Origin of the sequence: Marinicella pacifica, assembly GCF_014636635.1 — a bacterium.
Taxonomy (GTDB): Bacteria; Pseudomonadota; Gammaproteobacteria; order Xanthomonadales; family Marinicellaceae; genus Marinicella; species Marinicella pacifica.
Genome location: NZ_BMEO01000006.1, coordinates 115344 through 173014 on the forward strand (window position 1 = coordinate 115344; position 57671 = coordinate 173014).

The window sequence follows — 57671 nt, forward strand, 5'->3', positions numbered from 1 at the left end:
ATAAATAATATGCTTAACCTTAATCAATGATCTACAACGGCTTTGAAGTGAACACGCAATGTGCAGTTTGTGGTCAGGCCATCAGATTTCCCGATACGCGCAAGCAGTTTCGGCCTTGCCCTGAATGTGGGGCTTGTTTGAGTATTGATTTTGATGAATTTCAAGTTTCATTTCGCTGGTGGTTAATTATTTCTGTTATCTTTAGTTTCCCGTTTCGTCATTCTATTATTGTTTTTATACTGATATCCTTAACTCTGTATTTTGTATTATTATTCATTGGGCTATTTAATAAATACACAACCAGTGAAGTCCCTGAGAAATATTGTGCTTTGAATAAATCGAATCCTTGAGTCATGAGACAGCTGTTTTTTATCGTGATTCCTTACGATTGTGCGGATATAAATTTAGTTGAATCAGCCTGTTTTAAAAGACGCTGGATACCGGCTTTCTACGGCAAGGGTGTAACGGGTCACCTTAAAACACGGATTAGGTACCATGTTAAAACAACAACGATGATAATGTAAAAAAAATTCTGGATGACCATAATGTCATATAATTAATCTATAATTATTGGCTGTCTAAAAATTTAATTATTCAAAAAAAACTAAAAACCATCATGAATGATTCAAGTAAACCTGCAAACCAAACCGATAAAAACCCCTCACCATCTCCCATCGTTAACGCCTTTATGATTGGCTTTTTGGTGGGGATTATTATTTATAGTGTGGCTGTTAATAGTTGGGGCTTTTTAACATTGATTCCTTTGTTTTTAATTTATAAGCTTATGCAGAAACCAAAAGCTCCAAAGGTCGATGGAGAAGTACGATCTTCTAAAGACTGGTGAGTTTTTAGCCAAAGCGAGGACAGGCATCGGTTGAATAACTTCTATTATCATAGAAGAGCTTTATGCCAATCCTCTGTTAGAATTCTAAGTTATGTCTATTGTAATGGATAACTCCTGACCAGCTTTCCTATACAGAAACCACATCAAATGTTTTGTCTTTAAGTTTCCAGAGGTCGTGGTTGCTTTGCAGGCTTAACCAGGCCTGGGCTGATTTTCCGGTGAATGCCTGTAAGCGGAGTGCGAATTCAGGGCTGACCGAGACGTGACCGTTCACAAACCCCGATAAGTGCTTTCTTGATATGCCCAGCATTTCAGCGGCCTTGCTGACGGATAAGTTTAAAGGCTCTAAATAGGTTGATTTTAAAATTTCACCCGGATGTGCAGGATTAAACATAATATTTCACCTCAATGATAATCTTCATAATTTAAAATAGTGGCATTTCCACCATAAAATTCAAACGTGATACGCCAGTTTTCGTTGACCCATACACTGTATATTTGATTATTAATTTCGATTCTGGCGTATGTCCTTAGTTAGAACATGACGACGAATCTTTTGGGGACTTCAGGGAAATAAGGCTCAGACTCTTTTTAGGCCTGAGCCTTGAGAGTTTAGTTGAGGGCCTTTTCCATAAAAACTGTGTCCATTGAGCTGCCATTACTTAACAATTGTCTGGCTTCTTCAATTGTTTTGTAAGCCATGCTTTTATAGAATGAAATTGAGTTCATTGAAGCTTTGAGGTGAAGTTTATCGAACGCTTTTTTGTTAGCGAGTCGCTCAATTTTATTTAACAATCGCGTTCCTATCCCGATACCTGAGTGTTTGGGGTCAATGTTCAATTTGTCTAATTTCAAATGACACTGGATGCCGCAATTTGCCAAGTTAAATCGACATTAAATAGATGTCATTTATCTCAGTTTCATATAAGATAAATTGAGTTTTGTTGTGCTGACACATTGTTGTCGGCGCCATTATGATAATAACCAATAAAAAGAGGTGTATATGCGGAAATTTAATTTAGCAGGTCTGCTTGTGGCCATTTTGCTTTTGGCGTCCTGTGGGTCGGGGGATAATCAGTCCGGTTATGAGAAAGTGGGGCAGGCGCCGGTTAATCAGGACAAAAGGAATTTAGATGTGATGCCGGTGACACCGGCAATTAACTATCCTGTGGTGATAAATTTGGCCGAATTTCCGCGGGTTGATTATGCTAATCGCCCTGAAATGACGATGACTGAGGGCGTGCACCGTTCCAGCACGTTTGTCTCGCCGGAGCAGGCGGCTCAGATGCGAGCAGATTCATTAATGCTTCCGCCAAACAATCACATTCAGGTACTACAAAGCCCTGAATTTTCAGGCAGCCGTGGTTCGGGATCGGTACCGATGTTGTTGAATACCTTTGATGGGCCTCAATTTTATAACTCAACACCACCGGATCATGAATTTACCGTGGGTGAAAATTATGTCATTGGGGTAACCAACGGCACTTTTATGATATTGGATAAGAATGGCGTGCCGCAGGGTGGTCCGATTGATTATGATGTGTTTTTCGCAAGTGTGCCGGAATGTGCCAACGGAACCTTTGATCCCAATGCGTATTATGATGAAGAGCACAAACGGTACATCGTTGGAACTGCGGGTAATGGTGTGTATTGCTTTGCCGTCAGTACAAGTGAGAATTTAAGTGGCGGCGGTACGTTCAATTTATACGGCTTTACCACCATTCAAGTGGTGACTGACTTTTTTGATTACCCGCATATGGGCGTGGGTCATGAAGCTTTGTTTATGGGGGCAAATATATTTCTCAACAGTGGGTTTCGGGCTGATGTTTGGGCCATTGATAAATTGGCCGCTTATGCAGGTGATCCTTTACCGACACCGGTGCGACAAACCTTAAATGCCGGGGCCGATACGCCACAACCTATGAACATCAATGGCTTTGCCCAGGGCACTGCGCCGGTGGGAGACACCCATTATATTTTGGCCGATGGTGTTTTTGATGGTGCCACACTGTCATTGTATTCCTGGGAAGATCCTTTTGGGGCCAATATTTTTACCAACACCGGGAATGTGAATTTGAATAGCGCAACGGGTGTATCAGCCGGTTACCCAATTGATCAACCTCAAGCGGGTTCAGGCGGTGATATACAAGGTAATGATTGGCGGGTTTTAGATGCAGAATACCGCAATGGTTCGATTTGGATGGCACATACCATTGCCTGTAATCCCGGCAGCGGTACGGTGAATTGTGTTCGCTGGGCAGAAATTGATATCAATAACGGCAATGGTCCGATTATTGAACAAGCCGGTGTGATTGCCATTGACGGTGAGTATTTGTCGTTTCCGGATGTGGCGGTGAACGGCTGTAACGATATGACCATTGGTTTCTCAAGAACCTCACCAAGTATTTATCCCGGCATTGCCTATACCGGCCGTTTAGGCAGTGATCCTTTAGGACAGGTTAATCCGATACAAATTCAGAAATCGGGTGAGGTGACCTATCGATCATTTGAGGGATCACCACCTCGACGTTGGGGCGATTACAGTGAAGCGGCCAGTGACCCGGACGGAACCAGAACCTGGTTTATGGGTGTGTATTCAGCGGATAATATTCCCGGTTCAACCAACTGGGTGACCAATATTGGTGAATTCTCCACAAGTTGTGGTCTGACCGATTTGATATTTGAGGATGGTTTTGAGGGTATTTTGGATCTGATTTTTAAAAATGGGTTTGACAACTAATTTTTAACTGTTGAATGAAAAAGCCGGCTGATTTTTGCCGGTTTTTTCATTCAGTCAACCAATCGTAGTTTTGGTATTGTGTTAAATAACAGGGTAAATAACAGGGGACAGGCAATTTATCAGATGAATTAAGCAATTTATTTGAATAAAATCCTGGCTATATTGGAGGTTAATTATTGGTGATTTGGGAAGGTTTTTTTGAAAATGCTGATTTACGATTAAATCGGTAGGTTTTTGACTGTTTTGCCTGATTTAGGCCGAGCAGCATCGCTTCACTTAAGTGAAGTTTCGAAAATAAGTTTCTAAATTTATGCTATTCGAGAGCAGGTTTTAAGCGAATGCCCACAGACCATTTGCGCTGAGTCTTTTGCGAATATTCTTTAAGTTGGCTAACTGTTCCAACAGCAGAATATCCAATAGACTTGAAACCTTTTAATTCATCAATCCATGTATCAGGATTAAGGTCTAATTCGATTAAAGCCGAACCTAATTTATGGGATATATAACCCGCTTTATCGTCGCGAATTACACGCCCAGTTTCATCAACCAAATCGATGTAACTGGAAAGGCAATAGGGCAGATCATTATCACCTTTGCCGAATGGTATTAGATCAGTTGATTTAGATTCAATCCGTTCTTTAATCGAAGTGAACTCTGAATCGCACAAAGACTTGGCCATTCCAGCCCGAATGGGGTTTAAATCAACGTAAGCCATGCAAGTCAGTAGAGCTCGCTCATCAAGCAATGCCTGACTTTTAAACCTGGATTCCCACTAAATTTGACGGGATCAAATTTGAACGCCGAAGGCGGCCCAAAGGGTGATTTACAAGGAAGTAAATCATAAAAGTGACCGGTATCATTAACAGCCTTATTCGTCTCATCCCTGAGACTCACCCCTGCGGGGCTACGTGAAAAATCATTCCAGATGATTTTTTCATAAACCAAGATATTGAGCATAATCTTTGTCGGTATTCAGTAGCATACTTTTGTACAAGACGTACTGATGAATCATCTAATTCATCACCCTTTAAATAACGTTGGCACATAACAGGTAATGAGTATAAAGATTGCCAGGTTATAAGTACTTGTTTATCGTTCCAGTTATCATTGTCACCAATCTTCAATACAAGATGAAAATGGTTGTTCATAATGGTATAAGAACATACATCAATGGCAAACACTGAAGAAACCATTTTAATACGATCAATAAGCCATTGCCTGCGGTGTTCGAATGATTGGCCAGTTAAGGCATCTTCACCACATAAGAATGCTCTGCGAACACAACGAGAAACGATGTGATAATAGGGTGTATCCTCTACGCATATTTGCTGACTTCTAGCTATTGTCATGATTTACTCCATGTAAAAACACTATTTTCACTTATTCAAACAAAAATATCTGTCGTGATTATCGATTGAGCTTGTAAGAAAGTGTCGATTTTAATGCCTGTCCTTAGTTGAATCTTCAAACAAAAATATCTGTCGTGATTATCGATTGAGCTTGTAAGAAAGTGTCGATTTTAATGCCTGTCCTTAGTTGAATCCTTAGTTGAAACCGTGAATTACAACAACCGCTAGTTCTCAAAACAGCCAAAATGTGAAATAAGCTGGTCGCTATCTTAGATAACAGATGAAATCCATATTAAAGGTTTAAATATTCGCCTATATGCGGCGAAAAACGCCGCAAAACAATATATAAGTAAACTTATTTAGCTTTTTTAGTTTATAATTATGCTTTAATGCGGCGATTAGTGCCGCATCAACTGATACTTTTAAACCTAATTATGCATGAACAAAATAAATTAGAACAGATCTTACCTTTGGGTTTAGTCGCCACCCGGGCCTATATATTGGCACAAGGTATCGAGCGGCATAGGTTCGATAATGCGGTCAAGTCTGGGAAATTAAAGGCTGTCAGTAGAGGTGTCTATATACGAGAGGGATTACCTATAACCTGGCAAGGCGTGATGTCTTCTTTGGCCAGGCTAAATCCTGAAAATCCAGCTTATGTTGGTGGTGTTTCGGCCATCCAATTAAGTGGCTTTGGGCATTATGTTCAAGATTTGTCAATAATCCATGTTTATTCTAAATCACCTAAGCCAAGTTGGTTAGATGGACTTGATTTGTCCGTTGAATTTAAATGGCATGGTTGTAAAAGACTTTGGCGTGATTTGGATGTGGATGTTTTACAAGTTCAACAGTGGCGCGATGATGTCTCTGTTTATTTTCAGGCTTCAGTTGAACAGGCTTGTTTGGAGCTTTTGTCTGGCGTTCCTCACAGTGTGAGTTTTGACTATGCGGATATGTTGTTCCAAGGATTAACATCGATGTCTCCGAAAAGATTAGATGGCATGCTAAAGCGTTGTAACAGTATTAAGGCCAAACGATTGTTTTTCTGGTTTGCGCAACGTCACAATTTTCAATGGTCGCAAAAGCTTAAATCATCTGATTATGATTTGGGTAGTGGTAAACGGGTTATCGCTGAACAGGGGCGCCTGGACAATGAGTTAATGATAACGGTGCCCAGTTCATGGTGAAGGTTTATCAACAACAAGTTAAGTTGGTGGTTCAGCTTTTGGGCTTAGTGGATACGGAAACGTGTTTCGCTTTAAAAGGTGGTACAGCAATTAATTTATTTGTTGAGGATTTACCACGTTTGTCGGTCGATATTGATTTGGTTTATTTACCAGATAGTTAAACCATGGGACAGGCACTTAATTAGATAATTGGAATAAAACAATAAAGGAAAGTAGATGAAAAAAACAGTCGTTATTTTTTTGCTGTCATTTTTGTATAATGTTGAAACAGCAAACGCGCGAGTCAGGGGATTAACTTTAAGTTTTGACCCCAGTGAATTCCAAGCGCATCAACGGTTGCAATTTGATTCACGAGCTTTTAATAAAAGGTGGTTAGAAAAAGAAATTGCTTGTCATTATGAAGAAAATAAAAAAGGTTGTCGCAATTTAGCGGCATTACTGCGGATGTATGTTGAGGCAGTTTCAGATAATAGAAAACTTAAGGACTATGCATATAGAATTAAAGAGCGGTTGCAATACGATGAACGTAAGTTTGATGAAATTGCATGGTTTCTGTATTTATACACTGATGACCGCAGTTTAGTTCATAGATTGGATGAATATTATTTGGCTTCTATTCGAGAAAATCAAACACAACACTTATTGGGAGCAAAAGATATCAACAGGCTTTTACGCTCAGATGATGAGGCAGTTGTAGAACAGACACTTGCAACTTTGTTATTACATCCTGCTAATGTGCAAATGGCAGATGAAGTTTTTGAGCAGGTGGTGCAAGTGATTGGCAATGAATCATTCAACAGTACAACTCAAAATAGAGCTTTTAATTATCTAGGAGATATGGGCTTTTATGTTAACTATGGTCATGATGAACAAGGGAAGTTTGAATTTGGCAAAATAACAGTACATAGTGGACCGGCCTGTTTAACAGAGTATTTGGCAGCTAATCCCATTTCAAAAGTATGGAAATATTATGCCAACCAACTGTCTGCCAACGGTGCAGGTGTACACCGAGATAATGACATTGAAATGGTGAGTTTTTTAAAGGATTTAAGCAGTGGTCTAGATCCTGATTATAAAGAAAAAATTGCTTACATCAAGAAAACAAACACCTACAAAAATGCCAAACCGAGTATGAAGTTTATAGTGGGTGATTATTTTATGGCCCACCGTAAACATAAACTCGGTCTTCCCATTTTAAAAGAAGCCTACAAACAAGGTAACAACGCCATGAAAAGCAGCATTGTGGCTAAGTTTAACGATCATTTTCCGGTAGAGATCAGTTATTGGGATAAGTTGATGCAAAATAGTAGCACTGCTGAACAGGTGATGATTAAAATCAATAGAAATCAGTGGAATATCAATATGGCAAGAATCGATTGTAGCAAGGATGGCCTAGACAGTAAAAAAGTTTAGACCGGAAAATAACCTGGCAGGTATCAGGTTCTATTTTTATCTATTGCGATGAATTTAAACGCCTGACCTTAGTCAGAACTCTCGATAAAACAAGTTAGTGTGGCGCTATCATTTTTGTTCGGACTCTCTAATATAAAAACTACTTAAACAAATCGCTATGGCTGCCAGTTCGCTCGAACCGAACATCATTACCGTCAATTTTATAAATTAGTAACCAATCAGGTTCAATGTGGGCATCTCGAAAACTTTGCCAATTTCCAAGCAGTGGATGATCTTTATATTTTTCCGGAAGTGATTTACCGTCTATAAGTATTCGAATTAATTTTTTAATCTTTTCCATGTCTTTGCCACGCTTTTTAGCCTTTTTTATATCACGTTTAAATTGACTGGTATAAACCGGCTGGCGCATTAGATGTCTAATTGATCAAATAAATCATCGGCATCTTTGGCACGGTGCAACTCTTCACCTCGTTCGCTCTTTTCTAAGGTGGTTTGGGTGCATTTATTTGGAACACGCATCACGAATGGCAAACCCTGTTCACTGACGACTTTGGCCAATCCAATTCGTATAAAGTCTGATACGGTTAACCCCATCGTGGCCAGTATTTCACTGGCTTCGTCTTTTAATTCGCTGTCAATTCGTGCACGGACGTAATTATTGTTAGCCATAATATTAATCTTGTAAAATCTCTAATGTAGCTCATTTGGACAACATTGGCAAGCTTAAGTTTACATCTTGTTCTTCTGCATAAACAATTAAAAGATAGACAAAACTCAAGCGTATTGGCTCAGATAAAACCGGGCGCTGGCAATTGTTGTGAATTTAGATGCCTGTATTTTTAGACCTAATTCGATTCATACAAGTAAATAAGCCACGAGAATCACCAGACAAACGACTGTTAACCAGCCGTACATTATGATTTTCCAGAGTAGTGACACGCCTTTTAAGCCCATATAATCACGAATAATCATCACGCCTTTAACGAACGCAACGGTCATTAAAACCAGCATAATCGCCGTGCCGTTGGTGTCTATAAAACTTAAGCAATAGGTGATTAAAGTCAATAGGACCAGCATCAGCCAAACGGTATGTATGTTGTATAATTTATTCATTTCGTCACCTGATCACATAGATTAATGGAAACATGATGATCCAGACTAAATCGACCATATGCCAATAAGAACCTGCGGTTTCCATGGCATGGGTTTGGTCAGCCTTATAATGTCCTTTCCAGGTTTTTAAGGCCACCACGAATAAGATCATCAGCCCTAAAATGACATGAAAATAATGAAACAGGGTCAATAAAAAATATAACATATAAAACGTATTGGTACCGATGTCGATGCCTGCAGAAAATTTGTCTTGAAATTCAATGCTTTTAATTAGGATGAACAGTGAACCGCAAGCGATTGATGCATATAGATAATGGCTGCTTTTTTTGCTCAGGTTCTTTTTCAGCGCATGAATGGCCATGACCACAAAGTAACTGGCGGTGATCAGTAAAATCGTATTGAGGGCACCGGTCTCGCGGTTTAAAGTGAGCTGAGAATCGTTGAACAGTTCAACGTTATTAATGCGAACGATGGCGTAAGCAATGAAAAATATGCCAAACACCAAAAGCTCAGCAAATATGATAATCCACATGGCCAAGTCGCCGGGTATGGGTTTGGGGTGTTTGTTCATTTAAACAATCAACTCACATTTAACTTAAATCAGGCAAGGTTGATGTATTGTACCTGATTTAAAATAAGACATATCAGCAAACCATTGAGGTTTTAATGCAGCTTTCCAGTGCTATCTCAGGCGGCTTACTATATAATCCGCGCTCTTTTCTCTAAACCGCTCAGTCTTTTGATTGTGCAGGCATCATCAATAACTATGTCAAAATCCAATCAACCGAAAAACAATGCACCACAAAGCTTTAACGACCTGGGCTTATCTTCTGAAGTTCTTAAAGCAGTTCACGAAAGTGGTTATGAGCACCCTTCACCGATTCAAGCCGCCAGTATTCCGCCGATTTTAAAAGGGCAGGATGTGCTGGGACAGGCGCAGACAGGGACCGGTAAGACCGCGGCCTTTGCTTTGCCGATTTTGTCGAATTTGGATGCAAACGCAAAAGGTGTGCAGGTGCTGGTGTTAACACCGACACGGGAATTGGCGATTCAGGTGGCTGAGGCTTTTCAAACCTACGCGCGACATATTAAAGGTTTTCATGTGCTGCCGATTTACGGTGGCCAGAGTTATGACATTCAATTAAAGCAATTAAAACGCGGTGTCCAGGTTGTGGTAGGCACACCGGGCCGGGTGATGGATCATATGCGCCGTAAGACTTTGAAGCTGGATCAATTAAGCACCTTGGTGTTGGATGAAGCCGATGAGATGTTGCGGATGGGTTTTATCGATGATGTGGACTGGATTTTAAGCCACACGCCGAAAGACCGTCAGATTGCTTTATTTTCAGCGACCATGCCGAAACAGGTGAAGAAAGTCGCGGTGAATCACCTTAATAAGCCGGTTGATATTAAAATTGAAACCAAAACCACCACCGCCAAGAACATCAATCAGCGTTATTGGATGGTCAGTGGTTTAAAGAAGCTTGAAGCCTTAACGCGGGTGTTAGAGGTGGAGGATTTTGACGGGGTGTTGATTTTCGTGAGAACCAAAATGGCTACCGAAGAGCTGGCTGAAAAGCTGCAGGCGCGCGGGTTTTCCGCGGAAGCCTTAAATGGCGATATGGTGCAGAAGCAGCGGGAACGTCTGGTGGCTAAACTAAAAAACGGGGTCATCGATATCCTGATTGGCACCGATGTGGTGGCGCGTGGACTGGATGTCGAACGGATCAGCCATGTGATTAACTATGACATTCCTTATGACATTGAGTCGTATGTACATCGGATTGGTCGCACCGGGCGGGCCGGTCGCTCCGGTGAAGCGATTTTGTTTATCACCAAACGTGAACAGCGGATGTTGCGGATGATTGAAAAAGCCACCAAACAACCCATCCAGGCCATGGATATGCCTTCGGTGGATGACATCAATGTCAACCGCATGCAACGCTTTAAGAACCAAATCAGCGAGACGCTGGCGGCTAAAGATTTATCGATTTATCAACAGCTGGTGGATGAATTTGAGTCAGAAACCGACTATGACCCAAACCAAATTGCCGCGGCCTTGGCCTATATGATTCACGGTAACAAAGGCCTGTTATTGACCGAGAGTAAAAGTGAAGGTCATGAGCGCAATAAAGGTGTTAAAACCGGCTTTAACCATGACTCGGATAACATTAAATCATCCGGTCGGAACCGGAGGAACGCAGGGGATGATTTTATTGATCCCACACCGGTGCCTTTACTTGAGTATCCTGAGATTGAAATGGAGCGGTTTCAGCTGGCTGTGGGCCGCGAGCAGGGCGTTAAGCCGAGTAATATCGTTGGCATGATTTGTAATGAAGCTGAATTGGACCGCGAATACATTGGCCAGATTGATATCTATGATCAGGTCACCACCGTCGATCTACCGGCTGAGATGCCCAAAGAAATCATGGATATTCTGTGGAAAGCCCGTTTATGCGGCCGCAAAAGTCAGATTAAGAAGGTCGGTGAAGCAGGAAGCAAACCGAAAGACCGAAAATTTGACAATGATGAGTCAGACAACCGGAAAAAACGTAAAAAACCAAAGCGGAAAGGCGGGAAGAAGTCAGGTAAGAAGCCGAAGAAGTAAAAGAAACACACCCCTCGATCCCCTCTCGAGAGGGGAGGGAACGATAAAACACGCCCCTCAATCGCCTAAATGGATTTAGGTGTGCAGCGATAGCAGGAAGCGGTAGCTGCCCCCTCTCAAGAGGGGAGGTTTTGTGATATTTTTATCTCCCCTCTTGAGAGGGGGTCAGGGGGTGTGTAAGATGGTTTAAAAAGCCGTTTTCAACCATGCGTCAGATTATTCCTTATAACCCAAAATTAAAAGAATTAGCCAGGCAGCTGAGGAATCAATCGACAAAATCCGAAATCAAATTATGGCAGTTTTTGAAAGGAAAACAACTTAAGGGTTATCGCTTTAATAGGCAAAAACCCTTGCTTAACTACATTGCTGATTTTTATTGCTATGAGTTGAAGTTGGTTATTGAACTCAATGGTTATAGTCATGATTTTAAAGATGGTCAAAACAGGGATTTTAAGAAACAGCAGGATTTAGAGCGTGCTGGTTTAAGAGTCGTTCGTTTTACAGATAACGATGTGATGGATAATATTGAAGGTGTTGTGGCTGATTTAGAGCGGATTGTTAATGAGATTGAGGAAAGCCTTTAACACACCCCTCGGTCCCCTCTCAAGCGGGGAGGAAAAGATGGAACACACCCATTGGTCACTTCTAAAGAGGGAGGTTTTGAGCTTTTTATTTCCCCTCTTGAGAGGGGATTAAGGGGTGTGTACAATGAATTTATAAACTTTATTATATTCAAACCACAGGCTTTTATGACCGAACCATCTTTTCAATCAAAATTACCCCACCTCGGCACCAGTATATTCACCGAGATGTCAATTCTGGCACATGAATATAAAGCGATTAACTTATCGCAGGGTTTTCCTGAATTTGATACGCCTGATTTTCTCAAAGAGGGTATTCAACAGGCGATCAGTGAGGGTAAAAATCAATATGCGCCATCTCCGGGAATTCCAGATTTATTGACGCAGATTGGTGAATTGGTGCAACGCTGTTATATCAGGGATGAAGCACGACGCTTAGATCCGATGAAAAATATCGCGGTCACCACCGGCGCCACAGAAGCTTTGTGGGTGGCCTTTCAGACCCTTATTCGGCCCGGTGATGAAGTGATTGTCTTTGATCCGGCTTATGATGCTTATGAACCCGATATTCAATTGTCCGGTGGTGTCTGTCGGCATGTTGCCATGACCGCAGCGGATTATGCCATTGACTGGCAGCAGGTGAGGGCAGCCGTCAATGATAAAACCCGCGCGATTGTGATTAACAGTCCACACAATCCGACAGGAACGTTGCTCAGTCAGGAAGATATGGAAGCCTTACAGGATATTGTTCTGGAACACGGCCTTTATGTAATCAGCGATGAAGTGTATGAGCACATGACTTTTGATGGACGACGGCATGAAAGTGTTCTCAGGTATCCGGATTTATTTGAGCGGTCTTTTGTGATATCGAGTTTTGGTAAAAGCTTTCATTGCACCGGCTGGAAGCTGGGTTATTGCGTTGCACCTGAATACCTCATGACTGAGTTTAAGAAGATTCATCAATACGTGACGTTTTCATCATTTACCCCGGCGCAATATGCCATAGCAAAGATGCTGGAAAGCCATCCGCAGCACATTGATGCGCTGTCAGATTTTTATCAACAAAAGCGCGACGTACTGGTCAATGCCCTGAAAGGTTCTCGGTTTAAAATTTTGCCATCACAAGGCACGTACTTTTTGCTGCTGGATTATTCGGCGGTGTCAGATTTAAATGACCTTGAATTTAGTCACTGGCTGACCAAAGAAATCGGCGTGGCGACCATTCCCTTAAGCCCGTTTTACCAGACCGATAGCTTGGAAGAATATCACAAGGATAATAAAGTCGTTCGTTTGTGCTTTGCCAAGCATGATGAGACTTTAATCAAAGCGGCTGAGGTTTTGAGTGGGCTTTGAAGAATGTTTAAAACTTAATGTCACCCTCGTGCTTGACACGAGGGTCTCCTAACTTGACGTGACATTAGTTTCTGATGGTGATCTTAAATTTTATGAGATCCTCGGGTCGAGCCCGAGGATGACGAATGTTCTATTTAGGGATGACGTAGCGTGTTTAGAAGTGGTTTATTGATACAACTCAAAATTCTTAATATAGCTATCCACCGCTGGATTAATATGTTTTTCTGAAGCTTCAGCACCATAAGCATAAACCTGCCTCAATCGAGAGGATGAGATGTCGATGGCCGGTTGGTTTTTGGTGACGTAGACATACGGGTTGTGTTCTTTGAGGTGTTCGATGAAGCAGTCGTTTATAGGATGACCGGGGCGTTCGTGAACCATGAGGCCGAAGCGGTTAATGAGATCTTGCCAGCGGTGCCATTGCCTGAATTTCGGGGCGTGGCCATGGGCGTGGTCGCTGCTGATAATCAGAATTAGATTATCATGATTTTTGGATAAGGCATCCAGCGTATTGTAAGTGTAGCTTGGTTCGTCTCTACTGATTGTTTTTTCGATGTCACTGACGGTGATGTCAGTTTTCAATTCCCGGCTTAAGTCTTTGGCCACCAACTGACACATGTCAAAGCGTTGTTCAAATGAGGCTATGGGTGCTGATTTATCGGCAATCAGATTGGGGCGGTAGGTTGGGACCAAAATAAAGCTGCTGGTTTCTAAACCCAGTTCTTCGGCTTTTTCGAGGGTGTTTTTAATGACCTGTTCGTGGCCGCGATGGATGGGATCGGCGGTGAGGCCGTACACCCAGCTGATGTCTGTTTGTTTATTCATGGTTGTAACGAAAGGTCATGGGCATGCGTCGATCGGTGCCGAGTTTCATACCACTCACGGCCGGGCCAATGGCGGCCTGATAACGCTTATATTCGCTGCGATTAACTTTTTGGATTACATCCATGACCACTGATTGCTCAAGCTCTAAGACTTTGGCAATTGATTGTGGTGATTGTCGTTGTTCGATGTAGGCGTTTAAGATGGCATCGAGGATGTCATAATCGGGCAGACTGTCGCTGTCTTTCTGATCGGGTCGCAATTCTGCGGATGGCGGCTTCGTGATGATGTTTTCAGGGATCACCGGCTGCTTTTCGTTTCTGAATTGGCATAAGGCAAAAACTTGTGTTTTATAAACATCATTAATCGGCGCAAAGCCGCCGACCATATCGCCGTATAGAGTGCTGTAACCGACTGCGGATTCACTTTTATTACTGGTGGCGAGCACCAGTTTATTCTGGTTATTAGAAAATGCCATGAGCATCAAACCACGGATTCGGGCCTGTAGGTTTTCATCGGTTAAGCCGCGATGATAGTCATTAAAATGATCGCTTAACTGTTCTTCTAAAACGCCGTGGACAGCTTTAATCGGCACAATGTCATACTGAATGCCGAGATTCTTCGCCAGCTGCCGGGCATCATCGACAGAATGATCTGAGGAATACTTAGATGGTAACAGCAGGGCGTGAACTTTTTCCGGCCCCAATGCATCAGCCGCCAACGTGGCCACCAAGGCCGAATCAATACCGCCGGATAAACCCAAAACAACCTCTCGAAAACCATTTTTCCTGCAGTAATCTCGAATCGATAAAACCAGGGCGGCATATAAATCACTCAGCGGATTTTTATCTACATTTCTGTCGGCCATTTGATTCAATGTATGGGTTTCAATGGCTTCCTGAAAGCCCGGTAATTGTTCGCTGCTGTCACCGTTAATCAGTCCGCTGTGACCGTCGAACAGCAAATCATCCTGTCCACCGATGGCGTTAACATAGACCAGGGGTTTATTGAGATCACGTGCTGTTTCGGCGAACTGCTGATGCCGGCGTTCGGGCTTACCCAGGGCATAAGGAGAGGCACCTAAGTTTATTAATAATTCCGCGCCGTGCTGGGCTTGATTTTTGACCGCCTGCGCCTGGTGCCACAAATCCTCACAAATGCTGACGCCAAGTGAGATGTCTTTACCCTGATCGGTAATTTGAAAAACACCATCACCTGATCCCGGGACAAAGTGTCGGGTTTCATCGAAAATCAGATAATTAGGCAGCTCCTGTTTATCATAAAAACCCAGTAATTCACCGTTGTGAACAACCGCGGCACTGTTGTAACAGCGCGGCTGACCATCTTCACCCACCGGTGCTGTGCGTGGCAAACCGATAACAGCGACAAGATCCGTGCATTTTGGCACAATTTCATTCAGGGCATGTAAACAATCACCGACAAAATAGTCATGCAACAACCAATCGCCACAGCCATAACCGCTGAGGGTTAATTCCGGAAAGACAATCAAATCAGCGTGATCCTGATGAGCTTGTTCAACGGCGCTTAAAATACGTTTTTGGTTACCGCGAATGTCACCGGCGGTGGTGTTGATTTGCGCCAGGCAAATACGCAATTGCGCTATGTGCTTTTCTTGGGCTGTCATTTATTGCACCAATAAACTGTAATCAAGGGCTTTCACCGAGTGGGTGAGGGCGCCGACCGAGATAAAGTCCACACCGGTGGCAGCGATGTCCGCAACCGTGTCTAAGTTCACATTCCCTGAAGCTTCCAAAGGCGTTTTGCCGTCTGCTAAGGCAACGGCCTTTCGCATCTCATCATTGGACATATTATCCAGCATAATCCGATAAACATCACAGGCCAGGGCTTGTTTAAGTTCGTCTAAGTTGGTCACTTCAACCTCGATAAGAACAGCATCATCATGAAAGTCACGGAGCTTTTTCACCGCGTTTTCAATGCCGCCGGCGGCTTTGATGTGGTTTTCTTTCAGCATCGCCATGTCGTATAAACCCATGCGGTGGTTCATACCGCCGCCTAAACGCACCGCCCATTTATCCAGCACCCGTAAATTCGGCGCGGTTTTGCGGGTGTCCAGAATGCGACTTTGACCGGCACATAAATCCACAAACCGGCGGGTTAAGCTGGCGATGCCGCTCATGCGTTGCAATAAATTTAAAGCCACCCGTTCGGCAGCCAGGACTGATTGAACGGGGCCGGACAGCTCAGCCACCAGTTCTTTGTTTGACACCTGATTGCCATCCGCTTTTTTTAAAGTTACCTCAAGGCTTGAATCATGCAGCAAAAATGTCTCTTTAAACACCGCTAAGCCGGCGGCGATACCGTCCTCTTTGGCAATTAATTGGGCACTGCAGTGATCATGTTCAGAAATGATACCGGCGCCGGTGATGTCCTGATGCTGGATGTCTTCGGCCAATGCCGCCGCGATTATCGGTCGGTAAAGTATTGGATTCATGGTGTTTGTTTTAATAACTGTTAAAATAGCGGATTTGCAATCCGGACATTATCGTAAAGCACGCCATGAATCACAAGCGCGAAGATTTAAAATACATGGAAAAAGCCTTCGAACTGGCTGAGCAGGGCCTGTTCACCACCGGCGAAAATCCGCGCGTGGGTTGTGTGCTGGTTAAAGACGGCCGGATTATTGGTCAAGGATTTCACTTAAAACCCGGTGAGCCGCACGCTGAAGTCCATGCCTTACAACAGGCCGGAAAACAGGCTCAAGGCAGCACCGCCTATGTCACCTTAGAACCTTGCTGTCATCACGGCAAAACACCACCGTGCAGCCAGGCATTGATTGTCGCAGGCATCAAACGGGTGGTTGTGGCGAATACTGACCCTAATGCGCTGGTCGGCGGTCAGGGTATTAAACAACTTAAAGAGGCTGGTATTGAAGTGACCATCGGCGTTTTAGCTGAATTGGGTGATGATCTGAATGCCGGTTTTTTTAAACGTATGCGCGAAGGGCTTCCCTGGGTGCGTTGCAAACTGGCCCAGTCTTTAGATGGCCGAACCGCCATGGCCAGCGGCGAGAGTTACTGGATTACCGGCGAAGCCGCCAGACGTGATGTTCAGCACTGGCGTGCCAGAAGTGGTGCCATTATCACCGGTGTTGAAACCGTGCTTCAAGATGATTGTCGCTTAACGGTTCGTCCGGATGATTTGCCCGACAATGATAAGAACAAACCGCATTTTTTCGCAGAACAACAACCACTGCGGGTAATTATTGACAGCCGGTTACGAACGCCATTAAACGCTAAGATCTTACAGCAACAGCCGGTTCTGCTGGTGTGTGCCGGGGCTTCAGATGAACAGAAAAATGCCTTTCGAGAGATTGACTGTGAAGTTAAGACAATGCCGGGAAAGGATCAGCGCGTTGATTTAGCCGTGGTGTTGGCTTATTTAGGCGAACAGGGTATTAATGAGGTGTTGGTGGAAGCCGGGGCGACTTTAGCCGGGGCTTTTGTCAAAGCCAATCTGGTGGATGAACTGGTGATTTATACCGCACCGGTGCTGATGGGTGCATCAGGACGGCCATTATTGGATTTTCACATTGATAAAATGACCGACAGACTCCATATTCAGACCATCTCAATGCAAGCTTTTGACCAGGACTGGCGCCTCAGAGCGACCATAGACTATACGTAATTATGTTTACCGGAATAATTCAAAGTATCGGTGAAGTCATCGAGCACAACACCCAGGAACAGGGCGATCTGCGGTTTTACATTAAAACCAGCCTGACCGATTATGATCACATTCACATCGGTGATTCGATTGCCATGGATGGGGTTTGTTTAACGGTGGTGGAACGCCAGGATGATGTGGTGGCGGTGGATGTTTCCATGGAAACCGTCCGTAAAACCTCGGTAAATAACTGGCAACCGGGAACCGCCGTCAATATCGAACCGGCGCTGACCTTGCAAACACCTTTAGGCGGTCATCTGGTCAGTGGTCATGTGGATGGCCTGGCCACTTGTGTTAAGCGTGAATCTGATGCCCGCAGTGAAGTCTTTACTTTTCAGTTACCGACAGAATTTGAGCGCTTTGTGGTGCCCAAAGGCTCCATTACATTAAATGGTGTCAGCCTCACAATCAATGAAGTCAACGGTGATCAATTCACCGTGAATTTAATTCCCCATACCCTTGAAGCCACTAACTTGGATTCGATTCAGGTTAACCATCAGGTTAATTTTGAAATCGATACCATGGCCCGTTATGCAGACAAAATGCTGCAGTATTACAACAGGTGAGAAATGCCCTTAAATTTGAATAGTACTGTCGAGCTGATTGAAGACATCAAAGCCGGCAAAATGATCATCATGATGGATGATGAAGAACGTGAAAATGAAGGTGATCTCATTATCGCGGCCAATGCCATCACCCCGGAAGTGGTTAACTTCATGACCAAACATGCCCGCGGTCTGATTTGCTTAACCTTAACCCGGGAAAAATGTGAACAATTAAAGTTACCGCTGATGGTGCATGAAAACACCGCACAATTGGCGACCAATTTTACCGTCTCGATTGATGCCGCCCATGGTATCACCACCGGAATTTCTGCCTATGATCGCTATAAAACCATTATTGATGCGGTTGAAGTCAATGCCAAGCCTGAAGATCTGGTGATGCCGGGTCATATTTTCCCGCTGATGGCGGAGCCGGGCGGGGTATTGTCCAGAGCAGGGCACACCGAAGCTGGTTGTGACATGGCCTTACTGGCCGGTCGGACACCGGCGGCGGTGATTGTCGAAATCATGAATGAAGACGGCTCCATGGCACGGCGGGATGATTTGATGAAGTTCTCCAAGCAGCATGGCATTAAAATCGGTACCATTGCAGATTTAATTGAATACCGTTCCATGAATGAAACCACTGTGACTGTGGTGGATGAGTTTGAGTACGACACACAATGGGGTTCATTTAAAGTCAAAAAATATAAGGATGCGATTGCCAACTGTGATCATTTGGCGTTTTATCGGGGCACCATGAAACCGGATAATCCCGTGCCTGTACGGGTTCAGTTTGGTCATTTTTTCCGTGAATTACGTGGTCTGGATTCAAATGATGACTACTGGACAGCACAACGGGCAATGAAAACAATCGCAGATCGCGGTGAGGGCGTGTTGGTTATTTTAAACAGCAACGAATCCGTACCGATTGATATCGATGATCAATTTAATCAACAGAAAAAGCGAGAGTCTGTGTATCAAAATGTCGGTGTCGGCTCACAAATCCTGAAAGACTTAAACGTCGGTGAAATGCAATTAATGAGCCCGGAAGCCCGCTATCCGGCCTTATCAGGTTTTGGTTTGACCATTTCTGAATACCTTAAATACGAGAAATAATTATGAATATTGGTATTGTATTGGCGCCCTACTACAAGCATATTATCGATGGCTTATATGAAGGTGCCACCCGTTATTTATCCGCCAAAGGCATTGATTTTCAGTATTTTGAAGTCGCCGGTGCCTTAGAAATCCCTTTAGCCTGTCAAATGCTGGCTAAAACCGAACAATTTGACGGTCTTATCGCCTTAGGCGCGGTGATTCGCGGTGAAACAGCGCATTTTGATTATGTCTGTGCGGAAAGCGCACGGGGTTTAATGGAAGTGTCTCTGCAACACAATATCCCCATCGGTAACGGTATTTTGACGGTTGAGAATGAAAGTCAGGCGCTAGCCCGGTCATCAGAAGATGAATCGATGGGCAAACATAACAAAGGCAACGAAGCAGCCCATGCGGTCGTCAGCTTGCTTGAATTGAAGAAAACCCTGCAAAGATGAGTTTAAGGTTTATCTCACAGGCAGAATTACCCACTGAATTCGGCACTTTTCAGGTTCATGTCTTTGAACACAAAGGCCAGGAACACCTGGCGCTGGTGATGGGCAGCTTGTCTGAAAGTGATGTTATCCTCACCAGAATCCATTCTGAGTGCCTCACAGGCGATGGTTTGTTCAGTTTACGCTGTGATTGCGGACCACAACTGGCACACGCCATGCAAGCCATCCAAAAAGCCGGTCAGGGCGTCTTAATCTATCTACGTCAGGAAGGTCGGGGCATCGGACTCACTGAAAAAATCAAAGCCTACCAACTCCAAGATCAAGGCATGGACACCTTCGACGCCAACATCAAACTCGGCCACGCCGCTGACAGCCGCGACTACGGCATGCTCAAAGAGGTCTTCGCCCATCTCAACGTCAAACAGGTCGATCTCATGACCAATAACCCCGACAAAATAGAGGCCTTAGAATCTCAAGGCATCAGCGTACACAAACGCATTCCCTTACACGTCGGCCATAATCCCCACAACAAACGCTACATCGACACCAAAAGAAACCGATTTAAACACCTGGATTAATTGGGCCTGTCTAAAACAGGCCTATAATTTACATTAAGTTTTAAAATAACGTCTAACAACATATAGATAGGCTAATAACCTAACAATATACATTAACCATAAATCACTCCATAATTTAACATAATATATATTATGCGCATAACTATATTGACAATAATAAGGATAAATTACTTCAATGGATGCCCAACTAAAGTCCTTAACTTCTGACAACTAAACTAGTTAATTTCCTATCAAAGTGGTTAATTAATTATCCATGGTTTTTGAGCGAAATAATTTATAAAAAAGTTTAATAACAAATTAACCGTATATGTTATTCACTTAGACAATAATATTGACTGTCAGTATTTGGCTTACCCCCACTGAAAGCAAATTTTGCTCAGACACTTCCACTAACGAAGATCTCAGTAGATTCGTAGAACTGAGCTGCAAATAAAATCCCGTCTTTAGTACTTAAAATTCTGTATTGGAAGATTTCTCTGTTATCTCCATAAATTGGCTCATATTGTAAAATTGACTTAACTCTATTGCAAAAATCAATAATTTCAGACTTCACATAAGGGTTCCCTTTTCTAGTTCTAGAATTAAATCTAGGCGATGCAACAAATAGGTGTGAAAAAATTTTTTTATTGTAGTGATAAAAATATATCCCTTTAACGATGTGTTCAACACATTGATCAAAACGATTTCTATCAATCTTATGCACTATACCCGTTGGTGAATTAATTTGAAGTTGGGGCTTGAAAAAATTTGCGTATGCAATGGGTTTCCTTGATACTGCTCTTAGTGTTTTTCCAAAAAAAAGGTCGTTACCAAATTTATTGGCATCATCGTCATATACTAAAAGTGTCCTTAAAAATTCATCATCCCTTGCCTTATCGTTATTGTGTTTTTTGCATGAGCGAACAGTAATCAAGTTTTTACGATACCCATCTGGAAATAAACATTTGGGAGGTACGTGTTCATCTGTTGTGGCTATGTCATCGCACATATAGCATGTATCATCCAGTAAATTCATATTAATTTTTCTAACACACGTTTTTATCAGAAATCTATTTACTACTAGTTAATCATTTTATCTTTTAAATAGTAGAATTCTTAACTAGCTCTAATTCAACAAGCAAGTCTTCTATATTTAATTTTTCAAAGTCTTCTTTAATTAACTCATATACAAATGTTCGTATTGGCATCATGGTAGTAAGATTTGAATTAGTTTGATTAAATCCAGGACCTGAATATGGCATAAAAACATGACTTAGGCTACACGATCCTCCGGAGATATAATCCGATCTATTATTAACTGAGGACTCATGTATTGATTTATTAGGATTGATGCTAACGTAAACTTTATTTTCCTTGGTTCCTTTTCTATATATATAATTTAAACCCCATTTATTATTATTTTTTCTGTTAATTCCAATCTGTATATTCAAGGGCAGTTTATTTATAAAATTCTGAATTCCATTTGTAAGTGCAACGATATTTTAGTTGCATAAAAAAAGTAAGGTGCGTACCGTTGCACTTGCTTAATAATACAAAGGAGAATTCAGGTTATGAATCGCTCATATACGCACCTTACGAGTGAAGAACGATACCACATTTCAGTTTTACGAAAAACTAAAATCTCACTGTCTGAGATTGCCCGCATATTGGGTCGTAATAAATCCACCATCAGTCGCGAGTTAGAGCGTAATACAGGTAACCGTGGTTATCGACACAAACAAGCTGGAGAATTTGCTCAGTCTCGCAAACGTAAAGGCAACAAGCAGATTACCCCTTTCGGCTTTGCCTATATAAGTCACCTAATTGAACAAGATTGGTCACCTGAACAAATCAATGGTCGCCTTAAAGTCATGGGCTGGATTGATGTACCAAGCGTTGAACGTATTTACTTGTTTATCTATGCTGACAAAAAAGATGGTGGTAAGCTTTATACTCACCTTCGTTGTCAAAAGAAACGCCGCAAACGTTATGCGTCAGGCCAACAAAGACGAGGACAGATCGTTGATAGACGTGATATTGATGAACGTCCTGCTGTTGTTGATGAGCGCAGCAGGTTCGGTGACTTTGAGGGAGACACCGTAGTGGGCAACAAACACAAAGGCGTGCTACTTACCTTTGCTGATCGCAAAACCCGCTTATGCGTTATTAGGGCCCACAAAAACCGACGTGCAGGACTGATAGCCAGCAGTAGTATTAAAGCTCTTAAATCTTTTAATGTTCACACTGTTACTTACGACAACGGTAAAGAGTTTGCTAGACACAATGAGGTGGCACAAGCTTTGAATTTTGATGTTTACTTTGCTAAACCCTATGCTTCATGGCAACGGGGAACCAATGAAAATATGAACGGACTCATCAGACAATATTTGCCAAAATCTGTTCGTTTAGATGACGTGACTATAGAACAAACGCAGTTTATTGAGGAGCGTTTGAATAACAGACCGAGAAAAGTCCTTGGCTACCAAATACCCCTTGAAGTGTTATCTAGATGTTAGCCCGTTGCACTTGCAACTGGAATCCACCAATCATAAAAAAACAAATAATGCTCTTTTGAGTTTTATTGTGTGCAAAGCCCAGCATACAGGTTATAAAAAAGGCGACTCGATGGCCGCCTTTTCAGTCCACTTTTGATTGTGTTAGCCCAAAAACGGATAACGGTAGTCCGTGGGTGGGACGAAGGTTTCTTTAATGGTTCTGGGTGATAACCATCGGTAGAGGTTTAAGGCACTGCCGGCTTTGTCGTTGGTGCCTGACGCACGGCCGCCGCCGAAGGGTTGTTGGCCAACCACGGCGCCGGTGGGTTTGTCGTTGATATAGAAGTTACCGGCGGCATGACGCAGACGATCAGCCATGTGGTTAATCACATAGCGATCCCGGGCAAATATGCCGCCTGTGAGGGCGTACATGGAGCCTTCATCACATAAGGTTAGGGTTTCTTCAAAATCATCATCCTGATAGACATAGATGGTTAATACCGGACCAAAGATTTCTTCTTCCATGGTTTTAAAACCAGGGTCTTTGGTCACAATCACAGTCGGCTCAATAAAGTAACCGGTGCTTTTATCACAACCACCACCGACGATAATTTCGGCATCATCAGCTTGTTTGGCGTGGTCAATATAGGATTTAATTTTATCGAATGCAGGCTCATCGATCACCGCGTTAATAAAGTTACCAAAATCACGGGTGCTACCCATATTAAAGGATTCAACGTCTTTCACCAGTTGGGTCTTAATGTCTGACCATAAAGATTCCGGTAAATAAGCCCGCGAGGCGGCAGAGCATTTTTGGCCCTGAAATTCAAAAGCTCCGCGGGATAATGCAGTGGCCACGGCCACCGGATTGGCTGATGAATGGGCAAAGATAAAGTCTTTACCGCCGGTTTCACCGACAATCCGCGGATACGAGCGGTAGTTATTGATGTTGTTACCGATTTCTTTATAAATATGCCTAAAGGTTCCGGTTGAACCTGTGAAATGGACACCGGCTAAATCCGGACGGGTCAGTAAAGCCTCACCGGCCACGGGACCGTCCGCGGCCACCATATTAATCACCCCATCAGGTAAGCCGGCTTCTTTAAAGACCTGCATGATGACATGTGCCGACAGCATTTGGGTACCCGAGGGCTTCCAGACAACGGTGTTACCCAGCATTGCCGGAGCGGCCGGTAAGTTACCCGCAATGGCGGTAAAGTTAAAGGGTGTGATGGCCAGGATAAAGCCTTCTAAAGGGCGCCAGTCGAGCTGGTTCCAGACACCGGGCGAGGATTCGGGTTGCTCTGCCATAATACCTTCATAAAATTCGGCATTAAAGCGTAAGAAATCAATTAACTCACAGGCCGAATCAATTTCCGCCTGAAAAGCATTTTTGGACTGACCGTGCATGGTGGCGGCATTAATGATGTTGCGGTAGGGACCAGCCAATAAATCAGCGGCTTTTAAAAACACGGCTGCCCGGGATTGCCAGGGTAAGCGTTCCCAATCTCCTTGAGCCTTCACCGCGGCATCGGCTGCCAGGTTTAAAATGGCTTTATCGGCTTTGTAATACGTACCCAGCACATGCTGGTGATTATGGGGCATGGTCACCTCGGCTTTGTTGTCCGTTTTAACCGCTTTGCCATTAATGATATTGGGAATATCCGTGTGTTGATTCGCCATTTCGTCCATGGCTTTTTGCAAGGCAATGGTTTCATCACTCCCCGGACGGTATTCATTGATCGGCTCATTGCTGACCGCTGGTGTTTGTGGAATGTTGGCTGAAATCATAATATCTCCAAATAATGTTTCTGATAAAAAAACACCGCCTGATGTTGTTAAAACAACGGCGGTGCTCATGGTCATAAAATAAACTGTTTAGCTAAATAAGTGCTCGACCGCCGCACGTTCTTCACGCAATTCCTGATTGGTGGCATCAATGCGTTGTTGTGAAAAATCACTGATGGGTATATCTTGCACAATTCTGTATTGACCGTTGGCACAGGTCACCGGATAACCAAAAATCACCCCCGGTTCAATCCCATAGCTGCCGTCACTGGGAATCGCCATTGAAACCCAGTCTTTATCAGGCGTACCCAATGCCCAGGATTTCATGTGGTCAATGGCGGCTGAAGCCGCTGAGGCGGCACTGGAGGCACCTCTGGCTTTAATGATTGCTGCACCGCGTTGCTGTACGGTTGGGATAAAATCGTTTTCATACCAGTTATGATCAATGTCTTTAACCACTTCGCCATTCACTTTAAGTTGTGAAATATCCGGATACTGGGTGGAGGAATGGTTGCCCCAGATGGTCATATTGCTTAATTCATGGGTGCCCACCGATAATTTATCAGCCATTTGGGCAATCGCTCGGTTGTGATCCAGGCGAACCATGGCAGTAAATTGTGCCGGATTAATGTTCGGTGCGTTTTGTTGCGCAATCAAGGCGTTGGTGTTGGCAGGATTACCCACAACCAGTACTTTAATGTCCTTATTGGCGTGATTATTGATGGCTTTACCCTGCACAGAAAAAATCTCAGCGTTTTTCTTTAATAAATCACTGCGCTCCATGCCGGGTCCACGTGGCATGGCACCCACTAAAAGAGCATAATCAGCGTCTTTAAAAGCGACATTGGCATCGTCTGTGGCAACGATTCCTTGTAATAAGGGAAAGGCACAATCTTCTAATTCCATCACCACACCCTGCACCGCTTGCATCGCCGGGGGGATTTCCAACAGATGTAGAATAACCGGCTGGTCATCACCCAGCATATTGCCGGCCGCGATTCTGAATAAAAGTTGATAGCCAATTTGACCGGCGGCACCGGTAACAACGACTCGAACGGGTGATTTCATATCATCTCCTGTATGCGTAATGCTTTTAAGAGACCTTTTTGAATGGGCCGTGTCGCTTTGAAAAAGATCTCAGGTAATTGAACAGCCTTAGCTGACTGAAAAAATGGTCGGAGCGAGAAGATTCGAACTTCCGACCCCCACAACCCCATTGTGGTGCGCTACCAGGCTGCGCCACGCTCCGAAACCAGGTGCGTATTCTAACACTTTTGGAATCTTATTTGAAAGATTTAGAATCGATTAAATGATTTAACCGAGCGTCACATTCGTCATACACAAACTAATAAAATAATGATGGATTTATTTCAACCACAGAGGTCACAAAAGTTTTCACAAAGGGCACAAAGAAATAACAATTTCTCCTTAGTGTATTTTGTGTAATCTCCGTGCTCTTTGTGGTTTTCTGAGGACAGAAGACTGACGACAGAAAAACGCTGGTACCGGCCTGCGCCGGTAAGAACTGTTGAGTAAGAACATTATTTCAGGATACTGAGGATTTCTTCTAATTCCTGTACAGTTTGCTGAATCACTTGATAGGATTTACTGGCTTCTTTTTCTTCCACCTGACCGTTTAACTTTTGACGGGCGCCGTTGATGGTGTAGCCGTGATCATATAATAAGCTGCGGATTTGTCGAATCATCATCACATCATTGCGTTGATAATATCGCCGGTTACCACGTCTTTTCACCGGATTCAAATTATCAAATTCGTTTTCCCAGTAACGCAGGACATGTTGTTTGACATCGCACAAGTCACTCACTTCACCGATGGTGAAATAGCGCTTGGCGGGAATCGGGGGTAAGGTTTTATTGTGGCCTTGATCCAGCATAAGTCTCTATGGTGTTCCTCAGTTTTTGTCCCGGTTTAAAAGCCACCACGCGGCGAGCTGATATCGGGATTTCTTCTAATGTTTTGGGATTTCTGCCGGGCCGTGATTTTTTGTCACGCAATTCAAAATTACCAAAGCCTGATAATTTGACCCCGGAACCATTTAATAATTGTTCTTTTATGGTATCAAAAAACACGCTAACAAATTCATTGGCTTCACGTTTATTTAAGCCAACTTCCATATACAGAATTTCTGCTAAATCAGTTTTTGTAATGGTTTCATTCATGTTCTGATAACGGCATTTAAATTTTTCTCTAAAAAGGATACCCCGACTGCCACCAGTTTGTCCACTTCTTTATCTTCCAAAGTTCGATTATTTGCCTGAAATATCAGCGCGATGGCGAAACTTTTGTATCCTTTTTCAATATGCTCACCTTTATACACATCAAATAACAATAATTGTCGCAAAACATCACTTTCAGAACCGATACTGTTTTCAATACCTTGTTTAACTGTTTCCCAGCTTAAATCTTCAGCTAATTGAATGGATAAATCGCGTCGTGTGCTTGGAAATTTAGAGATCGCCTGCCATTGTGGCAAGGTTCTGTGAGCGATTGATTGCCAGTCCAACTGAGCCATATACACCGGTGTTTTGATTTTTAACCGTTGGGTAATGGTCGGATGAACCTGACCCATATGACCGATGCATTGCTTGTTCAACAAAATATCGGCTTGTCTGCCGGGGTGCAAAAATGGTTTTTTGCCAAGCTGGTAACTGACATCACCCGGCACCGCTTCCAGCAAATCATCCACCTGACCTTTTAAATCATAAAAGTCAACAGCACGTGTTTCCAAACCCCATTGTTCCGGTTGGGCCTGCCCACAACGAGCCAGTATCAGGACATCTTCCTGAATTAAGTCTTGCGCCACCGACCGATTAAAAACTTTACCCAGCTCAAACAGAGCGAGATTTAATTCACCATGGGCACGGTTGGCCTGAATATTAACTAAAATTCCGGGTAATAAATGGGTGCGCATCACGGCCATGTCCCGGGTCAGAGGATTGGCCAGAGCGTAACCTGACTCAGCCAAATGACAATCCTGCAGCTGTTTTTCAGACACAAAGGCGTAATTAATCACCTCTTGATAGCCTTTAGCCACCAGTTGTTTTTTTACAGTGATGGGAGAAGCTTGTTGTTCAGGTAAAGTATGGATAACATCATCGCTGTGCAGTAAATCAGCCGGCATTTGGTCATAACCTACCACCCGCACCACTTCTTCAATCAAATCTTCAGCAAGGCTTAAATCAAAGCGCCAACTGGGTGTTTTAACGGTCCAGCCCGACTGATCGGATAAAACCTGAAAGCCCAAGTGATTAAAAATATCCGTCACGCGATCAAAAGCCACATCAAAGCCCAACACCCGTTTTAGATGACCGGCTGATAACTTGATTTCAAGTTGTTGCGGCATATCCGGCTCACTACAAACGGTGTTAATAGGTCCGGCATGGCCACCGCAAATCGATATAATCAGCTCAGTGGCACGCTCCATGGCGCGTTCCTGTAATTGCCAATCAACACCTCGCTCAAAACGTAAACTGGAATCGGTATGGGTTCCCAATCGTCGGGATTTACCCATGATATGAGCCGGATCAAAATAGGCAGATTCCAGAATAATATCTCGGGTATCGGGCTGTACACCGCTGTCTAAGCCACCCATCACACCGGCCACTGCCAGTGGTTTATTTTGATCTGCTATCAGCAGAAATGACTCATCAACTTGCACTTCTGAACCGTCAAGTAAAGTGATGGTTTCCAGATTTTCTGCCATACGCACCATAATACCGCCATCAATTTTATCGCAATCAAAGGCGTGCATTGGCTGTCCCAGTTCAAGCATCACATAATTGGTGACATCCACCACCGGATGAATCGACCGCAGTCCGGCTTTTCTCAACACTTCTTTAAGCCACAAAGGTGAATCGGCCGTGTTATTAATGTCTTTAATAATGCGTCCACAATAGCGCGGGCAGGCTTTAGGCGCTTGAACAGTAACCGACACCGCTTCATTATGTTTAATATCAGCGGTTTGAATCACCGGCTCATTCATTGGCAAGTTATGTAATGTTGCGAGCTCCCGTGCAACCCCACGTACACAAAAGCAATCAGCGCGATTCGGGGTTAAATCAATGTCGATGATGGTGTCTTTAAGCTGTAAATAATCACGCATCGATTCACCCAAGGGTGCATCATTTGGTAATTCCATTAAACCACTGCCCTCTTCGCTCAGACCCAGTTCAACTTCAGAACACAACATACCGGCAGATTCTTCGCCACGCAATTTGGATTTTTTAATTTTAAAACCACCTGGCAAAACAGCACCCACTTGTGCCAGAGGAACTTTTATGCCGCGACGGGCATTGGGCGCACCACAAACAATCTGTAAGCTGTTTTGACCATCATTGACCGTGCATATTTGTAATTTATCGGCATTGGGATGTGGTTGACAGGCGGTTATTTCAGCCACCACAACACCACTGAACTCGCCGGCAGCCGGTAACACATCATCCACCTCCAGACCTAACATGGTCAACTGGGAAACGGTGGTTTGGGTGTCTTGATGGATATCCACCCATTGTTTAATCCATTGTTCACTGATTTTCATGGCTACAGACCTTTAACTGAATTGTTTTAAAAAACGCAAATCGTTTTCGAAGAATTGACGCAAATCATGTACGCCGTATCGCAACATGGCAAAGCGCTCAACACCAAGACCAAAAGCAAAACCGGTGTATTTTTCAGGATCGATACCTCCGGCCTTTAAGACATTGGGATGTACCATGCCACAGCCCAAAACTTCTAACCAGCCTTCGCTGCCGTCTTCTTTTTTCCAGGCCACATCCACTTCCGCTGACGGTTCGGTAAAAGGGAAATAGGATGGCCGTAACCTAATCTCCAAATCATCTTCAAAAAAAGCGTTAACAAACTGATTTAAAACACCTTTTAAACCGGTAAATGTCACATCTTCAGTGATGACCAAACCTTCAATCTGATGAAACATCGGGGTATGGGTTTGATCAGAATCACTGCGATACACTTTACCCGGGGCGATAATTTTAATTGGCGGTTGCATGGTTTTCATAGCGCGTATTTGAACCGGTGACGTATGGGTACGCAACAAATCACCATCGGGAAAATAAAAAGTGTCATGCATGGCGCGGGCCGGATGGTGTGGCGGAAAGTTTAAGGCCTCAAAATTATGGTAATCATCTTCGACCTCGGGTCCGGTCACCACCTGAAAACCCACCTGAGAAAATAACTCAACGATTCGCTGCATGGTACGTGTTACCGGATGTAAACCACCGCCGTGCTGCTCACGACCGGGTAATGTGACATCAATGGATTCAGCCATTAACCGTTGATTCAATTCTTCAGCCAACAGAAATTCTTTACGCGCCTGAATGGCTTTGAATAATTGTTGTTTAACCTGATTGATTAATTGTCCGGCCTGTTTACGTTCTTCAGGTGCCAATTGGCCCAAGTCTTTTAAGCCTGTGGTGATAACGCCTTTTTTACCCACATAATGCACCCGCAATTCATCTAAGGAACGGCTGTCGGTGGCTGCGTTCACGGCAACCAGGGCTTCTTTTAATACGTTTTCCCAATGATTCACTTCATTTCTCATGTTTAACAACAGCCACGCTGCTTTTGTTCTTGACTCAAAAAAAAGAGGAACCAGTGAACACTGATTCCTCTCATCGGTTAACTTCATTCCAATCCTGTCGGGTAATGAACACCCTTTCAGGAAATGCCTTAAGACAAGGCGGCTTTGGCTTGTTCAACCACAGCGGCAAAACCCGCTTTGTCATGCACTGCCATATCAGCCAGAATTTTACGATCTAAAGAGATATCAGCTTTTTTCAAGCCGTTGATAAATCGTGAATAGCTTAAACCGTTGTTCCTGGCACCTGCATTGATGCGTGTAATCCACAATGCCCGAAAAGCGCGTTTTCGGGTGCGGCGATCGCGGTAAGAATACTGATCGGCTTTAATCACCGCCTGTTTAGCAACGCGGTAAATTTTACGGCGTGCGTTATAATAGCCTTTGGCTAATTTTAAAATTTTCTTGTGTTTTTTTCGGGCTTGTACGCCTCTTTTGACTCTGGCCATAATTTAACTCCTTTTATTTAGCGTAGGGCAACAAACGTTCAATTGCCGCTTCATCAGACTCATGAACAAGACTCGTACCACGTAAATTACGTTTACGTTTCTGACTCATTTTAGTCAAAATATGAGAACGGAAAGCGTGTTTACGCTTAAAACCGCCCGCGGTTTTTTTAAAGCGCTTGGCCGCGCCTTTTTTGGTTTTAATTTTTGGCATAATGCCTCCTAAACTTATATTTTTTACTCCTGCAAGTTGCCGATTCAACGGCATTTGGGGACTCGCAGGTCAGCTCGTTATGGTGTCTTCGTAGCCACTTCTTTTTGCTTCGCAAAAAACCGTAACTACTTCGACTTATTTAAGGGTCGATGCTGCTGATTCACGGGCTACGGCATTACGTGAGCACTTCTTTAACGACGTTAAAACCGCTCTCACTGCATTGCCTGCCCTTCCGCTCACCAACTGTATCTCGCCTGTGTCTTCATGGCCGCTTCTTTCACTACGTGAAAAACTGCAACCATTTCGACTGATTAAAGATTATTTACTTGTCCGATTTCGGCGCCAGTAACATAATCATAAAGCGACCTTCCATTTTCGCCGGTCGTTGTTCAACAACCGCTTCATCCTGTACTTCTTCGGCCACCCGATCCAACATCTGCGATCCGAGTTCCCGATGCGCCAATTCACGACCTCTGAACATAATGGTCACTTTGACCTTGTTCCCCTGGTCGATGAATTTACGCAAATTTTTCATTTTGACCTGAAAATCGCCTTCATCCGTATTCGGTCTGAATTTGACCTCTTTGAGCTGGACTTTTTTCTGTTTTTTCTTGGCTTGTTGTTGTTTTTTGGCCTGTTCAAACTTGAACTTGCCATAATCCATGATTTTACAAACCGGCGGTCTGGCCTTGGGTGAGATTTCCACCAAATCCAAACCGGCCTCCTCAGCGCGTTTTAGCGCTTCATCGGTGGCCATAACACCAACCTGATCTCCATTCTGGTCAATCAGTCTCACCTCAGGAATCTTAATTTGCTGATTCCGACGCACTTTTTCAGTTTTAGCGATTAGTCAATCCTCCTAAAAAATTATTGTTTTTCTTTTACTTCACGGCTTAGCTGTGAAATGAAAGCATCTAATGTCATTGAGCCCAAGTCTTTACCACTGTGGCTTCGCACCGTAACGGTACCGTTTTCAAGCTCTTCATTACCCACGATAAGTAAATAATTGGTCTTACTTAGCGTGTGTTGGCGAATTTTATAGCCGATCTTTTCGTTTCTCAAGTCATAAATGGCCCGAAACCCCTGATTTTTCAAAGTTTTGCCAATTTTTTCCGCATATTTCGACTGCTGGCCTGTGATATTAAGCACCGCCACTTGCGTTGGCGCTAACCATAAGGGTAACTGACCGGCATGGTGTTCAATTAAAATACCGATAAAACGTTCAAAAGAACCCAGAATGGCACGGTGTAACATCACCGGTACTTTGCGCTCGCCGTCCTCTGCCACATAGCTGGCATCCAATCGGCCCGGCATAGAAAAATCCACCTGAATGGTGCCGCACTGCCACACCCGCCCCAAACAATCTTTTAAGGAAAATTCTATTTTGGGTCCGTAAAAAGCCCCTTCACCGGGCAATTCCTGCCATGCGATGTTTTTGGCATCCAACGCACTGGCCAATGCCTGTTCTGACTTATCCCAGTCGGCATCGCTACCGACCCTTTTTTCCGGCCGTGTTGATAAACGATAAATAATGTCTTCAAACCCAAAATCAGCATACACTTCATGCAAAAAATCAATAAATTCTGACACCTCGCGGGCAATGTCCTTTTCCTCACAAAATATATGCGCATCATCCTGAACAAAGCCCCGAACCCGCATCAAACCGTGCAGTGCCCCGGAAGGCTCATTGCGGTGGCAAGAGCCAAATTCAGCCAAGCGAATCGGTAAATCACGGTAAGATTTCAGTCCCTGGTTAAAGACCTGCACATGGCATGGACAATTCATCGGTTTAATCGCAAATTGGCGACCTTCAGAAGCCACCGAAAACATATCTTCACCAAATTTATCGGCATGTCCTGACCGTTCCCACAAGCTGTATTCAACGATTGATGGGGTGTTGATTTCTTGATAATTGCGTTCATCCAGTTTTTTTCGCATATAACCGCGAACTGCCTGATATATCGACCAACCGCGCGGATGCCAGAACACCATGCCGGGGGCTTCTTCCTGAAAATGGAACAAATCCATCTTTTTACCCAGTTTACGGTGATCGCGCTTTTCCGCTTCCTGTAAACGAAACAGATAATCTTTTAAGTCTTTCTTATCGTACCAGGCGGTACCGTAAATTCGCTGTAGCATGGCGTTACGGCTGTCACCCCGCCAATAAGCGCCGGCCACACTCATGAGTTTAAATACTTTGAGCTTACCCGTATTGGGTACATGCGGACCGCGACATAGATCGGTGAATTCACCCTGGCGATACAATGACAGGGTTTCATCGGCCGGAATATCACGAATAATCTCGGCTTTGTAATGCTCGCCTTTTTGCTCAAAAAATTCAATCGCTTCATCCCGCGACAATTCGAATCGCTCAACAGGCAGTTTTTCTTTGGCAATTTTTTTCATTTCAGCGGTGATTTTTTCAAGATCTTCATCGCTGAACGGCTCTTGGGTGGCAAAATCATAGTAAAAGCCATCGTCAATCACCGGCCCGATGGTCACTTCCACATTTGGAAACAAACGCTGAACCGCCTGCGCCATCATATGAGCCGCCGAATGTCGCAAGACCTCCAAGCCGTCTTCAGATTGACCGGTAATAATGGTCAAGTCGATGTCTTCGTTGATTTTGTAAGATAAATCAACCTTCTGATCATTGACACGGGCCGCCAATGCCGCCTGTGCCAGACCCGGACCAATATCCTCGGCCACTTCCGCCACCGTTAAAGCGGCATCATATTGTCGTTGGCTACCATCAGCCAAAGTCACCGTAATCATGATTAATTAAATCCAATAAACACAAAGATAAATTACGCTTTGCGGGTTGTCAAAAAGGAGCGGGATTATAACACGTTACCCGTGCTATTGCGCCTTAGCAGAACAAATTTGTAAGTATTGTTTGATGACCGAATCAACCCCTTGATAGAGGCTTTCAACAGTTAGGGCATGACCAATGGAAACCTCTAAAATAGAGGGTATGGTCAAGAAGTCAGCCAAATTGTTTAAATCCAGATCATGTCCGGCATTCACCCCAAGGCCTAATTGCGTGGCCAGATTGGCTGCCCGGCGATATTGTCGTAAGGTGTCATTATAATCATCTTGCGCATGGGCGTTTGCATAAGCTTCCGTATAAAGTTCTATGCGATCGACGCCGGTTTTGGCCGCCAGTTCAACCTGCTGACAATCGGGGTCTAAAAATATCGAACTGCGAACACCGATACGTCGCAGTTGTTCCGCCAGCGTCTTTATTTGATCAAAATGCTGATGCAAATCCCAGCCATGATCCGATGTCAATTGATCCGGGGCATCCGGTACCAGTGTGCACTGATGGGGGCGGCTGGCCAAAATTAATTGCAAGAACCGCTCATCCGGATAGCCTTCTACATTAAGCTCTATGCCATGAAAAGCCGCCACCAATTCTCGTAAATCATGGACATCGCGGTCTTTGGTGTGGCGCTGATCCTGTCTTGGATGAACGGTTAAGCCCTGTACACCCAAATCAATTAAATATCGCCCATAGGCCACCACATTAGGATAATCACGGCCCCGTGAATTTCGCAATAATGCAATTTTATTGAGATTCACACTTAACGCTGTCATAACAGGAAAAAACATTCTCTAAAAAAACGACATTTTAACGTATCCTGAGATAGGATGGCACGTCAAAAAAATCAGACGGAAAAAGATAAGGTGATGTGAGTAAAGGCGAGACCAATACAGAGAGAAAACGTCAACCCACAAAACTCTGTATTGGCTCACCGCATCGGGTCAAAAATAGATAACCCATTTTGGAGATTTTAATTATACCTCCCCTGTGAACACCCACATTTTTGCGAAATGAGATAGTCAATGTGGGTCTGTTCAAGGTGAAACCATTGTACATATTTTTAGCCCCATGCTAATATTGTGTACAAATATGCGCACAAAAAACAATGACAACGTCCCAAACCCATCTAATTCAATTACAAAAAGCCCTGGTTCCCGTGACCAAAATGGTCATTAAATTCGGACTACAGTGTCATGAATTTAAAGAAAATATCGAGTTTGCCTATATTCAGGCCGCTAAGGAATTATTGCGCGAGGAAAACCGCACCGCCACCAACCAGGCCATTGCCGTAAAAACGGGCATCGACCGGCGTAAAGTGGCTGAACACAACAAAGCCTTAAAACATAAAAAAGGTTTTAATAAAATGGATCTGGTTATACTGGCTCTGCAAAAATGTAAAGCCGGCGGACAAAAAACGTTGAGTATGGCCCGCTTGAGTCAGATTATTGATGGTATTTACGGTCACCATATTCGTGCCAAAGCCGTGATTAACGAGCTGATACAGGCTGAAATGCTGACACCAGAAAAAAACCGTTACCGCATCACCGATGCCCTTCACCAAAAATTATCCCTGCAAGCTGAACTGGCTGATGAGGTGGATGTCACCACCCAACGTCTGTTTGAAACCTTTTTCAAAAAAATGTTTGGTCAAGACGGCGATTTACTGACCCAAAAAACCCTGCAATCCAGTCAAATACCGCCCCGAAAACAAGCCCGACTGCAACAACAGATCAAACACCGGTTAAGTCTGTTTGAAAAAAATGTCGAAAACCTTATTAATGAATACGTGGCGAATGTTCCTGAAGGCACTTACCCAAAAATTGGTTTGTGTCAATTTCAGTTTAATGAAATGTCGGACCCGGAAAATCACTGACCGGATACCCGTTTATACCTTAGGTTATTGTGAAAATCCGCAATCTCAGCGCATTCTTTATAACTCGGTTCTGAGTTTTAGCAATTCAGGAAAAAAGGTTAATTCCAGTGCTTTTTTCAGAAAACCCACGCCCGAAGAACCGCCGCTGCCGGTTTTAAAACCAATGATTCTTTCCACGGTTTTCATATGCCGAAATCGCCATAACTGGAAAGACTCTTCCACATCCACCAACTGCTCACACAAGGCGTACACCGTCCAATGATGTTCGGGATGACGGTAAACTTCCAGCAAAGCCTTCATCAGTGATTCATTATAGCGATGTGGCTCGGTATAATCACGGTGCACCAAATCATCATCCAACGGATAGTCTTTTTCATCCAGATAACGAATAAAAACATCATAAACGCTGGGTGCTTCTAAAACCGATTGCAATACCCGCCTTGACACTGACCCTTCGGGAAAAACCGACAACATTTTTTTATTTTTGTTACCCAGTAAAAACTCAACCTGCCGGTATTGCAGCGACTGAAAGCCTGAGGCATTGCCGAAGACACCGCGAAACTGTACATACTCACTGGGAGTCAGTGTTTCCAGTACCGCCCATTGCTCAAACAACTGTTTTTGAATTTGCTTTACCCGCGCCAAAATTTTAGAGGCTTTACCAAGACGGTGCTGCTGAATCCAGTCAATGGCCGCTTTGAGCTCATGAATAATCAGTTTTAACCACAGTTCCGAGGTCTGGTGCTGAATAATAAACAGCATTTCATCATGATGCTCAGGGTGGCTTAAGGGCTTTTGCGCGGATAACAAGCGATCCAAACAGAGGTAGCCGCCATAATTTTGTCGTTCTGACAAATCCAGTTTAATGTCGGTTTCTAAATCCCGTAGATTGTCTTCGTGGCTCATAATGCAAATAATTATCTGTAACCGTCTATTGTAAAAGTTTGGTCTTCATTTCGCATTGTTTCAAATCAAGTTTTTAGGATGATTTATAAAGATGCGTTCAATGACCTGCTCTCTTTATTAATAACCGCGTTTACTTTATAATATACAGCGCTTAGCAGGTCGGTAAAGACGACCTATATATAAGGTATGCCCAGACACAGGATGATTCAAGTCACCGGCAATGCGGTCGGTCTTATAAACGGGCCTGCCGCCTGCCATCACAACCCCGTATATGCTCGCGGGTTTATGGCATGATAATTCCAATCCAATAATTCGGAGAGTGAAATTGACTACAGTTGCTTCGTTCAATATCGACTATTTACAATACCTCACCCCAAACGGTGAGTTGGTGGGGGACAAAAAACCACGTATTGCCACTGATTTTGACCAATTAAAATCCATTTATGAATTAATGGTGTTAACCCGCACTTTTGACAGTAAAGCGGTTGCACTTCAACGCACTGGCAAACTCGGCACCTATGCCTCCTGTCTTGGGCATGAAGCGGTGCATATCGGCATCGGATCGGCCATGGCAGAAGAAGATGTATTTGCCCCCATGTACCGAGAATACGGTGCCCAGTTTTACCGGGGTGTGAAAATGTCTGAAGTGCTCAATTACTGGGGTGGTGATGAACGTGGCAGTCATTTTTCAGGACCGCAACATGATTTTCCCTGGTGTGTGCCGATAGCCACTCAGTGCACCCATGCTGCCGGCGCGGCATTGGCCATGAAATTACGCGGTGAAAAACGCGCCGCTGTTTCAGTGGTGGGTGATGGTGGCAGTTCAAAAGGTGATTTTTTGGAAGCCATCAATGCCGCCAGTGCCTTTACCTTACCAATGGTTTTAATGATTGTGAATAACCAATGGGCCATCTCAGTACCACGTAAGAAACAATCATCAGGCCGAACCCTGGCTCAGAAAGGCTTGGCCGGCGGCTTACCGTCTATTCAGGTGGATGGCAATGACTACATCGCTGTGTACACTGCTGTTAAAGACGCCTTAAAACGGGCTTATGAAGGCAAAGGTGCCACCGTGATTGAAGCCATTACTTACCGACTGAGCGACCACACCACCGCCGATGACGCCAGTCGTTACCGGCCGGACGATGAGGTCGAAAATGCCCGGCAATTTGAACCAATTAAACGTATGCGCAAATATTTAATGAACAACAGACAATGGAATGAACAACTGGAAAATCAACTACTGGAAACCTGTAAAAAAGAAGTCAATGAAGCGGTGGATGAATATTTAAGCACCGGTAACCCCGGCGTGGCCTCGATGTTCGATTATATGTTTGCCGAGATGCCGCATACGCTGGCGGCACAAAAACAATATGCATTAGATTTAGAGGAGAAGTCAAATGGCTAAAGTGACTTTAGTGGAAGCCGTTACCATGGCCATGGACTACGAACTGGGTCATGATAAGGACGTGGTCATTATGGGCGAAGATGTGGGCATCAACGGTGGTGTGTTTCGCGCCACCAAAGGTCTTGCTCAAAAATACGGCGAAGACCGGGTGATTGACACCCCACTGGCCGAAGCCATGATTGCCGGAATGGCCGTGGGTATGGCCACGCAGGGTATGAAGCCGATTGCCGAAGCTCAGTTTATGGGCTTTATATACCCTATGGTCGAACACATTGTGTGTCATGCGGCCCGCATGCGCAACCGAACCCGCGGACGTTTAACCTGTCCGCTGGTCATTCGCGCACCCTACGGTGGCGGAATCCATGCGCCGGAGCATCATTCAGAAAGTACCGAAGCCCTATTTGCCCATATTCCGGGATTGCGGGTGGTGATTCCTTCTTCGCCGACCCGTGCCTATGGTTTGTTACTGGCTGCCATCCGCAGCCCAGATCCGGTTATCTTCTTAGAACCCAAACGCATATACCACTGGAGTAAAGAGGAAGTCGAAAATGACGGCGAAGAGTACCCCTTGGATATGTGTTATGTTATTCGTGAAGGCGAAGACGTGACACTTGTCACCTGGGGCGCGATGATGAAAGAAACCCTGGAAGCGGCTGATAAACTGGCCGAACAAGGTGTGTCTGCTGAAGTCATCGATGTGGCCACCGTCAGTCCGCTTGATATGGACACCATCGCCGAATCCGTGGCCAAAACCGGTCGTTGCGTGATTATTCAGGAAGCCGCGCGCCATTGCAGTTTATCTTCTGAAATTGCCGCCAATCTGGCTGATCAGGGCTTATATGACCTGAATGCCCCGGTTAAACGCGTCACCGGATATGATGTCATTATGCCGTTGTTTAAAATGGAAAAGAAATACATGCCGACCACAGATCGGATTTTAAAAGCAGTTAACCAAGTTTTGGAGGTTTCATGAGTATTTTTAAATTACCCGATTTAGGTGAAGGTTTACCCGATGCCGAAATTGTTGAATGGCATGTTAAAGTCGGAGACAATGTTAAAGAAGACCAACCGATGGTATCCATGGAAACCGCTAAAGCGGTGGTCGATGTGCCGGTACCCCACGACGGTGTGGTTAAAAAATTATACGGTGAACCCGGTGACGTGATTGACACCGGTGCGCCACTGATTGAATTTGAAGGCGAACACGAAAATAAACAATCTGAGGCACAAACCGAATCGCAAGACACTGATTCAGCCAGTAAACTCAGGCAAGAAGCCGAACAGGTGCTGATGGATTTAGACAAAGACGGGGTTAATGACGTGCCCGCAGAAGAACCGGCGGCTGCCGCTGAAGAAAAACAAGGTACGGTGGTGGGTCAGATGGAAACCTCCGACACGGTTCAGGACAGTATGACCGATTTCGGCGGCAAAAAAGCCGCGCCTGCAGTGCGTGCACTGGCGAAAAAGCTTAATGTGGATTTATCCCAAGTGGAAGCCACCGGTAGCGGTGGCGTTATTCGTCCCAGTGATGTTAAAAAAGCAGCCCAATCAGGTCAGGCTCAAGCGTCAGCCACCGAGAAAAGCACAGCCCAGCCGGCACCGACTCGGCCGGCAGCCAAACAAGCAGCCCCTTCAGCCAAACCCGCCACGCCAAAAGCGCAAGCTGATGATCAATGGCAACAGGTTAAAGGATCCCGCCGCACCATGGCGCGGGTGATGCAAAACGCCCATGCCACCATTGTGCCCACCAGTATTATGGACGATGCCGATATCCATGCCTGGCAACCCGGTCAGGACATCACCGGTCGTTTAATCCGTTCTCTGGTGATAGCGGCCCAAGCAGAACCGGCCCTCAATGCCTGGTTTGACGGCGACAAACTGGCACGCCGAATCATTTCCCATGTGGACATTGGCATAGCGGTGGACACCGAAGACGGCTTGTTTGTACCCACCATGCGCAATTGTGAAACCTTAACACCCCAGCAGGTTCGCGAAGAAATGAATGTGATTAAAGAACAGGTGAAAAACCGCAGCATTCCACCGGAATCCATGAAAGACTACACGCTCATGTTGTCTAATTTCGGGGTTTATGCCGGTCGTTATGCCACCCCTATAATCACACCGCCGTGTGTGGCCATTGTGGCTGCGGGTAAATTACGCCATGAAGTGGTGCCGGTGATGGGTGGTATGGAAGCCCACCGCACCATCCCATTATCCCTGACTTTTGATCACCGCGCTGTGACCGGTGGTGAAGCGGCTCGCTTCCTGGCAGCCATGATTAAAGACTTGCAAAAAAGCCAGTAAATCAGCATCCAGTCAGTCAAAAGCCCGATCAATGGTCGGGCTTTTTTTTTGAATTTTTTTTCACGCACCGAGCCTCAACTTCATGCTATCATTAAAAAACCTTTTTTTTGAGGTTAAACCAAGTATCTACTACCAATCAGGAGAAAAAATGAAAACCAACAATTTAACCACCCTCAATGTGGCATTAGCCGGCGCAGTCGGTGCTTTGGGCGCGGGCACTGCCGCCGCCGACAATCCTTTTCTGCAACACGATCTTGACAATGGCTACAACAACCTAAACACAACTATAATGGGAAAAGTAGCGGTTGGTGAAGGTCAATGCGGTGAAAAGAAAGCCGAAGATGACAAACAGGCCGAAGGTAAGTGCGGTGAAGGCAAGTGCGGTGAAGGCAAAAGTGGTGAGCATGAAGCCAAAAGTGACAAACAGGCCGAAGGTAAATGCGGTGAAGGCAAGTGCGGTGAAGGCAAATGTGGTGAGCATGAAGCCAAAAGTGACAAACAGGCTGAAGGTAAGTGCGGTGAAGGTAAGTGTGGCGAACATGAAGCCAAAGATGAGCCAAAAGCCGACACGAAATCCGACAAACAGGCCGAAGGCAAATGCGGCGAAGGTAAATGTGGCCATTAATCCATTGATATGAATTTAGCCAGTTTATCCGGTGCCGGTTTGGGATTGAGACGATCGATCCTGCCGGCACTGGCTAAAGCCGATGATTTGACGGCTCTTGATTTTCTCGAAGTGGCACCGGAAAACTGGGTTCAACTGGGGGGGCGCCACCGACAAGCTTTTGATGCGCTGGCCGAACGCTTTCCTGTTGTATTACATGGCTTGTCCCTGTCCATTGGCGGACCAGATCCGCTTAACCTTGATCTGGTGCAGCAAATTCAATCCTTTAAGCAACGCTACGGCTGTCCCCTTTATACCGAACACAATACTTACTGCACGGATGGCGGTCAATTGTATGATTTAATGCCCATTCCTTTTAATCAGGAAATGGTTGCTTATGTGGCCGATCGGGTTCATCAGGTGCAGGACATTCTGGGCGAACGCATCGCCCTAGAAAATGCCTCCTATTACCTCAGACAACCCGGCAGTGACATGACAGAACTTGATTTTATGTCGGCGCTGTTGAAACGTGCGGATTGTTACCTGCATTTGGATATTAATAATGTCTATGTCAATAGTGTGAATCATGGCTACGATGCCCGTGATTTTATACGTCAGTTACCCACCGAACGCATCGTTTATGGCCACATCGCAGGTCATGAACAAAAGTCTGAACAGCTCATTATTGACACCCATGGCAGTGATGTTATTGATCCGGTTTGGGCACTTTTGGATTTCAGTTACCACCGACATGGTCTGTTCCCCACACTACTGGAACGGGATTTTGATTTTCCTCAACTGGGCTCGTTGCTTAATGAGGTTCAACGTATCAGGTCCCTACAATCTCAGCACCAAGCCCGCCATGCCAGATTATCACACGCATAAAACAACCCAGCTGGCTTTTGCGGCCCATATACGAAACCCGGACAAGTACCCCAAACCTCAGGGCATTGATGAGCAACGCATGCAGGTTTATCGGGATTTGTTTTTTAACAATATTAACAACCTGATAAAACAGACCTTTCCGGTTCTGGCTACTTTGTATAATCGAGAAGAATGGCAACAGCTCATACGCAGTTTTTATCAGCCTAAATACAATAAAACCCCCTATTTCACCGATATTGCCGATGAATTTGTAGTTTTTTTAAAAAACCGGCCAGCAGATGACAAACGGCCGTTTGTGGCTGAACTGGCTGACTATGAATGGCTTGAACTTGATCTCGAAAAAAGTCCTCTGCAACCGAACTACCGTAAACTAAACAAGGACTTACTGCAGTCTCAGTCACCCGTCATTTCACCGCTTTTATATGCCCGCAATTATCAATACCCGGTTCACCGAATAGGTCATACATTTCAGCCTACACATTCACAACCATGTCATCTTGTGGTCTGGAGGAACCGGGATGGTAATGTACATTTTGCTGAATTAAGCCCACTGTCTATGCGACTTTTGGAACAATTAATCACCACAGATCTAAACGGCACTGAGGCTTTGTTATCTGTATTGGCGGACAATAAAATACATCCGGACAATAAAATGATTGAATACGGCCGTCATCAATTGCTTAAATGGTACAGTCAGGACATCATCATCAACACCCAATAAGAGAATTTTCATGAAATTAATCCGCATCATCAATCGTGTTTGGCAACCGCTCAAATCTCGTTTAAATAGCGCAGGCCAATGGCTTCCGCCCTTTTTTCTGCGCGCCATTCTTTTCTGGGAATTTTATGAAGCCGGTGTCGGCAAACTCAATGGTGACAATTGGTTTGGTGCTATTCAACAAAATTTTCCACCGGTCTTCAGATCCCTGCATCCTGATACGCTGTGGTTAATGGCCGCCTGGGGAGAAGTGGTCTTTGCCGTGCTGTTGTTGCTGGGTTTATTCACCCGTTTTGCCGCGATGGCAATGATTGTAATCACGGCAGTGGCCCTTTATGCCGTACACTGGCCGGAATCTTACGACTCATTGAGCCAACTGTGGCAAGGTTATGCCATCAGCAACGACGGATACGGCAATTTTAAATTACCCCTGATTTTTATGGTGATGCTGTTGCCTCTGGTGTTTTCTGGCGGCGGTAAACTCAGTCTGGATTATTTACTTAATTATCTGATTGGATGTGATGAACGACCACCTCAACAGTCTGACTTTATTTCTAAAGGATTGGCATTACTGATTTTAGCCGTACCACTGGTGTTCTTTTTCCCGGTATTAAGCACGCTTATTGCTGCGATTGGTTTTTTATTATTGATTGGCAATCATTGGATAACACCACAGGGTTAACCCGAACATTGTAGTGCATAAAAAAGGCCGCTTTGATAAAGCGGCCTTTTGATTTTTACACTGAATGTCTTTATTAATTTTGAATTTGTAATTCAGTGCGTCGGTTGCGTTGACGACCTTCATCGGTTTCATTGGTGGCAATTGGGCTGTTTTCACCATAGCCTTTCCAGGTCATACGATCAGCATCTATGCCTTTATCAACCAGGTAGTCATACACCACTTTAGCACGGCGCTCAGACAAATCCTGGTTATAACTTTCCGTACCGATGGAATCGGTGTGACCGGCCACCTCAACAAGGATTGTACCGTGTTCACCCATCGTTTTCACCGCTGCATCCAGAATCTTGATGGATTCGGGTCGTAAGGTGGCTTTGTCGAAATCAAAGTGAACACCCTGAAGTTCAATCACAACCTGAACTTCACAACCGTCTTTATCCACCACCGCACCGGCGCGTGTGTCAGGACATTTGTCTTGTGAATTAGGCACGCCGTCATTGTCATCATCTCCGTCAGTGATGGGACAACCGTACTCATCAACTTCGACTCCTGCCGGTGTGTTTGGACAGCGGTCCATTTGATCGCTGACGCCATCACCATCGGAATCTAACTGCGGTGCCGGTTCAATCGCTTCTGCAGCCGGCGCCTGACGGGCTTCACCCAAAGCGATACTGACACCCATTGAGAACATATAATCATCATAACTGCTGGCAGAACCGGTGTAGTCATCGGTATCCAGCCGGTATTTAACCTCACTGATAAAATCAATGCGATCATTCACGTTTTTACGGATACCTACACCAAGGTTTAACATCCAGTCATCAGAACTGACGCGAGGACCCTGACCATCATGATTCAATAATCCGGCACCAATACCAATAAAGGGTCTGAGACTATCGCCCTGATTAAAATGATAACGAGACATCAGTCCGTAACCGGTTTGTTTCATGGAGCCGGCACGACCTTCATTGGCAAATCTGGCATGGTCAATTTCAAAATCCAGGGTCCAATTGGGATTGATGAATTTACCCAAACCCAAACCCACACCAAACTGAGATTCAATGTTTTTTTCGCCGTCAGTGGCGGTGAAATTTATAGTTGGTGATAAATGCCAACGATCATCATATTCTTGTGCCAATGCGGTACCGGCTAAGGCCGACAATGACAATCCTAACAATAATTTTTTCATAGACGATTCCTCTCGTTTTAGGTTGAAAGTTTAGATTTTATCATATTCAAACAGAATTCCGTACAGATGTTTATTTTAACGGTTAAAAATCATCATGAAGTCAGAATATTGACATAAACTGTCATTTTGACCTGTTTTTCACTGAACAAAAGGAAAAATTGAGGTATGAAATCAGCCACAATCATTTTTCCGCACCAATTATTTGCCGATTTATCGGCCATTAAAAACCACTCAATATATCTGGTTGAAACTGATTTATTTTTTAATCAGTACCCTTTTCACAAGCAAAAAATCGCTTTCCACCGGGCCACGATGAAAGCGTATGAGGCGTTTATTGAACCCCATGTGGCTTCCATACATTACATCGAAGCCCACACGCCGCTGGCTGACATTTATGAGTTAATCAAACACCTGGCCAACAATAATATTGACCGTCTGAATATTTACCCGACACATGATGACTGGCTTAATCAACAGATACGACAGGGCTGTCAATCCCGAGGTTTGGATATCAATACCATACCGTCACATCTGTTTCTCAACAAAACTGAAGATTTGGCCGCATTTTTTAAAGGCCATGAAAACCTTTTTCACCATCATTTTTACCAGCAACAACGTCGGCGGCACAAGCTGTTAATGCAAGGTAATAAACCCTGTGGCGGTCAATGGAGTTTTGACGGTGAAAACCGTAAAAAATACCCCAAAAACAAGCAACCACCAAAGCTCAAAAAAGCCAACTGGACAAGCTATCATGAGCAGGCAGCACACTATACCGAAGAGTATTTTGGTGATCATTACGGTTTTCCGATGGCACAGGACAATGACCTCATTTATCCAATCACCCACCAACAGGCACAAACCTGGCTGGCTGATTTTGTGCAGCACCGACTGGCTGAGTTCGGTCCTTATGAGGACGCCATTTGTTTTGACCAGCGGGTTTTAAATCACAGTCTGTTGACACCTATGCTGAACATCGGTTTACTCACACCCAAAGAGGTTATTTCAGCGGTACTTTCCCAAGCCAAAGAACACCACATCCCCATCAATTCTCTGGAAGGATTTATCCGACAAATCATCGGCTGGCGGGAATACATTCACGGTCTATACCATTTCAAAGGACGAAAGCAACGCTGTTCAAACGCATGGAACCATCAGCGCCCGATGCCGAAGGGTTTTTATAACGGCGAAACCGGTATCGACCCGGTCGATCAAACCATTCACAAAGTATTGTCCAGCGGTTATTGTCACCACATTGAACGCTTGATGGTTTTGGGGAATTTTATGTTTTTGTGTGAAATTCACCCAAAGGCTGTTTACCGGTGGTTTATGGAATTGTTTATTGATGCCTATGACTGGGTGATGGTGCCCAATGTTTACGGTATGAGCCAGTTCGCCGATGGCGGACTGATGTCCACTAAGCCGTATATTTCTGGCAGTAACTACATCAGAAAGATGAGCGATTATGCAAGCGGTGACTGGTGTGAAGTGTGGGATGGCTTGTATTGGCGGATTATCGACAAACACCTTGACTACTTTAAAAATAACCGGCGCACCGCCATGATGGCCAGCAACTGGTTACGTCAGGATACCCACAAGAAAAAGTCCCATTTAGCGGTGGCCGAAGATTTTTTAGCCGGATTGTGAATCAGCGATTATTGACCGGGTTGCCAAAAAACCTCATCACCACCATTTAAACGCCGCCCCAGCACAAACAAATAATCAGATAAACGATTTAAATACTGCATAACTTCAGTCTCAATATTATGCGTCTGAGCGGCTTTCCAGGCATGGCGTTCAGCCCGGCGACAAATACTGCGTGCCAGATGCACATGGCTGCCGATGCGATTACCTGCCGGCAGAATAAACTGTTTAATTGGTTGTAACCGGGTTTGGTGCTGATCAATCCATTGTTCTAACTGTTTGACGTGATGGGCTTTAATCGGATTGTCCTTGTATTGTGCGACCTGCGCGCCCACATCAAACAACTGATGCTGAATCAGGGCCAGCTGCTGATCAATGTCTGCCTCGGGCTGGTCAGCACGGATTAATCCCACATGGGCATTCAGTTCATCAATATCACCAATGGCTTCCATTAACCGGTCTTGCTTGTCGATACGGCTGCCATTGGCCAAGCCGGTTTGTCCGGCATCACCGCTGCGGGTATAAATTCTGGCCATTATGTTAAACTTTGGTTGCAGTTCATAAGGCCTATAGAGTATAGTTCGACTGGAATTTTTGCAATCAATTTTATGATTCAATGAATAAAACAAGTTTGTATCAGGCGCACCTGGATGCGGGCGCAAAAATGGTTGATTTTGGGGGTTGGCAGATGCCCATAAATTACGGCTCTCAACTCGAAGAACACCATGCGGTGCGGCAACATTGTGGTCTTTTTGATGTCTCTCACATGACCATCATCGATGTCGCAGGAGAAGATGCCACCGATTTTCTGTATAAACTGTTGGCCGGTGACATCAAAAAAACTGATGTCAATCAGGCTTTATACAGCACCATGCTGAATGAAGATGGTGGCGTCATTGACGATTTAATTGTCTATAAACAATCCGACGAACGATACCGCATCATTTCCAATGCCGCCACCCGGCAAAAAGATCTTGCGTGGATTCTTCAACAGGCCGATGATTTTAAGGTAACCATTGAAGAACAATCAGAATTAAGCATTCTCGCCTTACAGGGGCCGCACAGTGAACAGCTGTTAAACAGTGTGTTGTCTTTTGATTTCAGCGACTTAAAAAAATTCAGGGCTACCCAGTCAGACGATTTGTTTATTGGTCGAACCGGTTATACCGGTGAAGATGGTTTTGAATTACTGGTGCCCAACAATCAGGCAAACGGTTTATGGGATAAGCTCGTTCAGGCAGGTGCCAAACCTTGTGGACTCGGCGCACGGGATACCCTGCGACTGGAAGCCGGTATGCACCTCTACGGTCAGGACATGGATGAATCCATTTCACCCGTTAATTGTGGTTTGGCCTGGTCGGTGCGCAAAAACAATTATGATTTCATCGGTGGCAACGTGATAAAAACACAGCGTCAGCAGGGAGCCGATCAGCGACTGGTCGGTCTGGTGTTGTCGGGACGCGGCGTATTACGTCATGGCCAGAATCTCTTTAACAATGACCGGGAAATCGGCGTTATCACCAGTGGTGGTTTTTCGCCGACCACTGAATCAGCGATTGCTTTGGCCAGAATTCCGGCCTCTTTAAAAACCGACACCCTGCAAGTTGAAATACGCAAAAAACAACTGCCCTGCCGGGTTGTTAAACCCACTTTTGTTAGAAATGGTCAATCATTAATAGAGGAATAAAATTATGAGTTATGTACCTGATAATCTGTCATATACCGCCAGCCACGAATGGTTAGAAAAAATCGAAACCGGGCGTTACCGTGTCGGTATCACCGAATTTGCGCAAGACCAATTGGGTGATATTGTGTTTGTTGAATTACCTGAAATGGATGAATCTTACGCTCAGGAAGATGAATGCGGTGTGGTTGAGTCCGTCAAAACCGCTTCGGATTTATATGCACCGATTGGCGGCACCATTGTGGAGATCAATGATGCACTTGAGGACACACCTGAACTAATCAACGATTCACCCTATGACGACGGCTGGATTTTTGTGATTGAAGTGGACGATGAATCTGATCTGGATAATTTATTGAGCGCTGAAGATTACCGCAACAGCATCGAAGACGAAGAGTAAATTCATTATGCCATTCATACCCCACACACAGGATGACATCAAAGCCATGCTGAACACCATCGGTGTGGCCAATATTGATGATTTGTTTGATGAAATTCCCAAAGAACTGTGGTCATCCAAACTGGATCAGTTAGACGACAGTATGCCGGAAATGGCGGTGGTCAAAAAGGTCTCTGCGCTGGCCAAAAAAGATGGCACACCGGTCTGCTATGCCGGTGCCGGTGCCTATGAACACCATATACCTGCAGCCGTTTGGCAGGTTGCCACCCGTGGTGAATTTTATACCGCATACACCCCCTACCAGGCAGAAGTTTCACAGGGCACATTGCAGGTTATTTACGAATACCAAAGTATGATTGCACATATGACCGGCCTGGATGTTTCAAATGCTTCTATGTACGACGGCGCCTCGGCTTTGGCAGAAGCGATTTTAATGGCGGTACGTGCCAACCGCAAAAGCAAATCCAAACGGATACTTGTGCCTGACACACTGAATCCGGTTTACAAACGGGTGGCCCACAATATTGTGCATAACCAGGAAATCACGCTTGAGTCGGTCCATTTTGACCCGACCACCGGTTTGGTTGACCAACAGGATCTGGCACGTTTCGCAGGTGAAGACATCACCGCTCTTGTGATTCCACAGCCCAATTATTTTGGTTTGTATGAAGATGTCCATGCGCTCACCGACTGGGCACATAACAACAAGGCATTAGCGATTGGCGTGGTTAACCCCATCAGTCTCGCCTTGCTCACCGCACCCGGTCAATGGGGAGAACATGGTGTGGATATTTGTTGTGGCGAAGGTCAAGCCATGGGTGTTCCGCTGTCATCAGGTGGCCCCTATTACGGTTTTTTAACCTGTCAACAGGATTATGTCCGACAAATGCCCGGACGCATTGTCGGCATGACCACGGATTTGGACAATAAACCGGGGTTTGCCCTCACTTACCAGGCCCGAGAGCAACATATCCGGCGCGCCAAAGCCACCTCAAACATATGCACCAATCAGGGCTTGATGGTGACCGCATCCACCATTTACATGGCATTGCTGGGTTCCAATGGCCTTAGAAATGTGGCCGCTCATTGCATAAAAAATACCGAAATTTTGAAAAACAAACTGGCAAAACTCGATCACTTAAAGATTCTGTTTGATGCCCCTTGTTTTCATGAGTTTGTGATTCAGGTACACAGACCGGCGACTGATATCATTGCTGACATGGCCGCCAAAGGTTATGTGGCCGGCGTTAATATCTCTGAGGATTATCCGGCTTTGGGCCAATGCATACTGCTGTGTGTCACGGAAACCAAAACAGAACAAGATTTAGACGAATTTGTGGCCGCTCTGTCCGAATGTCTCTAAACATTCCTGCCTCAACCCATAAAAAACCGGCCTTGTTGCCGGTTTTTTTAACCTGCTGTTATAATTGAAGGATGCTCAAAAATCTGTTGGATAAAATCTGTTTTGCCTTTGGCGTTATTCTGTTTCTACAGTTACCCCAATTTATTGACCAGTACACCCAGCGAATTGGCGGCTATGTGGACTCGCAACAAGCACAAATAGCAGAATACCAAATGCTGGCAGATCGTCACTTCGACGGGGATTTAAATGCCTATATCACCAGACTCAAGCAAAATCCGGATCCTGTGATTGCCGACTCGGCCCAACAATTGAATACCCTGATAGTGAACAGTGAATCGCTGGCCCATGAAGCAGAAATTTATGAAACCAAACCCTTGTGGTACACCATACCCTATTTCATCAGTCATTTTCGCATAGATCTGGTGAAAGGTACAGCCCGTAATTTTACCCCGGGCATGCCGATAAACCTCTGGTCCTGGCTGTACGGACTGGTGGGTGGTGTTTTGTTCAGTTTGTTTTTTAACGGCGTCATCAGCTTGCCGAAAATACTGATACGTAAAAAGACTGTTAGTGTTTCAAACAATCACCCGACGATTCACAGCTGAGACGTCGGATGATTGCAAAAACATATGATTTGATTGCTTACAGTTGCTGATTCCATTCTTCAACACGATCAGACTGGGATTCCAATAAGGTATCCACGTCACCGCTGATTTCAATGGTTTTAATCTCATCATTACCTTCTATTTGATTCACCACAGCCATATCAGCTGCCGATTGGACTTCACCGAACACCGTGTGCTTACCATCCAAATGCGGCGTCGCCAGATGGGTGATGAAAAACTGACTGCCGTTGGTGCCGGGACCGGCATTGGCCATCGATAAAATACCCGGCTTATCATGTTTTAATCCCGGTACAATCTCATCTTCAAAACGATAGCCGGGATTACCGGTGCCGGTGCCAATCGGGCAACCACCCTGAATCATAAAGTTTGGAATAACCCGATGAAAACTAAGATCATCATAAAAACCGTGCCTGGCTAGATTAACAAAACTGGCCACAGTCACGGGCGTTTTATCAGCGAACAAATCTAAATGTATGTCGCCTTTATTGGTTTTAATGGTTGCTTGAATCGTCATGGTAGTTGCTTATTTTAAAAACAGTAATATGGGATGATTTGATTTAATTTCAAGGCAATGACCCGACTTGGTTGTGTATAATGAGGTTTTAATTTAATCACCATTAACCATGCATAAAAATCTGACCCTTGTTTTTATAACATTCTTAGTCTTAGGCGCTTGTTCGCAACCCAACAAACCCGAAAATAATTCAAAAAACATCAATGTTTCTCAACACGATCCCTTTTTATGGCTTGAAGACGTCGGTGGTGAAAAAGCCCTTGATTGGGTCAGAAAACACAATAAACGCAGTCTGGCGGTGTTAGAAAATGAGCCTCAATTTGCACAATTATATGCGGCCAATAAAAAAATTCTGAATGCCGATGACCGCATTGCTTATGTCTCGCAAATGGGCGATTACCTCTATAATTTCTGGCGAGATGACGAGCATGTTCGTGGCATTTTTCGGCGCACCACCCTTGAATCTTATAAAACGGATGAGCCGCAATGGGAGGTGGTCTTGGATGTGGACGCATTGGCAAATGAAGAAGACGAAAACTGGGTTTATAAGGGCATTAATTGTCGTCAACCTGCTTATGACCGTTGTATGGTTAATCTCTCCCGTGGTGGTGCGGATGCCGCCGTTTCCCGTGAATTTGATTTAATCACCGGACAATTTATCAAAGATGGTTTTTATTTGCCGGAAGCCAAAAGTGGTATCAGTTGGGTTGATCAAGACCAATTGTTGGTGGGTACAGATTTCGGTACTGACAGTGTCACAGATTCAGGCTACCCGAAAATTATCAAATTATGGCAAAGAAATGAACCTTTAAGTCAGGCAGACACCGTATTCACCGGCAACCAAAGCGATGTCGGTATCTGGCCTATAACCTTTTATGATGGTGACAATCAGTATTTAATGATTCGCCAATCGGAAAGTTTTTACAGCGGACGACAATTTATACTTAATGGAGAATTTCAACCAATTCAGCTAAATATCCCAGAAGATGCCGATGTGGCTGGTTTAATCAACGGAAACCTGCTGATAAATCTAAAGTCCGATTTGGATTTAACCGACCGCATCTATAAACAAGGCAGCTTGGTCAGCACACCGTTAATGGCCTTAATTGACGGTCAGACGGACTATCAGGTGGTGATGGCACCCACTAACGAAATGGCCATTGCCGACGTAACAACCAGTCGTGATTATGTTTTTGTTAATACACTTGATAATGTCAGCAGTGTCCTTTACCAGTTTGAACCCAATAATAACTGGTCAAAACAAGTGATTGAGATGCCCAAACTGGGCAGTGTTTCGGTCAGCGGCACCTCTGACACCAACAACGATGTGTTTATCAATTACCATAACTACCTGACACCATCCACCCTATATCATTACCAGGCTGATAAAAAAGAACTATCAGTTATTAAACAGTTACCTGCACAATTTAATGCAGATTCTTATGTGGTTGAACAGCATTTTATGACCACATCAGATGGCGCCACAGTGCCTTATTTTACGGTTCATCACAAAGACATGATTTATGACGGCAAAAACCCGACTTTATTGTATGGTTATGGCGGATTTGAAGTGTCGATGCGTCCACGTTATTTATCCATCGTTGCCACTGATTGGCTTGCAAATGGTGGTGTCTATGTGGTGGCCAATATCCGGGGTGGCGGAGAATATGGTCCGGACTGGCATCAGGCAGCGCTGAAAGAAAAACGCATGGTGGCTTATAATGATTTTATCGGCGTGGCGGAAGATTTAATCAGCAAAAACATCACCTCTCCTGAGCATTTAGGCATTTATGGTGGTTCTAATGGTGGTTTGCTGGTCGGTGCTGTCACCATGTTACGTCCGGATCTGTTCAATGCCGTGGTGTCAGCGGTGCCATTATTGGATATGAAACGCTTCAATAAACTACTGGCCGGTGCCAGTTGGATGGGTGAATATGGTAATCCTGATATTCCGGAACAATGGGATTACATCAAAACCTATTCACCCTATCATAATTTAGTATCAGATAAAAAATACCCGGAAATCTTTTTCACCACCTCAACCCGTGATGACCGTGTGCATCCGGGACATGCCCGTAAAATGGCGGCACTGATGGAGGCTTATGGTCATGATTTTTATTACTATGAAAACATCGAAGGCGGTCACGGCGGTGCCTCCAACAACGACCAAACCGCTTACCTACGCGCTTTAATATACAGTTATTTATTGATGAAGCTGAAATAAGGTGTGATGCGAAGTATCACACCGCAATACCGATGCAGGCCGGCATCCAGCATCTTTTAGAATAACCTTTACAAAATCTATATTAAACAACAGCGTTAAAGTGTCTAAATCTAAAGTGAGTTATTCTAATCTAATTCTGTCTTCAGTCTTCTGTTCTCTGTCATCTGAAAACCACAAAGGGCACAAAGTTAAAGTAATTTAATAATCAACTTTGTGCCCTCTGTGAAAAACTTTGCGCCCTCTGTGGTTATCTTTTCAGGGAACCAATAAAAAAACAGAGTGCTATTTAAACCTGAGTTCCACCCACGGTTAACTTGTCGATTTTCATGCTGGGTTGGCCGATGCCTACCGGGATGGTCTGGCCGTCTTTACCACACATGCCCAGGCCCTGATCAAATTGTAAGTCATTGCCCACCATGCTGACATGCTGCATCGCGGTGGGCCCGTCACCGATTAAAGTGGCGCCTTTGACCGGGTGTTTAATTTTGCCGTTCTCAATCAGATACGCCTCAGAGGCTGAAAACACAAATTTGCCGTTGGTGATATCCACCTGACCACCCATAAAATTAACGGCATATAAGCCCCGTTTAACCGACTCAATAATTTCACCGGGATCATGGTCACCGGCCAGCATATAAGTATTGGTCATCCGCGGCATCGGTAAATGGGCAAAAGACTCGCGGCGACCATTACCGGTGGGTGACATACCCATTAAACGGGCATTAAGCTTGTCTTGCATATATCCTTTTAAAATACCGTCTTCAATCAGCACATTCTCAGCACTCGGTGTGCCTTCATCATCCACCCGCAATGAACCGCGTCGATTCGGCAGAATACCACTGTCAATCACGGTACAACCTTTGGCTGCCACTTGCTGGCCGATTTTTCCGGCAAAGGCTGAAGAACCTTTGCGGTTAAAATCACCCTCAAGGCCATGGCCCACCGCCTCGTGCAACAACACCCCGGGCCAGCCGCCGGCCAATACCACCGGCATCACACCGGCCGGTGCCGGTTGCGCTTGTAAGTTAATTAAAGCACCACGCACCGCATCCTGTACGTAAGCATCGGCATAACCCGGCTGAAAAACTTCTTTAAGTAAAATACGTCCACCACCCCCAGCATAACCCATTTCAGTGCGGCCTTTGTCATCAACACAAATCACCTGAATGGTCAGCCGCACCATTGGCCGAATGTCGGTGGCCAATATATCATCACTGGCCGCCACCAATATTTCTTCTTGTGATGACACCAGTGAACAAACCACTTTTTTAACCCGTGTGTCTTGTTTTCTGGCCTGTTTGTCCATGCGCATTAACAAATCAATCACGGTTTGATTATCCACTTCACTGAGCACGTCTTTGGCGGTGTATAAAAGGGGTGCTTTTTGTGTATTTAAACGGATACCGCGTGCCTTATTTTGCCCATGACGAACAATGCTGCGTGCCGTTTCAACAGCTGCCGCAATGGCTGCTTTATCCAGCACATCGGTGTAAGCAAATCCGGTTTTTTCAGCGTCATTAACACGCACGCCAACGCCTTTATCAATACGGTGAGATCCTGATTTCACCTGCTGGTTTTCCAGCACCCAGGACTCCACCCGGGCTGATTGAAAATACAAATCAGCGAAATCACCGCCGGTCTTCAGGGCATCTCCCAGTAAATGTTCTAAATCATTGAGGCTAAGATTGCCCGGTTCCAGAAAGCTTTGTTGAATTTGTTTGCTGCTCATAAATACGCGAATTTAAAATAAATGACAATAGCATGGAAGCTAATACATAGCTGATAAAATAATACACACCAATTTGTAAGGTGGCGTCGGTGGCACCACCTGCTTTGGTGCTGAAATAAGTCAGTAACAGGGCGATAACAAATACGTCCAGCATCGACCATTTACCCACCAGTTGTAACCAGTGAACGCAGGCGGAAGTAAAATGAAAACGCCGGCTGCTTAAAATCAGGGCCATCACCACAGTTTTCATTATGGGGGTGATGATGGTGAAAATAAAGATGAGTCCGGTAACCACTTGATGGTTGTTATGCCATAATTTTTGTAAGCCCGTAACAATACTCTTGGATTCAAACTGAAACAAGGTATGCCCGAGAACCGGAACCTCCTGATAAGCCTCTATCGCCAAAATCGGGGCGAACCATCCGGTCACTAAAGCCACCGTGGTGACGGCCAATAAGGCAGCTAAAGTGGCCACTGATGGCAACATAAACGTTAACAGAAATAAAAGTACAAAACTGGCCATAAAAAGCTTGGTGTATTTATGCGCCAGAAATTGCGTCCGTTCTGCCCGTTGCTGCTGAGCCTGTATTTCAGCCAACTGTTCACTGTAACCGTCATACCAGCTGAAGGTCAGCCATTCCAGGGCCTTTTTGCCGGTGGTTTTTAAATTATCACTGAGACTGAGCTGTTCATTCAAGGTAATGATTTCCTGTTCAAACTGAATTGAATTGCGCCACGATTGCTGTGCAAAATAAGCGCACAAGACCACCATGATTACCAAAAACAACGCCCGCCATAACACCACATTATTCATTGTCTTGTTCCAATAGTTCAATCACCGGTTCACTCCAGGGGCCGGTGACATGGTATTTGATTTCATTGGCATTTTTTAATTGTTTGCCCAACAAACCCTGTACCAGAAAACCGGCGGCGGCACCCACCGGTCCGCCGGCAATGGCACCCAGGGTAGGAAATGTTTTACCAATTTGCGGTCGGATTATAATGTGCTGATTGTAACTTTTTTCGACAAAATCAACCGACCCTTGCATATGAATCTTGGCGGCCGATGCCAGAATGAGGAAATCATCTGTTCGCGCCACACCATCATTGAGCTTAAAATCACCCGTCATTTCTTCAAAATGAAGGCCATCAGACAACACATCCCTGAAATCCAGTAACAAACGGCGCGGCAAATTAGTCAAATTAAACAAACCCAAAACCCGGCCAAATCCCGGTTGCTGATCCACAACCTCACCTTCGCCGATGCTAATGCGAAGATCACCCGACAATGTAGCCACGTCAAAAGCCGCCGGTAATCCGGGCCAATACACATTCATTTCAATCAACGTCTGGGCATTGGTGATGGGGGGATTAAAATCCATTTGTTGTAAAAAATCGGCAATTTTTTCTGAAATAAACACCATTTTAAAACGTGAAACACCCAAACCTGTTTCAGAAGCCAGCCATTCACCGGTGGCATTCAGCTCCAGCAATGGGGATTTTATGTTGAGTTGTTCTACTTTTATGCCATCAGCCACATTGCGCAGTTCCATGCGCAATCGACCCAGAGGCACACCGGCAAAACTAAATTCTTCGGCCACTAAATGGATATCGGGTATATCACTGTCGGACGGCGATTCCGTCAATGACTCAACATCCGCAGTGGTCCAGTGCAAGTGATCAAATTCAACCGTAATACCCCGTCGTTGTAAATCATTGGCCACTTTAATCCGGCCTTTGACCGCCGCACTGTCAATATGAATCAACAAGCCGTCGGCTTCATCCTGCAAAGATAAGTTGACCTCGGACCAGCTGCGGGACATAAAAACCAATTGTTCCACTTCGATTTCTGTGGCCAATAATTTTTGTTGCGCGTTTTGTGTTTCGGCCATTTGCCAGTTTTTCGCCAGTTCCAACCACTGGTCTAAATTGAGCTGATGGATGCGTCCGCTGATTTGCACCTTGTCTCCGCTGTCGTCTTCAGCACCGAAATGAATGCGATTGACTGAAAATTTTTGATTATCGGCACTTATTTCAGCCATAATTTCATGGTTGTAATTAATCAAAACCGAACCCTGGTCACAGGGGATATCACAAATGACAGTGAGTTTTTTGGGTGTTTCTGCGGATTTGTTTAAAGGTGGTGGCAACAGAAGCGAAACGCCAAGCAAATCAGACGTTGCTTCAAGCTTGACCTGATCTTGGTGACTTTTGAGTTTAATCTGCCAGGCAGAAATACCGGACATCACTTCAGGCGTTTGGTTAAAACTGAACCAGTCCAGAATACTGTAATCACCCAGCAATCGTAAATCCACTTGTCCAGTGCCTGCTTTGCGGGTGTTGATGGCACCTGTAATCACAGTATCACGCCCTGCCAGCTGTGCTTTTAATTGTTGTGGCTTTAAGGTAAAACCATCGAGTTTTATGCGGCCGTTGATGTCCGATAACAATAAATCCTGCCATTGTAATTCTGTATGGATTAACCGCACATGGCCTTGGGGCGCCACTAAAAATCCGTCACCATCTTCAATGGGAATACGCAGTGACAGCGACAGTTCCTGTTGACCCTGTAGATGAATATCTTGCTGTAAACTTAAATCAGCAGCCACCGGTGTAAGACTCAGGTAATTTAACAAGCCATTGTCATGACTGCGTGCAATGATGTCAGCCACCACTTCAACATCACTAAAATCAGGAATACTGATCTGAGCGGACTGAACATCAATGTCCCGGGTGACGGCTTGCGCCAGATTGATGGCAATGCTGTGGTCACTGATATCCACCGCTGCCGAGACATTGTTAACAACAGGCCACTCAGGATTAAAACGCACTGTGGCATCATCCACCTGCGCCCAGGCTTGCAAAAAAGCTCTGCCGTTTTTAAAGGTATCTTCCAGAATTTCCCCGGCTGCGGTTAATCGTGCACGGCTGACAGTACCGCCCAATAAACCCTGATCCAGCCAAGCCAGGGTATCCGGTTTCCAAACTTGGTGGGGCCAATAATTTTTTAATTGTGACACATGAACATCAGTGATGTGGCTGCTGACCTGAAAATACGGTTGCTCATCCAATCGCACCACCGCATTGGCATCCAGCCTAAAATCACTGCAGTCACACCACAATTGATTGATGCTGATCTGCTTATTCACAGGATCATAGCCCAGTTGCATCAACA

Annotated in this window: 59 protein-coding genes, 1 tRNA gene and 1 pseudogene (2 of these 61 cut by a window edge); 29 read left to right on the forward strand and 32 right to left on the reverse strand. The window is 44.7% G+C overall.

Annotated elements, in window-relative coordinates:
* Positions 1-8, forward strand: the end of a protein-coding gene (locus tag IEV16_RS08610) for a HEPN domain-containing protein (RefSeq protein ID WP_188365293.1). Its footprint begins 442 nt before the window's first position; only the last 8 of its 450 coding nucleotides appear in the window; its start codon lies off the left edge, out of view; the stop codon is at positions 6-8.
* Between the two features lie 608 nt (positions 9-616).
* A complete protein-coding gene (locus IEV16_RS08615) occupies positions 617-844 on the forward strand; it encodes a hypothetical protein (protein ID WP_188365294.1) in 228 nt (75 codons plus the stop codon).
* A 127-nt stretch (positions 845-971) separates the two neighbouring features.
* On the opposite strand, the gene IEV16_RS08620 is transcribed toward IEV16_RS08615, so the two are convergent.
* The 3 genes from IEV16_RS08620 to IEV16_RS13565 all read right to left on the reverse strand — a co-directional run bounded on the left by IEV16_RS08620 (position 972) and on the right by IEV16_RS13565 (position 1726).
* Positions 972-1238: a HigA family addiction module antitoxin gene (locus IEV16_RS08620; RefSeq protein WP_188365295.1), complete on the reverse strand. Its 267-nt coding sequence runs from the start codon at positions 1236-1238 to the stop codon at positions 972-974.
* An 11-nt stretch (positions 1239-1249) separates the two neighbouring features.
* Complete coding sequence (locus IEV16_RS13505) at positions 1250-1360, reverse strand: type II toxin-antitoxin system RelE/ParE family toxin (RefSeq protein WP_188365363.1); 111 nt, start codon at positions 1358-1360, stop codon at positions 1250-1252.
* 96 nt (positions 1361-1456) lie between these two features.
* Entirely contained in the window at positions 1457-1726 is a 270-nt protein-coding gene (locus tag IEV16_RS13565) for a GNAT family N-acetyltransferase (protein WP_345258618.1), read from the reverse strand.
* Positions 1727-1847: 121 nt separating this feature from the next.
* Here IEV16_RS13565 and IEV16_RS08635 point away from each other — a divergent pair, with 121 nt between their 5' ends.
* Entirely contained in the window at positions 1848-3584 is a 1737-nt protein-coding gene (locus tag IEV16_RS08635; protein ID WP_188365297.1) for a hypothetical protein, read from the forward strand.
* A gap of 313 nt (positions 3585-3897) precedes the next feature.
* On the opposite strand, the gene IEV16_RS08640 is transcribed toward IEV16_RS08635, so the two are convergent.
* Together IEV16_RS08640 and IEV16_RS08645 are read right to left on the reverse strand one after the other, a co-directional pair.
* Complete coding sequence (locus tag IEV16_RS08640; RefSeq protein WP_188365298.1) at positions 3898-4299, reverse strand: hypothetical protein; 402 nt, start codon at positions 4297-4299, stop codon at positions 3898-3900.
* A gap of 175 nt (positions 4300-4474) precedes the next feature.
* Complete coding sequence (locus IEV16_RS08645; RefSeq protein WP_188365299.1) at positions 4475-4933, reverse strand: transposase; 459 nt, start codon at positions 4931-4933, stop codon at positions 4475-4477.
* A gap of 434 nt (positions 4934-5367) precedes the next feature.
* Between IEV16_RS08645 and IEV16_RS08650 the strand changes: the two genes are divergently transcribed.
* From IEV16_RS08650 to IEV16_RS08660, 3 genes and pseudogenes are all read left to right on the forward strand, one after another.
* Positions 5368-6120, forward strand: a complete 753-nt coding sequence (locus IEV16_RS08650; RefSeq protein ID WP_188365300.1) for a type IV toxin-antitoxin system AbiEi family antitoxin domain-containing protein — start codon at positions 5368-5370, stop codon at positions 6118-6120.
* A pseudogene (locus IEV16_RS08655) lies at positions 6114-6272 on the forward strand (nucleotidyl transferase AbiEii/AbiGii toxin family protein); the annotation flags it as partial. The gene IEV16_RS08650 and the pseudogene IEV16_RS08655, both read left to right, overlap by 7 nt.
* A gap of 64 nt (positions 6273-6336) precedes the next feature.
* A complete protein-coding gene (locus IEV16_RS08660) occupies positions 6337-7533 on the forward strand; it encodes a hypothetical protein (protein ID WP_188365302.1) in 1197 nt (398 codons plus the stop codon).
* Positions 7534-7672: 139 nt separating this feature from the next.
* Here the strand turns inward: IEV16_RS08660 and IEV16_RS08665 are convergent, their stop codons facing one another.
* The 4 genes from IEV16_RS08665 to IEV16_RS08680 all read right to left on the reverse strand — a co-directional run bounded on the left by IEV16_RS08665 (position 7673) and on the right by IEV16_RS08680 (position 9217).
* A complete protein-coding gene (locus IEV16_RS08665; protein ID WP_188365303.1) occupies positions 7673-7942 on the reverse strand; it encodes a type II toxin-antitoxin system YafQ family toxin in 270 nt (89 codons plus the stop codon).
* Positions 7942-8202, reverse strand: a complete 261-nt coding sequence (locus IEV16_RS08670; RefSeq protein ID WP_188365304.1) for a type II toxin-antitoxin system RelB/DinJ family antitoxin — start codon at positions 8200-8202, stop codon at positions 7942-7944. The genes IEV16_RS08665 and IEV16_RS08670 overlap by 1 nt, the downstream gene beginning before the upstream one ends.
* 186 nt (positions 8203-8388) lie before the next feature.
* Entirely contained in the window at positions 8389-8646 is a 258-nt protein-coding gene (locus IEV16_RS08675) for a cytochrome C oxidase subunit IV family protein (protein ID WP_188365305.1), read from the reverse strand.
* 4 nt (positions 8647-8650) lie between these two features.
* On the reverse strand, positions 8651-9217 hold the full coding sequence (locus IEV16_RS08680) for a cytochrome c oxidase subunit 3 family protein (RefSeq protein ID WP_188365306.1): 567 nt from the start codon (positions 9215-9217) through the stop codon (positions 8651-8653).
* A 195-nt stretch (positions 9218-9412) separates the two neighbouring features.
* On the opposite strand from IEV16_RS08680, the gene IEV16_RS08685 reads away from it, so the two are divergent.
* From IEV16_RS08685 to IEV16_RS08695, 3 genes are all read left to right on the forward strand, one after another.
* Positions 9413-11254 (forward strand): DEAD/DEAH box helicase, encoded by a 1842-nt coding sequence (locus IEV16_RS08685; protein ID WP_188365307.1) that lies wholly within the window; start codon positions 9413-9415, stop codon positions 11252-11254.
* Positions 11255-11460: 206 nt separating this feature from the next.
* Positions 11461-11838 (forward strand): endonuclease domain-containing protein, encoded by a 378-nt coding sequence (locus IEV16_RS08690; RefSeq protein WP_188365308.1) that lies wholly within the window; start codon positions 11461-11463, stop codon positions 11836-11838.
* A gap of 165 nt (positions 11839-12003) precedes the next feature.
* Positions 12004-13188 (forward strand): methionine aminotransferase, encoded by a 1185-nt coding sequence (locus IEV16_RS08695; RefSeq protein ID WP_188365309.1) that lies wholly within the window; start codon positions 12004-12006, stop codon positions 13186-13188.
* 165 nt (positions 13189-13353) lie between these two features.
* On the opposite strand, the gene IEV16_RS08700 is transcribed toward IEV16_RS08695, so the two are convergent.
* Genes IEV16_RS08700 through nadC form a run of 3 tightly spaced genes read right to left on the reverse strand, consistent with a single transcriptional unit; the run spans position 13354 to position 16483 of the window.
* Positions 13354-14013: a nicotinate-nicotinamide nucleotide adenylyltransferase gene (locus IEV16_RS08700; RefSeq protein ID WP_188365310.1), complete on the reverse strand. Its 660-nt coding sequence runs from the start codon at positions 14011-14013 to the stop codon at positions 13354-13356.
* Positions 14006-15655, reverse strand: a complete 1650-nt coding sequence (locus tag IEV16_RS08705) for an NAD+ synthase (RefSeq protein WP_188365311.1) — start codon at positions 15653-15655, stop codon at positions 14006-14008. Before IEV16_RS08705 ends, IEV16_RS08700 begins: the two co-directional genes overlap by 8 nt.
* The gene (nadC, locus tag IEV16_RS08710; protein WP_188365312.1) at positions 15656-16483 is read right to left on the reverse strand and encodes a carboxylating nicotinate-nucleotide diphosphorylase; all 828 of its coding nucleotides are present in this window, start codon (positions 16481-16483) and stop codon (positions 15656-15658) included.
* Positions 16484-16548: 65 nt separating this feature from the next.
* On the opposite strand from nadC, the gene ribD reads away from it, so the two are divergent.
* The 5 genes from ribD to ribA are packed head-to-tail and all read left to right on the forward strand — an operon-like array spanning position 16549 to position 20388.
* Positions 16549-17676 carry a bifunctional diaminohydroxyphosphoribosylaminopyrimidine deaminase/5-amino-6-(5-phosphoribosylamino)uracil reductase RibD gene (gene ribD / locus IEV16_RS08715; protein ID WP_188365313.1) on the forward strand — a complete coding sequence of 376 codons (1128 nt, stop codon included), beginning with the start codon at positions 16549-16551 and terminating at the stop codon, positions 17674-17676.
* Between the two features lie 2 nt (positions 17677-17678).
* A complete protein-coding gene (locus tag IEV16_RS08720; protein ID WP_188365314.1) occupies positions 17679-18281 on the forward strand; it encodes a riboflavin synthase in 603 nt (200 codons plus the stop codon).
* Positions 18282-18296: 15 nt separating this feature from the next.
* Complete coding sequence (gene ribB / locus IEV16_RS08725) at positions 18297-19376, forward strand: 3,4-dihydroxy-2-butanone-4-phosphate synthase (RefSeq protein WP_308611125.1); 1080 nt, start codon at positions 18297-18299, stop codon at positions 19374-19376.
* Between the two features lie 2 nt (positions 19377-19378).
* A complete protein-coding gene (gene ribH / locus IEV16_RS08730) occupies positions 19379-19813 on the forward strand; it encodes a 6,7-dimethyl-8-ribityllumazine synthase (RefSeq protein WP_188365316.1) in 435 nt (144 codons plus the stop codon).
* Positions 19810-20388 carry a GTP cyclohydrolase II gene (gene ribA / locus IEV16_RS08735; protein ID WP_188365317.1) on the forward strand — a complete coding sequence of 193 codons (579 nt, stop codon included), beginning with the start codon at positions 19810-19812 and terminating at the stop codon, positions 20386-20388. The genes ribH and ribA overlap by 4 nt, the downstream gene beginning before the upstream one ends.
* A gap of 376 nt (positions 20389-20764) precedes the next feature.
* On the opposite strand, the gene IEV16_RS08740 is transcribed toward ribA, so the two are convergent.
* Complete coding sequence (locus IEV16_RS08740; protein ID WP_188365318.1) at positions 20765-21403, reverse strand: hypothetical protein; 639 nt, start codon at positions 21401-21403, stop codon at positions 20765-20767.
* Positions 21404-21938: 535 nt separating this feature from the next.
* Between IEV16_RS08740 and IEV16_RS08745 the strand changes: the two genes are divergently transcribed.
* Complete coding sequence (locus tag IEV16_RS08745; RefSeq protein ID WP_188365319.1) at positions 21939-22883, forward strand: IS30 family transposase; 945 nt, start codon at positions 21939-21941, stop codon at positions 22881-22883.
* Positions 22884-23024: 141 nt separating this feature from the next.
* On the opposite strand, the gene pruA is transcribed toward IEV16_RS08745, so the two are convergent.
* The 12 genes from pruA to IEV16_RS08805 form a co-directional block, all read right to left on the reverse strand.
* Positions 23025-24653 carry an L-glutamate gamma-semialdehyde dehydrogenase gene (gene pruA, locus IEV16_RS08750; RefSeq protein ID WP_188365320.1) on the reverse strand — a complete coding sequence of 543 codons (1629 nt, stop codon included), beginning with the start codon at positions 24651-24653 and terminating at the stop codon, positions 23025-23027.
* A gap of 87 nt (positions 24654-24740) precedes the next feature.
* Positions 24741-25718 (reverse strand): malate dehydrogenase, encoded by a 978-nt coding sequence (locus IEV16_RS08755; protein ID WP_188365321.1) that lies wholly within the window; start codon positions 25716-25718, stop codon positions 24741-24743.
* 104 nt (positions 25719-25822) lie between these two features.
* A tRNA-Pro gene (locus IEV16_RS08760) sits at positions 25823-25899 on the reverse strand.
* A 292-nt stretch (positions 25900-26191) separates the two neighbouring features.
* Positions 26192-26545, reverse strand: coding sequence for a MerR family transcriptional regulator (locus IEV16_RS08765; protein WP_188365322.1), 354 nt, complete (start codon positions 26543-26545; stop codon positions 26192-26194).
* The gene (locus tag IEV16_RS08770; RefSeq protein ID WP_188365323.1) at positions 26523-26831 is read right to left on the reverse strand and encodes an integration host factor subunit alpha; all 309 of its coding nucleotides are present in this window, start codon (positions 26829-26831) and stop codon (positions 26523-26525) included. The genes IEV16_RS08765 and IEV16_RS08770 overlap by 23 nt, the downstream gene beginning before the upstream one ends.
* Positions 26828-29209, reverse strand: a complete 2382-nt coding sequence (pheT, locus tag IEV16_RS08775) for a phenylalanine--tRNA ligase subunit beta (RefSeq protein WP_188365324.1) — start codon at positions 29207-29209, stop codon at positions 26828-26830. Before pheT ends, IEV16_RS08770 begins: the two co-directional genes overlap by 4 nt.
* Positions 29210-29221: 12 nt before the next feature.
* Positions 29222-30217, reverse strand: a complete 996-nt coding sequence (pheS, locus tag IEV16_RS08780; protein ID WP_188365325.1) for a phenylalanine--tRNA ligase subunit alpha — start codon at positions 30215-30217, stop codon at positions 29222-29224.
* Between the two features lie 140 nt (positions 30218-30357).
* Positions 30358-30714 (reverse strand): 50S ribosomal protein L20, encoded by a 357-nt coding sequence (gene rplT, locus IEV16_RS08785; RefSeq protein ID WP_188365326.1) that lies wholly within the window; start codon positions 30712-30714, stop codon positions 30358-30360.
* 13 nt (positions 30715-30727) lie between these two features.
* Positions 30728-30925, reverse strand: coding sequence for a 50S ribosomal protein L35 (gene rpmI, locus IEV16_RS08790; RefSeq protein ID WP_188365327.1), 198 nt, complete (start codon positions 30923-30925; stop codon positions 30728-30730).
* Between the two features lie 322 nt (positions 30926-31247).
* Positions 31248-31772 carry a translation initiation factor IF-3 gene (gene infC / locus IEV16_RS08795; RefSeq protein ID WP_188365364.1) on the reverse strand — a complete coding sequence of 175 codons (525 nt, stop codon included), beginning with the start codon at positions 31770-31772 and terminating at the stop codon, positions 31248-31250.
* A gap of 20 nt (positions 31773-31792) precedes the next feature.
* Positions 31793-33700, reverse strand: coding sequence for a threonine--tRNA ligase (gene thrS, locus IEV16_RS08800; protein ID WP_188365328.1), 1908 nt, complete (start codon positions 33698-33700; stop codon positions 31793-31795).
* 84 nt (positions 33701-33784) lie between these two features.
* Positions 33785-34522: a pyridoxine 5'-phosphate synthase gene (locus tag IEV16_RS08805; RefSeq protein WP_188365329.1), complete on the reverse strand. Its 738-nt coding sequence runs from the start codon at positions 34520-34522 to the stop codon at positions 33785-33787.
* 332 nt (positions 34523-34854) lie between these two features.
* Between IEV16_RS08805 and IEV16_RS08810 the strand changes: the two genes are divergently transcribed.
* On the forward strand, positions 34855-35622 hold the full coding sequence (locus tag IEV16_RS08810; RefSeq protein WP_188365330.1) for a hypothetical protein: 768 nt from the start codon (positions 34855-34857) through the stop codon (positions 35620-35622).
* Between the two features lie 57 nt (positions 35623-35679).
* Here IEV16_RS08810 and IEV16_RS08815 read toward each other — a convergent pair whose 3' ends face one another.
* Positions 35680-36528, reverse strand: coding sequence for a tryptophan 2,3-dioxygenase (locus IEV16_RS08815; protein WP_188365331.1), 849 nt, complete (start codon positions 36526-36528; stop codon positions 35680-35682).
* Between the two features lie 325 nt (positions 36529-36853).
* Here IEV16_RS08815 and pdhA point away from each other — a divergent pair, with 325 nt between their 5' ends.
* From pdhA to IEV16_RS08850, 7 genes are all read left to right on the forward strand, one after another.
* Entirely contained in the window at positions 36854-37936 is a 1083-nt protein-coding gene (gene pdhA / locus IEV16_RS08820) for a pyruvate dehydrogenase (acetyl-transferring) E1 component subunit alpha (RefSeq protein WP_188365332.1), read from the forward strand.
* Positions 37929-38909, forward strand: a complete 981-nt coding sequence (locus IEV16_RS08825; protein ID WP_188365333.1) for an alpha-ketoacid dehydrogenase subunit beta — start codon at positions 37929-37931, stop codon at positions 38907-38909. Before pdhA ends, IEV16_RS08825 begins: the two co-directional genes overlap by 8 nt.
* Positions 38906-40240: a dihydrolipoamide acetyltransferase family protein gene (locus tag IEV16_RS08830; protein ID WP_188365334.1), complete on the forward strand. Its 1335-nt coding sequence runs from the start codon at positions 38906-38908 to the stop codon at positions 40238-40240. The genes IEV16_RS08825 and IEV16_RS08830 overlap by 4 nt, the downstream gene beginning before the upstream one ends.
* Positions 40241-40388: 148 nt before the next feature.
* On the forward strand, positions 40389-40865 hold the full coding sequence (locus IEV16_RS08835; protein ID WP_188365335.1) for an HvfA family oxazolone/thioamide-modified RiPP metallophore: 477 nt from the start codon (positions 40389-40391) through the stop codon (positions 40863-40865).
* Between the two features lie 9 nt (positions 40866-40874).
* A complete protein-coding gene (locus tag IEV16_RS08840; RefSeq protein WP_188365336.1) occupies positions 40875-41729 on the forward strand; it encodes an HvfB family MNIO-type RiPP peptide maturase in 855 nt (284 codons plus the stop codon).
* A complete protein-coding gene (locus IEV16_RS08845; RefSeq protein ID WP_188365337.1) occupies positions 41707-42450 on the forward strand; it encodes an HvfC family RiPP maturation protein in 744 nt (247 codons plus the stop codon). Before IEV16_RS08840 ends, IEV16_RS08845 begins: the two co-directional genes overlap by 23 nt.
* 10 nt (positions 42451-42460) lie before the next feature.
* Positions 42461-43129 carry an HvfX family Cu-binding RiPP maturation protein gene (locus IEV16_RS08850; RefSeq protein ID WP_188365338.1) on the forward strand — a complete coding sequence of 223 codons (669 nt, stop codon included), beginning with the start codon at positions 42461-42463 and terminating at the stop codon, positions 43127-43129.
* 73 nt (positions 43130-43202) lie between these two features.
* Here the strand turns inward: IEV16_RS08850 and IEV16_RS08855 are convergent, their stop codons facing one another.
* Entirely contained in the window at positions 43203-44315 is a 1113-nt protein-coding gene (locus IEV16_RS08855; RefSeq protein WP_188365339.1) for an OmpA family protein, read from the reverse strand.
* Positions 44316-44480: 165 nt separating this feature from the next.
* Here IEV16_RS08855 and IEV16_RS08860 point away from each other — a divergent pair, with 165 nt between their 5' ends.
* Positions 44481-45959 (forward strand): cryptochrome/photolyase family protein, encoded by a 1479-nt coding sequence (locus IEV16_RS08860; protein WP_188365340.1) that lies wholly within the window; start codon positions 44481-44483, stop codon positions 45957-45959.
* 8 nt (positions 45960-45967) lie between these two features.
* On the opposite strand, the gene IEV16_RS08865 is transcribed toward IEV16_RS08860, so the two are convergent.
* Positions 45968-46492 carry a cob(I)yrinic acid a,c-diamide adenosyltransferase gene (locus IEV16_RS08865; protein ID WP_188365341.1) on the reverse strand — a complete coding sequence of 175 codons (525 nt, stop codon included), beginning with the start codon at positions 46490-46492 and terminating at the stop codon, positions 45968-45970.
* An 80-nt stretch (positions 46493-46572) separates the two neighbouring features.
* Here IEV16_RS08865 and gcvT point away from each other — a divergent pair, with 80 nt between their 5' ends.
* The 4 genes from gcvT to IEV16_RS08885 all read left to right on the forward strand — a co-directional run bounded on the left by gcvT (position 46573) and on the right by IEV16_RS08885 (position 50008).
* Entirely contained in the window at positions 46573-47643 is a 1071-nt protein-coding gene (gene gcvT, locus IEV16_RS08870) for a glycine cleavage system aminomethyltransferase GcvT (protein WP_188365342.1), read from the forward strand.
* 4 nt (positions 47644-47647) lie between these two features.
* Positions 47648-48040, forward strand: a complete 393-nt coding sequence (gene gcvH, locus IEV16_RS08875) for a glycine cleavage system protein GcvH (RefSeq protein WP_188365343.1) — start codon at positions 47648-47650, stop codon at positions 48038-48040.
* 7 nt (positions 48041-48047) lie between these two features.
* Entirely contained in the window at positions 48048-49403 is a 1356-nt protein-coding gene (gcvPA, locus tag IEV16_RS08880; RefSeq protein WP_188365344.1) for an aminomethyl-transferring glycine dehydrogenase subunit GcvPA, read from the forward strand.
* Between the two features lie 71 nt (positions 49404-49474).
* Entirely contained in the window at positions 49475-50008 is a 534-nt protein-coding gene (locus IEV16_RS08885) for a DUF2937 family protein (RefSeq protein WP_188365345.1), read from the forward strand.
* 37 nt (positions 50009-50045) lie between these two features.
* Here the strand turns inward: IEV16_RS08885 and IEV16_RS08890 are convergent, their stop codons facing one another.
* Complete coding sequence (locus tag IEV16_RS08890; protein ID WP_188365346.1) at positions 50046-50543, reverse strand: peptidylprolyl isomerase; 498 nt, start codon at positions 50541-50543, stop codon at positions 50046-50048.
* Positions 50544-50652: 109 nt separating this feature from the next.
* Here IEV16_RS08890 and IEV16_RS08895 point away from each other — a divergent pair, with 109 nt between their 5' ends.
* Positions 50653-52767 carry a prolyl oligopeptidase family serine peptidase gene (locus tag IEV16_RS08895; RefSeq protein ID WP_188365347.1) on the forward strand — a complete coding sequence of 705 codons (2115 nt, stop codon included), beginning with the start codon at positions 50653-50655 and terminating at the stop codon, positions 52765-52767.
* 286 nt (positions 52768-53053) lie between these two features.
* On the opposite strand, the gene tldD is transcribed toward IEV16_RS08895, so the two are convergent.
* The 3 genes in view from tldD to IEV16_RS08910 are tightly spaced (each overlapping or abutting the next) and all read right to left on the reverse strand, a layout consistent with a single transcriptional unit that may run on beyond the window.
* The gene (gene tldD, locus IEV16_RS08900) at positions 53054-54496 is read right to left on the reverse strand and encodes a metalloprotease TldD (RefSeq protein WP_188365348.1); all 1443 of its coding nucleotides are present in this window, start codon (positions 54494-54496) and stop codon (positions 53054-53056) included.
* Entirely contained in the window at positions 54447-55310 is an 864-nt protein-coding gene (locus IEV16_RS08905; protein WP_188365349.1) for a paraquat-inducible protein A, read from the reverse strand. The genes tldD and IEV16_RS08905 overlap by 50 nt, the downstream gene beginning before the upstream one ends.
* Positions 55303-57671 carry the 3' portion of a YhdP family phospholipid transporter gene (locus IEV16_RS08910; protein ID WP_188365350.1) on the reverse strand. Its footprint extends 1300 nt past the window's final position, so 2369 of the gene's 3669 nt are visible here — the last part of the coding sequence; the start codon falls outside the window, past its right edge — the gene reads right to left on this strand; it ends in the stop codon at positions 55303-55305. Before IEV16_RS08910 ends, IEV16_RS08905 begins: the two co-directional genes overlap by 8 nt.

Bases quoted from the DNA above. Each gene is read 5' to 3' on its own strand.
- IEV16_RS08615 (WP_188365294.1), top strand. From the start codon at position 617: ATGAATGATTCAAGTAAACCTGCAAACCAAACCGATAAAAACCCCTCA.
- IEV16_RS08620 (WP_188365295.1), bottom strand. From the start codon at position 1,238: ATGTTTAATCCTGCACATCCGGGTGAAATTTTAAAATCAACCTATTTA.
- IEV16_RS08635 (WP_188365297.1), top strand. From the start codon at position 1,848: ATGCGGAAATTTAATTTAGCAGGTCTGCTTGTGGCCATTTTGCTTTTG.
- IEV16_RS08640 (WP_188365298.1), bottom strand. From the start codon at position 4,299: ATGGCTTACGTTGATTTAAACCCCATTCGGGCTGGAATGGCCAAGTCT.
- IEV16_RS08645 (WP_188365299.1), bottom strand. From the start codon at position 4,933: ATGACAATAGCTAGAAGTCAGCAAATATGCGTAGAGGATACACCCTAT.
- IEV16_RS08650 (WP_188365300.1), top strand. From the start codon at position 5,368: ATGCATGAACAAAATAAATTAGAACAGATCTTACCTTTGGGTTTAGTC.
- IEV16_RS08660 (WP_188365302.1), top strand. From the start codon at position 6,337: ATGAAAAAAACAGTCGTTATTTTTTTGCTGTCATTTTTGTATAATGTT.
- IEV16_RS08665 (WP_188365303.1), bottom strand. From the start codon at position 7,942: ATGCGCCAGCCGGTTTATACCAGTCAATTTAAACGTGATATAAAAAAG.
- IEV16_RS08670 (WP_188365304.1), bottom strand. From the start codon at position 8,202: ATGGCTAACAATAATTACGTCCGTGCACGAATTGACAGCGAATTAAAA.
- IEV16_RS08675 (WP_188365305.1), bottom strand. From the start codon at position 8,646: ATGAATAAATTATACAACATACATACCGTTTGGCTGATGCTGGTCCTA.
- IEV16_RS08680 (WP_188365306.1), bottom strand. From the start codon at position 9,217: ATGAACAAACACCCCAAACCCATACCCGGCGACTTGGCCATGTGGATT.
- IEV16_RS08685 (WP_188365307.1), top strand. From the start codon at position 9,413: ATGTCAAAATCCAATCAACCGAAAAACAATGCACCACAAAGCTTTAAC.
- IEV16_RS08690 (WP_188365308.1), top strand. From the start codon at position 11,461: ATGCGTCAGATTATTCCTTATAACCCAAAATTAAAAGAATTAGCCAGG.
- IEV16_RS08695 (WP_188365309.1), top strand. From the start codon at position 12,004: ATGACCGAACCATCTTTTCAATCAAAATTACCCCACCTCGGCACCAGT.
- IEV16_RS08700 (WP_188365310.1), bottom strand. From the start codon at position 14,013: ATGAATAAACAAACAGACATCAGCTGGGTGTACGGCCTCACCGCCGAT.
- IEV16_RS08705 (WP_188365311.1), bottom strand. From the start codon at position 15,655: ATGACAGCCCAAGAAAAGCACATAGCGCAATTGCGTATTTGCCTGGCG.
- nadC (WP_188365312.1), bottom strand. From the start codon at position 16,483: ATGAATCCAATACTTTACCGACCGATAATCGCGGCGGCATTGGCCGAA.
- ribD (WP_188365313.1), top strand. From the start codon at position 16,549: ATGAATCACAAGCGCGAAGATTTAAAATACATGGAAAAAGCCTTCGAA.
- IEV16_RS08720 (WP_188365314.1), top strand. From the start codon at position 17,679: ATGTTTACCGGAATAATTCAAAGTATCGGTGAAGTCATCGAGCACAAC.
- ribH (WP_188365316.1), top strand. From the start codon at position 19,379: ATGAATATTGGTATTGTATTGGCGCCCTACTACAAGCATATTATCGAT.
- ribA (WP_188365317.1), top strand. From the start codon at position 19,810: ATGAGTTTAAGGTTTATCTCACAGGCAGAATTACCCACTGAATTCGGC.
- IEV16_RS08740 (WP_188365318.1), bottom strand. From the start codon at position 21,403: ATGAATTTACTGGATGATACATGCTATATGTGCGATGACATAGCCACA.
- IEV16_RS08745 (WP_188365319.1), top strand. From the start codon at position 21,939: ATGAATCGCTCATATACGCACCTTACGAGTGAAGAACGATACCACATT.
- pruA (WP_188365320.1), bottom strand. From the start codon at position 24,653: ATGATTTCAGCCAACATTCCACAAACACCAGCGGTCAGCAATGAGCCG.
- IEV16_RS08755 (WP_188365321.1), bottom strand. From the start codon at position 25,718: ATGAAATCACCCGTTCGAGTCGTTGTTACCGGTGCCGCCGGTCAAATT.
- IEV16_RS08765 (WP_188365322.1), bottom strand. From the start codon at position 26,545: ATGCTGGATCAAGGCCACAATAAAACCTTACCCCCGATTCCCGCCAAG.
- IEV16_RS08770 (WP_188365323.1), bottom strand. From the start codon at position 26,831: ATGAATGAAACCATTACAAAAACTGATTTAGCAGAAATTCTGTATATG.
- pheT (WP_188365324.1), bottom strand. From the start codon at position 29,209: ATGAAAATCAGTGAACAATGGATTAAACAATGGGTGGATATCCATCAA.
- rplT (WP_188365326.1), bottom strand. From the start codon at position 30,714: ATGGCCAGAGTCAAAAGAGGCGTACAAGCCCGAAAAAAACACAAGAAA.
- rpmI (WP_188365327.1), bottom strand. From the start codon at position 30,925: ATGCCAAAAATTAAAACCAAAAAAGGCGCGGCCAAGCGCTTTAAAAAA.
- thrS (WP_188365328.1), bottom strand. From the start codon at position 33,700: ATGATTACGGTGACTTTGGCTGATGGTAGCCAACGACAATATGATGCC.
- IEV16_RS08805 (WP_188365329.1), bottom strand. From the start codon at position 34,522: ATGACAGCGTTAAGTGTGAATCTCAATAAAATTGCATTATTGCGAAAT.
- IEV16_RS08810 (WP_188365330.1), top strand. From the start codon at position 34,855: ATGACAACGTCCCAAACCCATCTAATTCAATTACAAAAAGCCCTGGTT.
- IEV16_RS08815 (WP_188365331.1), bottom strand. From the start codon at position 36,528: ATGAGCCACGAAGACAATCTACGGGATTTAGAAACCGACATTAAACTG.
- IEV16_RS08825 (WP_188365333.1), top strand. From the start codon at position 37,929: ATGGCTAAAGTGACTTTAGTGGAAGCCGTTACCATGGCCATGGACTAC.
- IEV16_RS08830 (WP_188365334.1), top strand. From the start codon at position 38,906: ATGAGTATTTTTAAATTACCCGATTTAGGTGAAGGTTTACCCGATGCC.
- IEV16_RS08835 (WP_188365335.1), top strand. From the start codon at position 40,389: ATGAAAACCAACAATTTAACCACCCTCAATGTGGCATTAGCCGGCGCA.
- IEV16_RS08840 (WP_188365336.1), top strand. From the start codon at position 40,875: ATGAATTTAGCCAGTTTATCCGGTGCCGGTTTGGGATTGAGACGATCG.
- IEV16_RS08845 (WP_188365337.1), top strand. From the start codon at position 41,707: ATGCCAGATTATCACACGCATAAAACAACCCAGCTGGCTTTTGCGGCC.
- IEV16_RS08850 (WP_188365338.1), top strand. From the start codon at position 42,461: ATGAAATTAATCCGCATCATCAATCGTGTTTGGCAACCGCTCAAATCT.
- IEV16_RS08855 (WP_188365339.1), bottom strand. From the start codon at position 44,315: ATGAAAAAATTATTGTTAGGATTGTCATTGTCGGCCTTAGCCGGTACC.
- IEV16_RS08860 (WP_188365340.1), top strand. From the start codon at position 44,481: ATGAAATCAGCCACAATCATTTTTCCGCACCAATTATTTGCCGATTTA.
- IEV16_RS08865 (WP_188365341.1), bottom strand. From the start codon at position 46,492: ATGGCCAGAATTTATACCCGCAGCGGTGATGCCGGACAAACCGGCTTG.
- gcvT (WP_188365342.1), top strand. From the start codon at position 46,573: ATGAATAAAACAAGTTTGTATCAGGCGCACCTGGATGCGGGCGCAAAA.
- gcvH (WP_188365343.1), top strand. From the start codon at position 47,648: ATGAGTTATGTACCTGATAATCTGTCATATACCGCCAGCCACGAATGG.
- gcvPA (WP_188365344.1), top strand. From the start codon at position 48,048: ATGCCATTCATACCCCACACACAGGATGACATCAAAGCCATGCTGAAC.
- IEV16_RS08885 (WP_188365345.1), top strand. From the start codon at position 49,475: ATGCTCAAAAATCTGTTGGATAAAATCTGTTTTGCCTTTGGCGTTATT.
- IEV16_RS08890 (WP_188365346.1), bottom strand. From the start codon at position 50,543: ATGACGATTCAAGCAACCATTAAAACCAATAAAGGCGACATACATTTA.
- IEV16_RS08895 (WP_188365347.1), top strand. From the start codon at position 50,653: ATGCATAAAAATCTGACCCTTGTTTTTATAACATTCTTAGTCTTAGGC.
- tldD (WP_188365348.1), bottom strand. From the start codon at position 54,496: ATGAGCAGCAAACAAATTCAACAAAGCTTTCTGGAACCGGGCAATCTT.
- IEV16_RS08905 (WP_188365349.1), bottom strand. From the start codon at position 55,310: ATGAATAATGTGGTGTTATGGCGGGCGTTGTTTTTGGTAATCATGGTG.